We start from the raw sequence: 41,397 nt of genomic DNA on the forward strand, positions 1-41,397 counted from the left end.
GCAGGGGCAGCAGGAAGCAGGCGCCGGTCAGCAGCAGGGCCACGTCCGCCCAGGTGCTGCGGGCACGTTCGTTCCGGGCGGTCACGGTCTCTGCTCCCTAAGGAGGCGGAGGTAGGCCGCCCCGAACACGGCGCCGATGAGGATCAGGACCGAGGCGACGGCGGTGCCGTAACCGATGTCTCCGAACTTGAAGGCTTGCTGGTAGGCCAGGACGGGCAGCGTAGTGCTGCCGTTGGCAGGGCCCCCGGCGGTCATGACCCAAATCAGGGTGAAGACGGCGAGTGTCTGCAGCGTGACCAGCATCAGGTTGGTGGCAATGCTGTTCCGGATCACCGGCAGCGTGATGAACGCCAGCCGCTGCCAGGCGCCCGCCCCGTCCATCTGCGCGGCCTCGGTCAGCTCGCCGGGGACCCCACTGAGTGCGGACCGGTACACCAGCATGGAAAAGGCGGTCCCGCGCCACACGTTGGCCAGGATCACGGCCGCCATGGGAACCGTATAGAGCCAGTCGGTTTCCGGCACCCCCAGGCGGCCGAGGAGTTGGTTGAGTGTCCCGTCGCGGCTGAAGAAGGCGTAGGCCGCGAACGCCGCCACGATCTCCGGCAGGACCCAGGCGGCCACGACGGCGGTCCCAACGGTTGCGGAGACCACAGGCCGTGCACGCCGCATCAGGACCGCAAGGGCGAGCCCCAGTACGTTCTGGCCCAGGATCGCCGACCCGGCGACGAACAGGACGGTCAGGGCCAGTGAAAGCGGAAGGACGGGGTCCTGCAGCAGCCGCTGGTAGTTGTCCAGCCCCACCCATTCGGGGTTCCGGGCATGCCGGCCGGTGAGCCCGGCGTTGGTGAGTGAGGCGTGGAAAGCCCACAGCACGGGGCCGGCGAGGAACACGAGCAGGAGCACGACGGCAGGCAGTACCGGCAGGTAGCGGAGCACGTGCCGTGTGCGGTGGCTGGCGGGCACCGCTACTTCCGGATGGTTTTGTCGCCGCCTACAATGCCGGCCACAGCCGTGTCATAGTCCGCCGCCGCCTGCTCCGGCGTCCTGCTGCCGGTGATCACGGCCTCGGTGGCCTCCTGGACGGCAGCGGAGATGCGTGGATAGTCGGACGTCGCGGGCCGGTATTTGGTGACGGCGACCAGGCTGGACACGTCCTTCACGAACGGGTTGGCCGACTGGTAGCCGGGGTCGGATGCGACGTCGGTACGGACGGCGATCTGCGAGCTGTCCACCGTATACGCCAGGGAGTTCTTTGCGTTCAGGGCGGTAGTCAGGAAATTGAACGCGAGGTCGGGCTGCTTGGTTTCCGCGCCAAGGGCCAACGTCCACCCTCCGGACATGCTCACTGCACCGGGCGCGGCCCCGGTCTGGGTTGGGAACGGGGCCACTGCCATGTCCTGCCCGTAGCCCGGCCAGGCATAGCTTCCGCCGTCCTGCCAGAACGACGGCGCGTAGGAGCCTTCCACGGTTGCGCCAAGTTTTGCCTTGGGGAACCATTCGCCGAACACCTTTTTCCAGATGTTCGGGTCCAGCGCCTCGGCCGGGGGCACTGCGAGCTTTTCCCCATAGAGGGTGTCGAGGAAGGTCAGCGAATCCTTGAAGCCGGCCGAGCCAACGACCCACTTTTTCGAATCCTGGTCATAAAGGGCCGCCCCGGTGCCGTACAGGAGCTCGTAGAACCCCTGCATCACGCTTCCTTCACCGGTGCCCTTGCCGGCATACATGTTGAAGGGGATCACATCCGGCTGGGAGGCTTTGATCTTCCTGGCGGTGTCCAGGATGTCCTGCCAGCTGGACGGGCGCCACGGCAGGCCGATGCCGGCAGCCTCAAAAACCTTCTTGTTGTACCAGATGGCGCGCGTGTCGGTGCCCAGCGGCACCGCGTACGTGCCGCCGTCGTCCGCTTTGCCCGCTTCCTTGGCGCCCGCGTCAAACTTGTTCCAGTCCCCCCACCCGGACAGGCGGCTGTCGAGGTTCAGGAGGTAGCCGGCGTCCACATCGGAGCGGACCTTGAACGTGTCCTCGTAGAAGACGTCCGGGGCGGTGGAGGGCGACCGCAGTGCCAGGGCCAGCTTGGTGCCGTAGTCGTCGTCATTGGCCTGGATGGGCTGCAGTTCGATCGTGACGCCCTGGTTTGCGGCTTCGAACTCCTTCTTCGCGTTCTGGAACATGGTGTCCAGTGCGGTGAACGAGTCTGTCTTCTGGTATGCCACCTTGATGGTCCTGTTTCCGCCCGAAGGATCGGCAGGCGTGCAGGCTGCGAGGACCATGACCGCGGCGGCCACCACGGATAATGTCTTGGATGCCCGGCGAAACATGTCGCGGTCAGCTTTCCAGCAGCAGCCGTTGGGCGCGGGGCGCGAGCGTATGTTCAAGGACCAGCGAGGCTGCGCCGATGGCGCCCACGTCCTCCCCCACCCCTGTGCCCACAACGTCGATGGGGTGGATCAGGCGGGTGGCGCTGTTGGCGTCCAGCAGCGGCGGGACCAGTTCGAGGTAGCGCTGCGACAGGCAGGTCCAGAACGGGCCGCCGAAGACCACCCGTTCAACATCCAGGGTGTTGGTGACCACTGAGACCGCCCGGGCCACCAGGGCGGCAGACTTGTCCAGGATGGCCGCGGCACCTTCGTCCCCTGCGTACGCACGGGCGCAGAGCTCGGAAAAGCTCTGCTGGATTTCTGCGGCGCTCCCGGCCTGCGCGCCCTCCAGGATTCCCGCGGCCACTGCTTCCGCCACCAGGACCTGGGGAATGGCGGAGGATTTGACGCAGCCGCGCTGCCCGCAGTCGCAAAGGGGTCCGCCCGGGTCCACGATGATGTGGCCGATTTCGCCGGCGTTGCCGGACGTCCCCCGGACCACTTCATCGTTGAGGACGATCCCGCAGCCGATGCCGGTCCCCATGTACATGAACACGAAACTGCCGGCACCGCTGGGGCCGCCCGCCCACGTTTCCGCTACGGCGGCGCTGGTCACATCCTTGTCCACCAGCACGGAGTAGCCGGTGGCCTTCGCCAGTGCGTCCCGCAGTTCCACCCGGTCCCACCCGGGAAGCAGCGGCGGGTCCACCACGGTGCCGTGGTCCAGGTCGATGGGGCCGGGAGCGGCCACTCCGAGTCCTGCGATGCGGCCCTGGTCCACGCCGGAATCCTCCACGAGCTGGGCCAGCTCCGCAGCGATGGTGGCAATGACGGCGGCCGGATCGTTTCCGCCGGGGGTCTTGATCCGTGAGTGGCGTACCACCGCTCCGACGAGGTCCAGCACCACGAACGTTGTCACGGCCGGGTCCAGGTGGACCCCAAGGGCATACATGCCACCGGGGTTAAGGCGCAGGATGGTGCGCGGCTTGCCGGGGCCGCTGCCCTCCTTGCCTGCCTCAACGATCAGGTGCTGGTCCAGCAGCCGGCGGGAAATGTTCGAAATGGTCTGGGGCGACAGGCCAACGATTTGGGCGAGTTCCACCCGGCTAAGTCCCCCGGACGTCCTGCGGATTGCGTCGAGGATGACGGTGAGGTTGAAGTCCCCCATCCTCGGCAAGTTGGTTCCGCGCCTCGGAGAGGATTGGCGGATCTCAGACACTGTGTCCCCTAAACGTCTTCGGCTACCTGGCGGTGGTGATGCTTTGAATCGTACGTTAAGCGTGCGCCCGCGCCCACCTGCACAGGAAGCGGCGCGGCGGATGTTTTGGCCGGTGAAGCCGAGGATTGGGTCAGCGGGAGCTGCGCGTGCTGCGGGTGACCGTGAACTTCGGGTTCCGGCCCTCCACCACCGTGGGTCCTACGTGCCGCTCCAGGGCCGCGAGGTAGGCCAGGTGGCGGTTGTAGACCGTCCACAGCTCGCCACCGGGAGCCAGGACACGTCCCGCCGCTTCGATCATCTTGAGCCCTGCGCCGGCGTGCACACCGGCACCAACGTGGAACGGCGGGTTCAGGAGTACGGCATCCAACGAGCCGTCAGGGAAAGTGCTGAGCGCATCGTCCTGCAGCACCGTGATCCGGTCCGCAAGACCATTCAAGCGGGCGGTGGCCAGCGCGGACTGCACGGCGGCCGCCGATTGGTCCGTTGCCGTGACGGCGGCGGAAGGGAACTGCCTGGCATACATCGCGGCGAGGATTCCGGTGCCGCAACCGAGATCGACGGCGTGCTGCGCCGGCTTCATGGCAGGCAGGAACGTCAGCAGGAAGCGTGTGCCGATGTCCAGCCGGGCGCCGGCAAAAACAGCGCCATGCGCAGCCACATCCAGGTCCAGCCCGTCAAGGTGCTCCACCACGGGAAAGCGCGGGGAGGCCGTGGCGGTCTTGGGGCCGGCAGCAAGGAGAACCCGCGATTTTTGCCGTGCGAGCTGTGGCTGCACGGAAACGAAGTAGCGTTCAAGGACCGCGTTCATGCCCAGTGACATGTGCTTCACCCGGCCACCCGCCAGCAGGCGGACGTCCGGTGCGGCGTGCCTGGCCACGGCGGACGCGATCTCCTCGAGCTCCGCCAGGGTCTTGGGGAGCTGCAGCAGGACGGTGTCCGCTCCGGCCAGCAGTTCGGGGCCCAGGGGCAGCTGCACGAAACCGGACCCGGCGTTGTCCGCCGGAAGCCCGGCAGCCTCACGCCTGGCTGACAGTTCGGCCGCATTAAGCCGCAGCGCCCGTTCCCCGGTGACCAGGTCCTGGTGTACGCGCAGCGAGTCCGGGGCAAGCAGTTCGGAGGCGCCGAGCGTCAGCGCCCCGTAACGGTCCCCGATGACGGCCACGGCAGTGCCTGCCCGCCCAAGCTGCACCGCAGTCTCCAGCAGCAGCCTGTCAGTGGCGTCCCACGCCTGCAGGTTGGGTGCCTCGACATCGGGCCGGCGGCGCAGCACGTCGAAGATGTCCGCCAGGGTGTTTACTGCCACCGGTGTCCTGCCGCCTTTTGTCGCTTTTGCCGGCCCCGGGCCCCGGGGCATCACCCCAACGTTACCGTTTCCGCTGCCACCGCAATGCCCGGCAGCTTCAGGATCGCAGCCACTGCTGCGCGCCCCGCCCGGTTGGCGCCAATGGTGGACGACGACGGGCCGTAACCCACCAGGTGGACGCGCGGCTCGGCTGCCACCTGTGTTCCGTCCATGGCGATCCCGCCGCCCGGCCCCCGCAGGTGAAGCGGCGCCAGGTGTTCCAGTTCGGCCCTGAAGCCGGTGGCCCAGAGGATGACGTCGGCCCTCAGCAGGCTGCCATCGGCCCGGCGGACGCCCTCGGGTTCGATGGAGGTGAACATCGGCTGCCGGTTCAGGGCGCCCCGCTCCCTGGCTGCTCGCAGCGCGGGCGTCCAGATAAGGCCCGTCACCGAGACAACGCTTTGCGGCGGAAGCCCCTGGCGGACCCGCTCCTCCACAAGCGCCACGGCGTCGTGGCCTGCCCTGGCATCAAACTCAGCGTCGCGCCAGACCGGTTCCCTGCGCGTGAACCAACTGGTGGTGGTGGCGCGCGATATTTCCTCCAACAGCCCCACGGCGGAGATGCCCCCGCCCACCACAATCACGTGCCGGCCGCGGAACTCCTCCGCTGAGACGTAGTCGGCCACGTGCAGCTGGCTGCCGCGGAACGTTGACTGACCCGGATAAATGGGCCAGAACGGACGGGTCCACGTGCCCGTGGCATTAATGAGTGCCTTGGCGCTCCAGACGCCGTCGGACGTTTCGATCCGCAGCCGCCCCGCCGGATCGCCGTCTTCGCGCCTGACGGCCCGGACCTTGACGGGCCTGTGGACGGTAAGGCCCAACTCAGCCTCATAGGCCCCGAAATAGCGGGTCAGGAAGTCGGAGCTGGGTTCCGCAGGGTCCACGTCGGGTTTGGCGATGCCGGGCAGGTCACTGATCCCATTGACTGTGCCCATGCGCAGGCTCTTCCAGCGGTGCCGCCACGCACCCCCGGGACCTTCCTCGGCGTCGAGCACGGCATAGTCCAGCCCCCGGCGCTGCAGGTGGTACGCGGCCGACAGGCCTGCCTGGCCCGCCCCGATGACCACCACATCGGTTGGGTCAGGAATCACTCCCCCATGATAGTCGTGGAGGGCAGCCCGGCCGTAGGGTGGGCGCATGGACACTGAAGCAGCATCAGCGGGAACCGGAACCACTGGGCACGCCGCCCGGCTGGAAAAGGCCCTGGGAGTGGTTTTGGGGACCGGACAGATACCCCTTCGGTTGCGGGCGTGGGACGGCTCGGAAGCCGGGCCGCCGGACGCGCCGGTGCTGGAGTTCAAGTCCCGAAAGGCATTGCGGCGCATGCTCTGGTCACCGGGGCAGCTGGGACTGAGCCGGGCGTACGTGGCAGGCGACATCGAGGCCCCCGGTGACATCTTCGCGGCCTTCACGGCGTTGAGTTCGGCGGGCAAGTTCGCGGAGCCCGGTCCGTTCCGGCCGCTGTCCGCCGGTGAGCTCTGGCTGCTGCTGCGCACCGCAGTCCGGCTTGGCGCCATTGGACCCAACCCTGCTCCGCCGCCCGAGGAGGCGCGTGTCGCGAAGAAGGGCAGGATGCATTCCCGGCGGCGGGATTCGGCCGCCATCTCGCATCATTACGACGTCGGCAACGACTTCTATGCCCTGGTGTTGGGACCGTCCATGGTCTATTCCTGCGCCGTGTGGCCGGACGGGCCTGCCACCGGGGGCCCGGCTGCCGGGTCGGGGCTGCAACCGGAGGCCGGGCCGGATGATGGCCTGGATGATGGCGCGGGTGATGTCCTCGACGCAGCGCAGGAGGCCAAGCTGGACCTTGTCTGCCGCAAGCTTGGCCTCCAGCCCGGAATGCGGGTCCTCGACGTGGGATGCGGATGGGGCAGCTTCGCTCTCCACGCGGCAGCCAGGTACGGCGCCACGGTGGTGGGCGTGACGCTGTCAACGGAGCAGGCCACCCTGGCGCGTAAGCGTGCAGCAGACGCCGGCCTCACGGACAGCGTCGAAATCCGGGTCCAGGATTACCGCGACGTGCAGGACGGGCCGTACGACGCCATCAGTTCCATTGGCATGTCAGAGCACGTGGGACGGGCCCAGACCCCTGAGTACGCCGCCGCGCTCTTCGGGCTGCTGCGCCCGGGTGGACGGCTGCTGAACCACGCCATCTCCTGGAACGCCGGCCCCACCGCCCCCGATCCCGACTCGTTCATCCCCCGGTACGTCTTCCCGGACGGCGAAATGATCAGCCTCGGCGAGATGGTGTCCGCCCTGGAAACTGCCCGGTTCGAAGTCCTCGACGTGGAGGCCCTGCGGCCCCACTACGCACTGACCCTCCGGGCCTGGGTCAGGCGGCTGGAGCAGAACTGGGCGGAAGCGGTGCAGCTGGCCGGTGAGGGGCGCGCGCGGGTGTGGCGGCTGTACATGGCAGCCAGCGCCATTGGCTTCGAAAACGGACTCACCGGAGTCAACCAGGTCCTGGTCCGCCGGCCGGGCGGGGAGGAACCGCCGTTGCGCCGCACTTCCTGGCTGTGACGAGAGCGGTTGCTGTGACGAAAGCGCCCTCCTGCCGGGACGTAACCCGGCAGGGAGGGCGGCTTGGTGACCCCAGGGTCAGGCCTCGTTTCGGCTAGGCCACCGGGGAAGGCCCGCCAGGCTGGGTGAAATGCTGGGTCTTTTCGATCTGCACCACTTTCGGATCCGTTTCGTCTGCGTCGTAGTCCGTGGGCCGGGTGAGGTCTTCGCCGGTACGGACCTTGAGGGCCCGCATCACCAGGGTCAGCACGGCGGCGACCACCAGGTTCAGCGCGAACGCCGACACAGCAATGTAGACGCTGAAGTCGGTGCCGGGGATGGGCGCCACCGACCCGCCGAAGTGCGCCTTGGTCACCGGGTTGACCACGTTGTAGGCGGAGACGGTACCGAAGATGATGCCCACCGCCCAGCCGACCAGGAGGGCCCAGCGGTCAAACCACCGGGTGTAGAGCCCGGCCACCACGGCGGGGAAGGTCTGCAGGATCCAGATGCCGCCCAGCAGCTGCATGTTGATGGCCGCCGACTGGTCCATGGCGATCACGAAAACCAGGGCGCCCACCTTCACCACCAGGGAGACGATCTTGGACACCTTCGCCTCGGTCTTTGGATCGACGTCCGGGCGGATGAAGTCGCGGTAGATGTTCCGGGTGAACATGTTCGCGGCGGCAATGGACATGATCGCCGCCGGTACCAGGGCCCCGATGGCGATCGCAGCCAGTGCGATGCCGGCAAACCAGGCCGGGAAGTGGTCGAGGAACAGCTGCGGAACCACCAGCTGCGGATTGACCGATCCGTCCAGGTCGATCGGCTTGGTACCCGCCTTGATGGCCACGAATCCCAGCAGTGCCAGGAAGCCCAGCATCAGCGAGTACAGCGGCAGGATGGCGGCGTTGCGGCGGATGGTGTTGCGGGCCTTTGAGGCCAGCACCGCCGTCACCGAGTGCGGGTACATGAACAGCGCCATGGCCGAGCCCAGTGCCAGGGACCAGTAGGCGGAGTAGTTTGCCGCGCCGGGGACAAAGACACCTGCCGGCTTGCCCGTGGCCTGGTTCACCGTTCCCAGTTTGGTCTGGGCTGCGCCAAAAATGCCGTCCCAGCCGCCGAACTTGATGGGCAGGTAGATGACGGCCACAATGACGGCGAGGTAGATCAGCAGGTCCTTGACGACGGCGATCATCGCCGGGGCGCGCAGGCCCGAGGTGTAGGTGTAGGCGGCCAGGACCACGAAGGCGAGGATCAGCGGCAGGTCGGTCAGCAGGACATTGCCGGAGCTTCCCAAACCAAGCACGGTGAGCACCGCCTTGATGCCCACCAGTTGCAGCGCGATGTAGGGCATGGTGGCCACGATCCCGGTGACGGCGACGGCCAAGGAGAGCCAGCGGCTGCCGTAGCGGCCCCCCACGAAGTCCGCCGAGGTGACGTAGCCATGGCGGTGCGAGACGGACCACAACCGGCTCATGATGATGAAGATGATCGGATACAGGACGATCGTGTAGGGCACGGCGAAGAAGCCGCTCACTGCGCCGGTGGCCCACATTGCCGCCGGCACTGCCACGAAGGTGTAGGCGGTGTAGAGGTCCCCGCCCAAAAGGAACCAGGTGATCCAGGTACCGAAGCCACGGCCGCCCAGGCCCCACTCGTCCAGGCTGTGCAGCCCCTCCACTTCGGTGCTGCGGCGCCACTTGGCGGCCAGAAAGCCCATCACGGCCACGATGACGAAGAGCAGCACCACAATGATCAGGGCTGTCCAGTTGATCTCCCGTGTATTCATGGCCGGTCCCCTCCCAAACCGGCCCCGGCGGAGGCAGTGCCTGCCTGGGGCGGGCCACCTGCACGCGCCTCGGCCCGCCGTCGTCGGTCCTCCCTGGTGACCAGCCAGTACGCGCTCCCGGTCAGGATCGCAGAGACCGGCACCCACAGCAGCTGGTACCAGTAGAAGAACGGCATCCCGCCCAGCCGCGGCGCGTCAAAAGCGTAGAGTTGCGGCATCAGGGGAAAGAGAATGGCGGCGGCCAGCAGGATGCCGGCGCCTATGTAGGGAGCGGGCCTGGCCGGCCCCCGGATGGCGGTGTCCCGCGTCAGGCGGGATTCTTCGGGAAAGGCTTCGCCGTCCGGCCTGTAGCCGTCTGCGTGGGACATCTGCGACCTCCTCGTCAGCCCGTCCCGCGGCCGCCGCCTTGGATGAAAGCAGTCCGGAGGCGGGACGATGTGCCCTCAATCACAGTTGTACCGCGCTTTGACCTGCGCCGGAAGGGTTAGGGCCACTATCGGTTGCCAGTGGCAACAAAAAAGGGAACCATCACGTGGTGATGGTTCCCTTTTCCGGTGTATCGGTGGAGCTGAGGGGACTCGAACCCCTGACCCCCTGCATGCCATGCAGGTGCGCTACCAGCTGCGCCACAGCCCCGTACTCTTGTCTTTTCCGGTCGAATTCCCCGGAGCAACCTGACCAGAGTAATGCACTTTTCCGCTGGACGCCAATCGGGCCGTCAACTGCCGCTGCCCAGGCCCTGAACGCACCCGTTCCTGGACAAACCACCAGGGAACGCGCGGGTGCCAAGTCCGGATGCCGGTGCAATCCGGAGCATCCGGGCTGCGGGCACAAAAAAGTCCGCCGGAACCAAAGTGGTTCCGGCGGACTTACCGGTGGAGCTGAGGGGACTCGAACCCCTGACCCCCTGCATGCCATGCAGGTGCGCTACCAGCTGCGCCACAGCCCCGGATTGTTGCTGCTCTGTGCTGCTTTCCCCGGGGTCTCCCCCGAAGCAACTCAAATATCTTAGAACAGCAATTCCGAAAATTCCAAATCGGGAATATTCACTGCCGGGCGGAGGCTACTCGCTGTCGGAAACCGCAGCGGCTTTGGCGGACGAGTCATCGCCGAGCTGCAGGTCCACTACGGGGCAGTCCTTCCAGAGGCGTTCCAGGGCGTAGAAGACCCGGTCTTCCTCGTGCTGGACATGGATCACGACGTCGGCGTAATCCAGCAGGACCCAGCGGCCGCCGGACCTGCCCTCGCGGCGGACCGGGCGAAGGTCCTGCTTGGCGAGTTCTTCCTCGATGCCGTCCACGATGGCGTTGACCTGGCGTTCGCTGGGCGCCGACGCGATGAGGAAGACATCAGCGAGGGCCAGGCGTTCGCTCACATCCATGGCGACGATGTCCTGGGCGATCTTGTCCGCGGCAGCTTTGGCAGCCGTACGGGCTATGGCGATGGACGATTCTGTTGCAGTCACGGGACTCCTTGTTTGGGTTAAGTGTTGATGCCGCCGGCGGGTCAGCGGGACATGCCGCTGACGATCAGGATGATGCCGGCGACGAGGGCCAGGATCCCGAACGCGAGGATGCAGAACTGGAGGATCCGGTTTCGGCGGGCCCGGCTCAGGCCCGCGGTGGCGGCATCCAGGGGATCCAGTCCGTAAGCGGACCGGGCAGGAACCCGGGGAAGGTCCTCGAAGAGGTCCTCCGACTGGACTTCGGGAGACGATACCGGTTGGGGACGGCTGGCGGCTTTGGCGGCTGCCTCGGCGCGCGCGATGACCTGGGAGCGGCCGGTCGCGGAGTCCGGGGCGGGTGCCTTGGGCCGGGGAGCAGGCCGCCGTTTTCCGGCGCCGGGGACTTTGGTCCCGGGGACCTTGGTTCCGGGCCGGGTGGTGACCGGGACATGGGAGGTGGCCGGCGGCTTCATGACCGGCCGGTCGACGCCGGGCACCTGGACGAACTCCAGCGGCGTCACCATGGCCAGGTTGTTGGCGGTGGACGGACCGGGCTTGTCCTTGGGTGCGGAATCCCTGCCCGGGGCAGCGGGGCTGCCGGGGGCGGTGGGGCTGCCGGCCTGTTCGGCAAGCTTCTGCCGCGCCATGGCGCGGCGGTTCATAACCGCGGCCCGTTCGGCAAGCGCAATCTGTTCCGCCAGGATTTCGGGATCCACGACTTCCGGATCCAGGGAGGCAATGTGCTCCATCTTGGCGATCTGGTTCCTGGCCTGCGCGGCGATGAGTGCGCGCGCCTCCAGGGCCTGTTCCACCGTCATGCCCTCCGGGGCGGTTCCGGGCGCAGTCTTTACCTCGTCCGTCTTCTTCCCCACCACGCCACCTTCACGTGGAGGCGCGGCTTTCGGGGCCGGAGCGGCGGCGGGCGGAACGATGGGATTGGCTGCAGTCAGCGCCTGCTCTTTGAGTTGCTGCAACCGCAGCTGGCGCCGGGTAGGCGGCCCGCCCGCGGCAAGCTGCCCTTCCTTTTCCTCAAGCTCCTTGATGGTGCGCAGCGCGGCGCGGTCGCGGGCCCGGATCTGGGAGGACCGCTGCGTGGCCGTGGGGTCCGGGGCTGCCTGCGGGCGCGCTGCAGGGGCGGCTCCCCCGGCGGGACCGGGACGGGCGGCCGGATCCTGGCCGTCCCGTGAGGGCGCGCTGTCAGCCGGCCGGTTCGCGGCAGGCGGGCGCTGCTCCGTGGCCGGCAGGGCAGCCTGTTGGGCGTCCCTGGCCTTCCGGAGTTCCCGGCGGCTGCGGATTGGGGGCTGTTCCTGACTCATTGAGAACTCATTCAGTACTGGCTGGTTCGCGTGCTTCGGAAGTTGGGTCATCCGCGCCTGCGGGTGCGTCGGAATACAGGCCGTACTTGGCGATGTACTGGACTACCCCGTCCGGGACCAGGTACCAGACCGGGTTATTCGCGGCCACGCGGGCACGGCAGTCCGTCGACGAAATGGCCATGGCGGGCACTTCGAGCAGGCTGACATCGTCACGGCCCATGCCGTCAAGGACATGGCCGGGCCGGGTGACGCCCACGAAGTGCGCCAGCGACCACAGTTCGTCGATGTCCTTCCAGGACAGGATCTGCGCCAGGGCGTCCGCGCCGGTGATGAAGAACAGGTCGGCGTCGGGGCGCTGGGCCCTCAGGTCGCGGAGGGTGTCGATGGTGTAAGTGGGACCCGGGCGGTCAACATCGACACGGCTGACGGTGAAGCGCGGATTGGACGCCGTGGCGATGACGGTCATCAGGTAGCGGTGCTCGGGCTCGCTGACCTGTTTATGGGACTTTTGCCATGGCTGCCCGGTGGGGACGAAGACCACCTCGTCGAGGTCGAACTCCGCCGCGACTTCGCTGGCAGCCACAAGGTGGCCGTGGTGGATGGGATCGAAGGTTCCGCCCATCACGCCCAGCCGCAGCCTCCCCCGGGCCCCATTGCGTTGCAGGTTGTGGGAAATCTTAGTGGCCCTGCCCGCGATCGTGCTTGTTGGGGTGCTGGCGGTGCGGATCCGCGTGCTCCTCCGTGGCGGCGTGCCGGTTGCCGAGGTTGTTGTAGGACCAGGCGATGAGCATCAGCACGACCAGGATGGCGAACATGGATACGCCAAAGACCCACGGCTCGGCCCACAGCGGCGCAAGCTCCTCATGGCCTGATTCACCGGCGGCGGCGACGGACGTGGCAATCTGCTGGAGCAGCATTTTCTCCCTTTGTTCAAGGATTTAGAGGCAGCGGAACTTTCCACTGCCTTCCGGGTTCTGGTCTATGTTACCGCGTTGCTACCCGCGGACCTGGCCTTCGCCCTGGACGATCCACTTCGTGGTGGTGAGCTCGGTCAGGCCCATGGGGCCGCGGGCGTGCAGCTTCTGCGTGGAGATGCCCACCTCGGCACCCAGGCCCAGCTCCCCGCCGTCGGTAAACCGGGTGGAGGCGTTGACGATCACGGCAGCGGAGTCAACCTCAGCGATGAAGCGCTCGGCGTTGGCAAGGCTGTTGGTGAGGATCGCTTCCGTGTGTCCGGTGGACCAGGTCCGGATGTGCTGGACGGCTTCGTCCAGGCTGTCCACCATGGCCACAGCCAGGTCCAGGTCCATATACTCGGTTCCCCAGTCCACGTCCGTCGCCGGCTGGGTTTCGATGGCGGGAGGCAGCGCGGCGCTGATGCGCCCGTCCACGTGGAGCCGGACACCGGCGCTGCGCAGGGCTGCAGCGACGGCGGGCAAGACGGTTGAGCCCGAGTGGACCAACAGTGTCTCCACGGTATTGCAGACACTGGGCCGCTGCGTCTTGGCGTTGAGCAGGATCTCCACGGCCATGTTCTCGTCGGCGGACTCATCAATGAAGATGTGGACGTTCCCCTCTCCCGTTTCGATGACCGGCACGGCGGAGTTGGTGACCACGGTCTGGATCAGGTCCCGGCCGCCGCGGGGAATCAGGACATCCACCCTGCCCCGGGCCTTCATCAGGACGGCGGCGCCTGCACGGCCGTACTGGTCCACCGTCTGGACTGCGTCAGCGGGCAGGCCCACGGATTCCAGGGCCTCGCGCAGAATCCGTACCAGTACCTGGTTGGTGGCTTCTGCTGCGCTGCCGCCGCGGAGGATCACGGCGTTTCCGCTCTTGAGGGCAAGCCCTGCGATGTCAACGGTGACGTTGGGCCGTGCCTCGTAGATGGCTGCCACCACGCCCATGGGAACGTTGACCTGGCGGAGGCGCAGCCCGTTGGGGAGCGTCTGCCCGCGCACCACGTTGCCCACGGGGTCCGGGAGGTTGGCCAGGTTCTCGAGGGCGGCCACGAGCCCGGCTACACGCGTTTCGGTAAGGGTAAGCCGGTCCAGGAGGGCGGCGGAGGTGCCGTTGGACTTGCCCCGCTGCACGTCCATCGCGTTGGCGGCGAGAATGGCCGGGACGTTCTCCTGCAAGGCGGCGCCCACGGCCCGGAGGGCGCGGTCTTTCCAGGCCCGGTTGGCGGTGGCCATCCTGCGGGCGGCGTGGCGGGACCGGTCCGTGATGGCGTGGACAGCCGCCTCCACTTCAGCGGCGGACACGTCCGCACCCGAAACGGGCACCTCAGCCAATGCCGGTTCTGCTGAGGGACCCGGCTGCGCCTGCGGAGCAGTGGTTCCGGAATTTTCAGCAGTATGGATCAGGGCTTCAGTCATGATCCAAGTTTAGGCGAGGCGGCAGCTCAGACCAGCACCAGGTCGTCAACATGAACAACTTCACGGTCATAGCCGCTGCCCAGTGCCTCGCCCAGCTCGTGCGTGGACCGCCCCAGCATCCGCGGCAGTTCCTCCGATGAGTAATTCACCAGCCCGCGCGCAACGACGGTGCCGTCGGCTCCGGCCAGCTCGACGGCGTCGCCCGCTTCAAAGTCGCCGTGCACCGCGGAGATGCCCGCCGGCAGGAGGGACGTGCGGTGGTGCCGCACGGCGCGGACCGCACCGTCGTCCAGAACCAGCCGGCCCTGCACCGAGGCAACGTGTGCCAGCCAAAGGAGGCGGACCGGTTTGCGGGAGCCGTTGACGGAGAACCACGTGCCCACGTCCTCGCCGTTCAAGGCTGCGGCAGCATTGGGCGTGGAGGTCACCAGGGCGTGGATGCCCGATCCTGCCGCCATGCTGGCAGCTTCCACTTTGGTCATCATGCCCCCGGTGCCCACGCCGGCCTTGCCCGCTTTGCCGATGGACACGCCCTCGAGGTCGTGCGCGCCGGTGACCAGCGGGATGCGCTTGGCACCCTGGGCGGGCGGACCGTCGTAGAGGGAGTCGACGTCGGACAGCAGCACGAGCGCATCGGCGCGCACCAGGTGCGCCACCAGGGCTGCGAGCCGGTCGTTGTCGCCAAAGCGGATCTCGTGGGTGGCCACGGTGTCGTTTTCGTTGACCACGGGGACTACTCCGAGGTTCAGCAGCCGGTCCATGGCGCGGAGGGCATTGGTGTGCTGGCTGCGCCGCATCAGGTCTTCTGCCGTCAGCAGGACCTGGCTCACGGTGACGCCGTGTGCACCGAATGCCTGGGTGTACCGGGCCATCAGGAGCCCCTGGCCCACGCTGGCCGCGGCCTGCTGGGTAGCCAGGTCACGGGGACGCTTGGCCAGCCCGAGGGGAGCCAGCCCCGCAGCGATCGCACCGGAGGACACCAGGATGATTTCGGCGCCTGCGTTGCGCTTGGCTGCCAGCGCGTCAGCCAGGGCAGTCAGCGATTCCTCCGAGATGCCGCCCTTGATGCTGGTCAGGGAAGAGGAGCCCACCTTGACCACGATCCGGCGGGCGCCGGCCAGCGCGCTTCTGTCCGCGGCACGGCCGGCCGGTACGGCAGTCATGCCCCTAGAGGTCATCGTCCGCTTCCAGTCCGCTTTCCTTGACGGGTTGGGCGGCACGGCGGCCACTGACGGACTCGGTCCAGATGCCGGCCTTGCGCTCCGCCTCAAGCTCGGCGCGGGCGGCAGCCTTGGCATCGCGGCGCTCCTGCTGCTCTTCGCGCTTCTGGCTGCGGGTGGGGCGGTCGCCGATATCGGCGAACCGGACGTCGGTGCCGCGCGGCGAGGCCAGCAGCTCAGCCCCCGCCATCATGGTGGGTTCCCAGTCGAAGACGACGCCGTCATCGTCACCGATAACCACCGTGTCACCCGGCTTGGCGCCCTGCTTGAACAGTTCGGTTTCCACGCCGAGCCGGGCGAGCCGGTCCGCCAGGTAGCCGATGGCCTCTTCGTTGGTGAAGTCGGTCTGCTTGACCCAGCGCTCGGGCTTTTCGCCCAGGACGCGGAACAGCGGCTCCAGGTTCTTTTCCTCGCGCCGGATCTTGAACCCGGCTTCATTGACGGCGCGCGGGCGCAGCACGGCAGGCTGCACCTTGGGCGGGGCAGCCGCTATGGCGTCACGGGCGGCCTTGACGATTTCCGCCATGGCGAAGCCGAGCTGGCGCAGGCCCTCGTGGCTGGTGGCGGACACTTCGAAGACGCGGTAGCCGCGCGACTCGAGCTCAGGGCGCACGAATTCCGCCATGTCCTTGCCGTCGGGCAGGTCCACCTTGTTCAGCGCGACCAGCCGCGGGCGGTGGTTCAGGGGAACCACTTCGCCGTCCTGGCCCGCATAGCTCATGTCGACGGCGTACTTCTCCAGCTCACCTTCGATGATGGCGAGGTCCGTGAGCGGGTCACGGTCAGACTCCAGGGTGCCGCAGTCAAGGACGTGGACCAGGGCGGCGCAGCGCTCAACGTGACGCAGGAACTTGTGGCCCAGGCCACGTCCTTCGCTGGCGCCTTCGATAAGGCCGGGAACATCGGCAATGGTGAACCGCACATCGCCGGCCTGCACCACGCCCAGGTTGGGAACCAGGGTGGTGAACGGGTAGTCGGCGATCTTGGGCCGGGCAGCGGACATGGCCGCGATGAGGCTGGACTTGCCGGCAGACGGGAAGCCCACCAGCGCGATATCGGCAATGGACTTCAGTTCAAGGACAACGTCCCGGGAGTCGCCCTCGATGCCCAGCAACGCGAAACCGGGTGCGCGGCGCTTCTGTGAGGACAGGGCCGCGTTGCCAAGTCCGCCCAGGCCGCCGGCGGCTGCCACGAATTCGGTACCTTCACCAACGAGGTCTGCCAGGACTTCGCCGTCCTTGGTCTTGACCACGGTGCCGTCCGGCACGGGCAGGACCAGCGTCTCGCCGTTCTTGCCGCCGCGCCAGTCGCCCATGCCGGGACCGCCGTTGCTGGCGTGCCGGTGCGGTGCGTGGTGGTAATCGAGGAGGGTGGTGGTCTGGTGGTCCACGCGAAGGATCACGTCACCGCCATTGCCGCCGTTGCCGCCGTCGGGGCCGCCGAGCGGCTTGAACTTCTCGCGGTGGACGGAGACGCAACCATGGCCGCCGGTTCCGCCGGATACATGCAGTACTACCCGGTCTACAAAGCTGGCCACGTGGATCTCCTCAGGTGCTGTTTATATGGCGCCCGGGGACGCCACAACGATTGTAATGCTGTTAAAAGAACAGTGGAGCGGACCCTCAGGCCCGCTCCACCGCTTCAGAACTGGTTGTTACTCTGCAGCTGCAGCAGCAACGATGTTGACCACGCGACGACCGCGGCGGGTGCCGAATTCAACGGCGCCCGGGGTCAGTGCGAACAGGGTGTCATCCCCGCCACGGCCAACGCCGGCGCCCGGGTGGAAGTGGGTGCCACGCTGGCGGACGATGATCTCGCCTGCGGAAACAACCTGGCCGCCGAAGCGCTTGACGCCGAGGTACTGAGCGTTGGAATCGCGACCGTTGCGAGTGGAGCTCGCGCCCTTTTTATGTGCCATCTGAAATGCCTGCCTCTAAATTCTGGGGAATCTGTTGAAATACCTGAACAGTAACCGGTGGTTACTTGATGCCGGTGATCTTGACCTTGGTCAGTTCCTGGCGGTGACCCTGGCGCTTCTTGTAGCCGGTCTTGTTCTTGAACTTCTGGATGACAATCTTAGGACCACGCAGGTCCTGGAGGATTTCAGCCGTAACAGTTACCTTGGCCAGGTCAGCGGCGGCGGAGGTGACCTTGTCACCATCAACCAGGAGCAGTGCGGGCAGCTCGATGGTGCTGCCGGCTCCACCGGCGACGCGGTTCAGGGTAACGAAGTCTCCAACGGAAACCTTCTCTTGGCGGCCGCCTGCGCGGACAATCGCGTACACCACTTGGGAACTCACTTCTCTCGACGTTTATTACAAAATTTGCGTGCGGAACCGACTCGGAAAAGCCAGGATTCTCGCTGTGCCTCAACGCCGTGGGGTCATAACCCAAGTGTTGGCGTAAGCACCGAAGATCCAGAATACGCTAAATCCATCTACGGCCGCAAATGAGGCTGGTTCCGGCGGCCCGGCTGTGGTAGTAACCACACCCCGACAAGCTGCACCGCAACCATGCCCCTCCATAATAGCGGCGGTGCTGCCCGAAGGGGTCAGGAATGCAGCCTCGGCGCGTCGAAGAATTCCACTTCCAGGCGGCAGGACTGCTTGAACGCGGTCACCATCGCCGCCCGTTCGTGGTCGGAGGCCTTCCGCCCCGCCGCGTCCACAATGGCGATGGCCCGCCGGGTGGCTTCGGCGAAGCCCTCGTCGGCGTAGGTCCGGAGCCAGGCCGCGTAGGCGTGGCCGTCGGGCTCTCCCGAGGCAAGGAACTGGGCGTGCAGCTTTTCCCCGACCTCGGCGTAGAGCCAGAAACAGGGCAGGACTGCGGCGGCCAGGACGGCGTAACTGCCCGACGCCGACGCTGCGGTGAGGTGGTCAACATACGCCTTGGTGACGGGGCCAAGTCCGCCCTGGGCAGGGCGGGTGCTGAGCCATGAGCGGTGCAGCTCCGACTCCACTTCCAGGCACTGCTGCGAGGATCCCGCCCAGAACAGCTGCTCCGCTTCGGACGGGGCCAGGGCACTCGCCCGGGCGAGGACCCGGGAGTAGCCGTTCAGGTACAGGGCGTCCTGCGCCAGGTAGTAGGCAAAGTCCTTCTCGGCAAGGTCTCCGGAGGCCAGGCCGCGGATGAAGTCCAGGGCGTAGATGTCCGTCAGGTCCTGCTGCGCTTCCGTCCACAGCCGGGCAGCGAAGGCGCCTTCCGCGAGGGCCGGCCGCACATGGTGGAAATGGTGCACGGGGCCGTTTCCCCGGCCCACCTCGAGCTGCTCCGAGTTCTCAAGGGCGCCGGCCAGCCATGGCTTGACCGTCAGGAGCGATGCCTCCCAGTCGCCAAGGCGTGCCTGGACGGTGGCCATCGCGGAGGACAGGGAGCAGCCGGTGCCGTGGCTGTTGCGGGTGGAAATTCGTTTGCCGTGCACTTCCACCACTTCCTGCGACATGAGGCCGGCCGTGTTGACCAGCGCGTCCGGGCAGTCTGCACCTGCGAGGTGGCCACCCTTGACCAGCACGGTGGCCCCGGTGGCATCGGCAAGGCGCCTCCCCTGGTCCAGCGCCGCCGTCCAGGTCCCGGCAGGCTCCCCGCCCACCAGCATGGCAAGCTCCGGGAGGTTGGGAGTGATGAGGTGCGCCAGCGGCAGCAGTTCGCGGAGGGCAGCCTCAGCGGATTCCTTCAGCAGCCGGTCACCACTGGTGGCCACCATCACCGGGTCGAGGACCACGACGGCGGGGCGGACCTTCTCCAGCCATTGCCGGACAGTGCGGATGACGCTCTCGTCGCCCAGCATGCCGATCTTGACCGCGTCGATGGAAATATCGTCGCTGACCGCGTCCAGTTGTTCGGCCAGGAAAGCGGCCGGAGGAACGTGGACAGCCTGCACGCCACGGGTATTCTGTGCCGTCAGGGCGGTGATGGCAGCCATGCCATATCCGCCGTGGGCAGCAATGCTTTTGAGGTCGGCCTGGATGCCGGCGCCACCGGACGGGTCGGAGCCCGCGATCGAGAGGACCCGCGGGACGTCCCGGCCCAGGGGCAGCGCGGTCGGAACGCCGGAGGCAGCAGGCAGGGGCACGGAAAGGGTCGAAGACAAGAGACATCCCTTCGCCGGTACTAGCCGGACAGGTTCAACGGGTCTGGATCTCAGCCGGCCTTCTGCGCGGCACCCCGTGTCGGTTTCCACCCTAGCCCGTAGGCCGCATCAGGAAAAAGGATGACAGCGCCCGGTTCAAGGGAAAAACAACCTCCCGGCAGCAGAAATCCCCGCCACACGGACGATTCCCCCGGTACTTCCCGGGGGAATCGTCCGCAGGACGGGGATTCCTTACTGCGCGGCCGGCCGTTTGACCGGAAACTCCTGTACCTAGAGCTCCGAGGCAGGCACACCCACGCCGAGGATGATCGGCTCCTCAGGCGCCTTGCCCGGTTCCGCCGGCGCCAGCTGGGGCTTCACGGGTTCAGGAGCCTTGGCTGCGTGCGAATGGCCCGCGCCTGCCGCCTGGACGTTTTCGTGCTGCTGGACGGCGGTCTCGTTGGCGGCACCCTGCGCACGGCTGGCGGCACGGTGGCGCCGCGGCCTGCGTTGCCGCGACTGCTCCAGCGTGTGGTCGGAGTAGTCCTTCCCGGCTGCAGCTTCCGTTGCGGCGGAGCGCGCTTCCGCTCCCCCGTCGTCGTGCTGCCGTTCCGGCGCCACAGTTTCCGGCACCTTCACGGCTTCGGCGGTCTTGGCAGGCGCGTTCTCCACAGGGGACGCCGGCTGGCCGAGGTGGGCGAACGCTTCCGCGAGCCGGTCCAGGGTAAGGGCAGGCTGGGGATGCTGTTCCTCAGCGTGCTCCACGAACGGAAGCGGGACTTCCTCGCCGCCGAACGTCAGGACAGCTGCAGGACGTACCGGGGCGTCGGCGTCGTGCTTCTCCTCGACGGGCGCCGGCGCAGGCTCCACAGAAGGCACCTGCCGGGCTGCCGCCACCTCGTCGTCATGCAGGTGGGCCGCGTGGGCCGCAGCGGCAATGTTCGCCAGGGCAAGCCTGGTTGCCTCCGCCTTGGCGTGCCGCTCGGCGTCCGACGGGTCCGGCTGGACCGTGTGCACATGGACGGCAGGTGCCGGGGCCGCTTCGGGCTGCTGCCCGCCGCGTCCGCGCCGCCGCTTGCGTTCGGGACGCACGCCGGGCTGGGCATTGTCGCTCCGCTGCCCTTCCGGACGGGCTTCCGTGCGGGTCTCGGGCCGGTTGTCGGTGCGCTGGACGTGGTGCTCGGCCGCAACGATGTTGGCGCGGCGGTGCTCCACGGGGTCGTCGTGGGTCACAACACCACGGCCGGCGCAGGCCTCGCACTGCTCGCCAAATACTTCCAGCAGTCCGGTACCCATGCGCTTGCGGGTCATCTGGACCAGGCCGAGTGAGGTGACCTCGGCCACCTGGTGCTTGGTCCGGTCACGGCCCAGGCACTCCACCAGGCGGCGCAGGACCAGGTCGCGGTTGGATTCGAGCACCATGTCGATGAAGTCGATGACGATGATGCCGCCGATGTCGCGGAGCCTCAGCTGGCGCACCACTTCCTCGGCTGCCTCGAGGTTGTTCTTGGTGACGGTTTCCTCAAGGTTGCCGCCGCTGCCGGTGAACTTGCCCGTGTTGACGTCCACCACGGTCATCGCCTCGGTACGGTCGATCACCAGGGAGCCGCCGGAGGGCAGGAAGACCTTCCGTTCAAGTGCCTTGTGGATCTGCTCATCGATGCGCCAGGCGGCGAAGATGTCCTGGTCCTTGGTCCACTTCTCAAGGCGGCCCACAAGGTCCGGCGCCACATAGGTGACGTAGGCCTCGATGGTGTCCCAGGCTTCCTCACCGGAAACGATGAGCTTGGAGAAGTCCTCGTTGAAGACGTCGCGGACCACCTTGATGGTGAGATCGGGTTCGCCGTAGAGCAGCTCGGGAGCCAGGATCTTGGTGGACGCGGACTGGCTTTCGATGCCCTCCCACTGGGCGCGCAGCCTGTTGATGTCGTGCGTCAGCTCTTCCTCGGAAGCGCCCTCGGCCGCGGTGCGGACAATGACGCCGGCGTGTTCGGGCAGGCGGTCCTTGAGGATGCGCTTGAGCCGGTTGCGTTCGACGTCGGGCAGCTTGCGGGAGATGCCGGTCATGGAACCGCCGGGTACGTACACCAGGTAACGGCCGGGCAGGGAGATCTGGCTGGTGAGGCGGGCGCCCTTGTGTCCCACCGGGTCCTTGGTCACCTGGACCAGGACGGTATCACCGGATTTCAGCGCGTTTTCGATGCGGCGCTGCTTGCCCTCAAGGTTCACGGCTTCCCAGTTGACCTCACCTGCGTACAGGACGGCGTTGCGGCCGCGCCCGATGTCCACGAATGCGGCCTCCATGGACGGCAGCACATTCTGGACCTTGCCCAGGTACACGTTGCCGATCAGCGAGTCCTGCTGGGTCTTGGACACGAAGTGTTCGGCCAGGACACCGTCTTCGAGGACGGCGATCTGGATTCTGTCGTCGCGCTGGCGGACGATCATCTGCCGGTCCACGGACTCCCGGCGCGCCAGGAACTCGGCCTCGGTGATGACCGTGCGGCGCCGGCCGGTGTCGCGGGATTCGCGGCGGCGCTGCTTCTTGGCCTCCAGGCGGGTGGAGCCCTTCACGCTGGTCACGCGGTTGCTCACGGGTGCTTCACTGACGGCACGCGGGGCACGGACCCTGGTCACCGTGTTGGGCGGGTCGTCATCCCCGCCGCCCGTGAGCTCAAGGTCCTGGTCCCCGCGGCGGCGGCGCCGCCGGCGGCGGGAGGTTACACCGTCCTCGAGCTGGCCGGCGGTATCCTCGTCAGCCCCGTCCTCGGCGTCAGCCTCATCGCTGCCGTCCTCGTTGTCCTCTTCCGTCCTGTCGTCGATGCGGCTGCGGCCCCTGCGGCCACGGCTGCGGCGCCGGCGGCGGCTGGAGGAATCGTCGGTGTCTTCGGTTTCTTCCTCGTCAGGCTCCTCCGCGGCGGGAGCGGCGGGACGGACCACGGTGCTGAGGTCCGGTGCCTGGAAGAGCACCGACGTCGGGGACGCCGGTTCCAGGAAGAGGGAGCCAAACGGGCTGGCGGCGGCCCCGCCGTCCTTCGTTCCAGCGGCGTCGGGCGCCTGCTCCTGCCGGGCGGCCTCCGGTGCGGCGGCAGCGGCGGGTGCGGCGGCGGGCTCCTGGGCTTCCGGTTTCTGGGCAGCGGGTTCCTTGGCTTCGGGCTCCTGCGCCTGCTCCACATTCTGCGCTGCGGCCTGGTCCGCGGCTTCGGGCACCACGGCTTCGGGCCCGGCCGCTTCCGGCGCCACTTCGGTGGCGGCTGCCGAGTCCGTTTCCGGTGCGGAAACCGGCGAGGCAGCCTTACGGGTAGCTACCCGACGGCGGCGGACCGGCTTGGTTTCGGCATCTGCCATTGTGTCCGGAGCAGGAACGGCAGCGGCGCTTTCGTCAGCTGCATCCGATGCGGTGGCGGGGGCGCCAATGGGAGCCGCGTCAGCAGGCTCCGCTCCGGCGGCAAAGGCGGGCAGCGGTTCTGCGGCGTCCGCCTTCTTCCGGGACCGGGTGCGCCGGGCGGGAGACTTGGGCGCTGCGGTGGCCTCTTCAGTGCCGGATTCTTCAGCGGCGGGTGCTTCGGCAACTTCCGGTGCCGTGCTCACGGCATCCACCGGGGCGTCCCCGGCCCTGGGAGCCGTCTTGCGACGGGTCCGCGGAGCCCGCTTGGGTGCAGCAGCCCCGGCAGCCGCTGCTTCGTCGTTAACGGCCAGTTCCTGATCATTGTCCATATGTGGCAACACTCCTGCCCCTGACGTACCGCCACATCCGGCACCCATTGGGGCACATATTGTCAACACCCGCAGGCATTGACAGAAGTCAAGTGGATACTCCCAGGTTCGCACCGTCGTTGGGGTGCGGCAGCCCGTGGGAGCCGGTGGATGTTCTGAAAACCCGTTGTTCTGCGTGCCACAACCAGGTGCCGCCCAATGGAGTCGCGGGTGTGCCGGAAGAATCCGAAGCCTGCCCTGATCATCATTGGCGGTCTTGGGAACAAACCACCGGACCGGAGTCCGAATGTGGATCGGCTTCCAGCCACGTTCATTCTCTCATACCCGGGCTGGATCGCCGCGGAAGCGGGCGTTGTTGTTCCCGTTGCTGTGGGGTGGGTCCAGCCACCGGCGTTACAATCAGGCACAGGAGCACCGGACGAAAAGGACGCAACACCCATGCCCAGCATCTCCCCCGTCAGCGCCCATCAAGAGGAACGCGCCGCCGATCCGCGGACCAGCGCCGCCGGCAGCATTCCGCGCATGGCCCGGAACCGGCCCTTCGGCTGGCTGCTGGTCATCACCGGAATCGTCGGCTGGCTTGCCTCCGGAACCCTGGTCCTGGAAAAACTCGAAGTGCTCAAGGACCCCAATCACACCACCGTGTGCGATGTGAATCCCTGGATCTCCTGCGGCCAGGTCATGCAGACCTGGCAAAGTTCGCTGTTCGGTTTCCCCAACATGTTCATCGGAATCGTGGCCTTCGCCATCACCATCACGGTGGGTATGGCCCTGTTGTCCGGGGCGACGTTCGCGCGCTGGTACTGGCTGGGACTGCAGGTGGGCGTCACGCTCGGCTTCGCGTTCGTCGTGTGGCTGTGGTCCCAGGCCTTGTACGCCATCCACATCCTCTGCCCGTTCTGCATGATCGTCTGGGCGGCCATGATTCCGCTTTTCGTGTGGACCACCATCCGGAACATCACCGCCGGCGTCATTCCCATGCCTGCAGGTGCAGCCCGCGTCCTGGGTGACTCCGGCTGGATCATCACCGCGCTGCTGTACGTGGCTGTCATCGCCACCATCTTCTTCGCGTTCATCCAGGTCTTCGCAGGAACCTCGGGGTTCTAGAACGCACTCGCCCAAAATCCCGGCGCTCCCCTGCGGCATATGACAGATAAGGCCAATGTTCACGAAGAACATTGGCCTTATCTGTCATTTCACTTGGCTTACTGGAACCAGATCTTGATCTCGCGGTCCGCGGAATCCGTGGAGTCGGAGCCGTGCACCAGGTTCTGCTGCACCTTCAGGCCCCAGTCCCGGCCAAAGTCACCGCGGATGGTGCCCGGGGCCGCCGTCGTGGGATCCGTGGTGCCCGCCAGGGAGCGGAAGCCTTCGATGACGCGGTGGCCTTCGAAGATTGCGGCTACCACGGGACCGCTGAGCATGAATTCCACCAGGGGCTCGTAGAACGGCTTGCCCACGTGCTCCTCGTAGTGCTGCTCCAGCAGCTCGCGGGTGGCGTCGACCTTCTTCAGCTCAACAAGGCTGTAGCCCTTGGCTTCGATCCGGGCAAGGATGGCGCCGGTCAGGTTACGGGCGACGCCGTCGGGCTTGATCAGGACGAGGGTGCGCTCAGTAGTCACAACTGCTCCAATGCGTTGGTGGGGTTTCGGGATAAGTCTACGGGGATGGGCTTACGGGGATTGCGGCTGGGCGGGACCGGCAGCCTGGTCCGGGTGGGCGGCTTCCCATTCCGCCTGTTCGCGTTCGCGCTGCACCGCTTCCCGGTCCAGCCGGATGCCGGTGCGGATGCCGTACCACCAGGCCAGGGCGAAGAGCGCCCCCACCAGGAACATGGCGGGCTCAAAGATGCCGGTAAGGATCAGGACGAGCTGGAGGATCCAGCCCAGGCCGATGCCCCAGGGTTTGTTCAGGACCGCGCAGGCGAAGATCATGACCACGCTGAGACCGATGCCCACACCGAGGATCAGGGCCGGCGGGAACTCCCCGCGGCGCAGGCCGAACACCACCAGGGTGGCGAAGAACATGACGAACGCTTCCAGGAGCAGCACCGTGGAGGCAAACATCACCTTGGTGGAGCGGCGCTTCTTCGGCATGCCGGGACGCCATTCCCGCTGCGCTTTTGTCAGTCTGGCCATGCTCACGCCTCCGTTTTTCCGAGCAGGATCCGTGCCTCGGCCACCAGGGTGATCGATCCGGTGACCAGGACGGCCCCGGAGAGGTCATCATTGGCTTCGGCCCGCTCCACGGCCCATTCCAGGGCGTCATCCAGTTTCTCGGCGATGTGGACGTTGTCCTCGCCGAAGCCCAGGTCGATGGCAAGCTCTGCCAGCTCCGCTGCGGGTACGGCGCGCGGTGAGTTGGACTGGGTGAAGCAGTATTCCACGGCCACGTCCCCCAGGGATTCCCTCAGCTCCCGCAGGATTTCTTCGGCGTCCTTTTCCTTGAGCACGCCCACCACGGGCACCAGGCGCGTGAAGGTAAACGCTTCCTGCAGTGCTGCAGCGGAGGCCTTGATGCCGTCGGGGTTGTGCGCGGCGTCCACAATGATGGTGGGTGCCGTGCGTACCACTTCGAGGCGGCCCGGTGACGTCACTGCGGCGAAGCCTTCCTGCAGGACCTCGAAGTCGAGCTCCTTTTCGCCGCCGAAGAACGCTTCGAGGGCGGCCACGGCTACGGCGGCATTCTGCGCCTGGTGGGCGCCGTACAGCGGTACCAGCAGGTCCGGGTAACGTCCGGCAATGCCCTGGATGGTGACCATCTGGCCGCCAACAGCCACTGTCCGCGACTCGACGCCGAACTCCACGCCTTCGAAGCGGAACGGCACGCCCACTTCCTTGGCCTTTTCCAGCAGCACCTGGGCCGCATCGAGGGGCTGCGCTGCGCTGATGAGGTAGCCGCCGGGCTTGATGATGCCGGCCTTTTCGTAGGCGATGTCCTCGGTGGTGTCGCCCAGCAGGTCCGTGTGGTCCAACGAAATCGGCGTCACCACCGACACCTGGCCGTCACCGACGTTGGTGGCGTCCGTGATGCCGCCAAGGCCCACCTCGATGATGGCCACGTTGACGGGCTGGTCGGCGAAGATGGCGAAGCCCAGGATGGTGAGGCACTCGAAGTAGGTCAGCCGCGGCTGCCCTTCGGCTTCCAGCTCGGAGTCCACGATCTGCAGGTAGGGCCGGATTTCGTCCCAGATCCTGACGAACGTCTCATCGGAGACGGGGTGGCCGTCGATGCTGATCCGTTCGGTGACCTTGGACAGGTGCGGGCTTGTGTAGCGTCCCGTGCTCAGGCCATGGGCGCGGAGCACGGATTCGATCATCCGGGACGTGGAGGTCTTGCCGTTGGTTCCGGTGACATGGATGATCGGAAAGGCCTTGTTGGGTTCACCGAGCACGTCCATGGCGCGGAACAGCGGCGCCAGGCGGGGCTCCATCTTGTTTTCCGGCGCCCGGCCCAGCAGTTCGGCGTACACGCTCTCCACGGAAAATTCGTCGGTCATGTCCTAGGCCTCCACTTTTTCAACGGCGACGGCGGGTTCAGCCGTGCTGCCTGCCTGGGCGTCCAGGGCAACAGTCAACGTCTCGCCCTTGACGAGTTCGGCGTTGGCCAGCAGGGCATCCACCATGTTCTGCGGTGCGGTGACGGTGGTCCGGATCCGGTCGCTCACGTTGAGGCCGGCGTCCTTGCGCGCCTGCTGGATGGCGCGGACCATGTCGCGCGCCAACCCTTCGGCTTCAAGCTCCGGCGTGACTTCGGTGTTCAGGACCACGAACCCGCCTCCGGGCAGCACGGCGACAGCGGCGGAACCGCCCTCGGACTCTGCCACCACGGTCTCCAGCATGTACTCCTGGGGCTCGAGCTGCAGCCCGCCCGCTGTGACCACGCCGTCGTCGTCCACCGACCAGTCGCCGGACTTGGAGCCCTTGATGGCCAGCTGGACATTCTTGCCAAGGCGCGGACCGGCGGCCCGGGCGTTCACCACCAGCTTCTGCTGGATGCCGAACTCCTCGGGGGAAGCGGTGGCGGCGTCCAGGAGGCGGACGGAACGGAGGTTGAGTTCATCGGCGACGACGGCGGCAAAGCCTTCCAGCGCATCAGCCCCAGGTGCCACCACGGTGAGTTCCTGCAAGGGCAGGCGGACACGCAGGTTGGCTGCCTTGCGGAGCGAGGAGCCGGTTGAGCAGATCTGCTGGACCCGGTCCATGGCTTCAACCAGGGCCGGGTTGGCGGGGAAGAGGTCCGCGTCGGGCCAGTCGGCAAGGTGCACGGACCGGCCGCCGGTCAGGCCGCGCCAGATCTCTTCCGAGACCAGCGGAAGCAGCGGCGCAGCAGCACGGGTGACGGTCTCCAGTGCGGTGAACAGGGCGTCGAAGGCGTCCTGGTCCTCGTCGAAGAACCGCTGCCGGCTGCGGCGGACGTACCAGTTGGTGAGCATGTCCAGGTAGCTGCGCAGCGAGTCGCAGGCGCCGGAGATGTCGTAGGTGTCCAGCTGCGCGGTCATGTTCCGGACCAGGTCGCCGGTGTTGGCCAGCAGGTACTGGTCCAGGGTGTCCGCGTAACCGTCGTAGCGCAGCTTCGCGTCGTAACCCTGGCCTGCAGCAGCCGCGTTTGTGTAGAGCGTGAAGAAGCTGTACACGTTCCACAGCGGCAGGATCACCTGGCGGACGCCGTCGCGGATGCCCTGCTCGGTGACGATCAGGTTGCCGCCGCGCAGGATGGGACTGGACATGAGGAACCAGCGCATGGCGTCGGAGCCGTCGCGGTCCAGGACCTCGGACACGTCGGGGTAGTTGCGCAGGCTCTTGGACATCTTCTGGCCGTCGGAGCCCAGCACGATGCCGTGGCTGATGACGTTCCTGAACGCGGGCCGGTCGAAGAGCGCCGTGGAGAGGATGTGCAGCATGTAGAACCAGCCACGGGTCTGGCCGATGTACTCCACGATGAAGTCGGCCGGGTTGTGGGTGTTGAACCAGGCTTCGTTCTCGAACGGGTAGTGCACCTGGCCGTACGGCATGGAGCCGGAGTCGAACCAGACGTCCAGTACGTCTTCCACGCGGCGCATCACGGACTGGCCCTCTTCGGGGGTGCGGGGGTCGTCCGGGTTCGGCCGGGTGAGCTCGTCGATGAAGGGGCGGTGGAGGTCCACCTCGCCGTCTTTGTTCAGCGGCAGCCGGCCAAAGTCCGCTTCGATCTCCGCGAGCGAGCCGTAGACGTCGGTGCGCGGGTATTCCGGGTCCGTTGACTGCCATACGGGGATGGGGCTGCCCCAGAAGCGGTTGCGGCTGATGGACCAGTCGCGGGCGTTTTCCAGCCACTTGCCGAACTGGCCGTCCTTGACGTTGCCGGGGATCCAGTTGATCTCCTGGTTCAGTTCGGACATGCGGTCCTTGAACTTGGTGACCTCCACGTACCAGGAGGACACCGCGCGGTAGATCAGCGGGTTACGGCAGCGCCAGCAGTGCGGGTAGCTGTGCTCGTAGCTGGCCTGGCGCACCAGCCGGCCCTGGGCCCTGAGCACCTGGGTGATGGGCTTGTTGGCCTCGAAGACCTGCAGTCCCACAATGTCGTGGAGGTCGCCGTGCTTGAACAGCGGCAGGAACTTGGCACCCTCGTCCACGGACAGCACCACGGGGATGCCTGCCTCTTCGCAGACCTTCTGGTCGTCTTCACCGTAGGCCGGGGCCTGGTGCACGATGCCGGTTCCGTCCGTGGTGGTGACGTAGTCGGCCACCACGAAGCGCCAGGCGTTCTCCATGCCGTACTTCTCGTTGTCCGCGAAGTCGTCCCAGAGCCGCTGGTACTCGAGGCCTTCGAGTTCAGCACCGGTGTAGGTGGCCACCACGCCGGCTTCCGCAGCTTCGAAGCTGTCGTAGCCCAGGTCCTTGGCGTAGCTGCCCAGCAGGTCGGCTGCAAGCAGGAAGCTGCCGCCGACCGGCGCATCGGCCGAAGCGGCTTTGATGCCGTTGGGTCCGGCGGGCAGCACGGCGTAGGTGATGGAAGGCCCGACGGCGAGCGCGGCGTTCGTGGGCAGCGTCCAGGGCGTGGTGGTCCAGGCCAAGGCCTGGACGCCGGCCAGCTTCTGCGACAGCTCCGACTCCCCCGCGAGGATGGGGAACGTGACGGTGACGGTCTGGTCCTGGCGGTTCTTGTAGACGTCGTCGTCCATGCGCAGCTCATGGTTGGACAGCGGCGTTTCGTCCTTCCAGCAGTACGGGAGGACCCGGTAGCCGTTGTACGTCAGGCCCTTGTCGTGCAGCTGCTTGAACGCCCAGAGGACCGACTCCATGTACTCGACGTTGAGGGTCTTGTAGTCGTTGTCGAAGTCCACCCACCGGGCCTGCCGGGTGACGTAGCTGCGCCATTCGTCGGCGTACTTCATCACGGAGGCGCGGCAGGCGTCGTTGAACTTGTCGATGCCCATGGCTTCGATCTGGGTCTTGTCCGTCATACCCAGCTGCTTCATGGCTTCAAGTTCGGCGGGGAGGCCGTGGGTGTCCCAGCCGAAGCGGCGCTCAACGCGCTTGCCTCGCTGGGTCTGGTAACGGCCCACCAGGTCCTTGGCATAGCCGGTGAGGAGGTGGCCGTAGTGCGGCAGGCCGTTGGCGAAGGGCGGGCCGTCGTAGAACACGAATTCGTTGCTGCCGGGCTCACCGCCGGGGACGTCGGCGCTGCGCTGGTCGATGCTGGCCTGGAAGGTGCCGTCCTGGTCCCAGTACTTCAGGATGCGCTCTTCGATCTCCGGGAACTTCACGGAGGCGGAAACGCCGGCACTGCCGTTGGACGAGGTGCTGGAGGCTGAGGCCTTGGGGTAAAACGTCATGTTCGACATCCTGGGTTGAGCATGGTGAACCCCGGCAGGGCCGGAGGTTCCGTTCAGGATGCGAGGACGGCTGCCGCGCCGTCCCTAAAAGACTGCACGCCCACCGCGGTACCACCTCACTTACCGGCGCCGCGTGTCTTCCGTGAGGAACACCCGCTGCCCCGGCCTCTCATTACTGCTGTGACGGGCTTACCCGTCCGGTTCTACTGGCACAGCCACCCTGCACGGGCACACTGCGCGTTCTTCCGGAAGCTCACCGGTGATTGCCGGGTCATAGCCATAAAGAGTCTACTATCGCCGCAGCGTCCTGTGCCATTCAGCGCGTCCTGTGCCATTCAGCGCAGCCCATGCCAATCAGAGCATCCAGGGGCGTTGGGGCTGACGTCGACACCGCGTATTCCCTAGACTCGGGTCATGACAGCTTCCGGGCGCCCTGCCGGGCGGAGGCGCGCAGCCGCCGCATGCCGGTGGCTGTTCATTCCCCTTGCGCTTCCCGTCGCAGCGGTGTCCATGATGCGGGCTGTCCCCGTCGAGTGGCCCGTCCTGGGGGTCCAGCTGGTGGCGTTCACGCCCTGGCTCACAGTGCCTGCCGCCGCCGCGCTGGTCCTGGCCTTCCTTGGCCGCAGCCGGTGGCAGCAGGTCCTGGCGGGATCCCTGGTGGCGTGCCAGGCGTTCTGGCTCTTCCCGGTGGACGTCCGCGGGCCTTCCGCCGAGGCCGCCGGCAGGCCGGTTTCCCTCGTGGTGATGAGCATCAACGCGGAGCTGGGGAATGCGGCCGCTGCCGGAATCGTGGACCTGGTCCGTGAACAGCACGTGGACCTGCTGGCGGTGGAGGAGTACACGCCCCAGCTGTCACGGCGGCTCACTGCGGCGGGCCTGGACGGACTGCTCCCGCACCGGGTTGCCCATCCCAGGGACGGCGCCGGCGGTACGGCCATCTTTTCCTCGCTAAGCCTGAAGGACGGCGGGGTGCTTCCGGACACCCAGTTCACCATGCCGGTGGCCCGCCTTGACCTGGCCGACGGCAGTGGGGCCGCCCTTCGGGTGGTGGCTGTGCACACCCTGGCGCCCGTGGGTGACGCCGTTGGCCAGTGGCGCAAGGACCTGTCCACGGTGGCCAGGGCGGACAACGGATCCGGTCCCCTGCTGCTGGCCGGGGACTTCAACGCAACCTACGACCACCGGGAATTCCGGGCGCTGCTGGCGGGCCAAGGAGGCGGCCGGACGCTGGTGGACGTGGCCGCCTCCGTGGGTGGCAGGCTGGTGCCCACTTGGCCGATGCGTGGCTACCGCCTGCCCGGGATCACGCTGGACCATCTGGTGACCAGCCGCGACATCACCGCCTCCGGCTATTCAGCCCACCGGATCGAGGGAACGGATCATGCCGCAGTGGTGGCCACCCTGCGCATCCATGTGCCTTAGCCCTTCCGGATGAGTTTGTGCGTGGCCGCCTGGGCCACCGGCCGGATGACGATCTGGTCAAGGTTGACGTGGTGTGGGGCGCTGACGGCGTAGCGGACCACGTCGGCCACATCCTCTGCGGTGAGCGGCTTCTCCACGCCCTGGTAGACCTTTTCTGCGGACTGCGCATCCCCGAGGCGGTTGAGGGCGAACTCCTCGGTCTGCACCAGGCCCGGCGCCACCTCGATGACCCGCACGTTGTGCTCAGCCTCTTCGAGCCGGAGGGCGTTGGTCATGGCGTGCTGCCCGAACTTGGCAGCGTTGTAGCCGCCCCCGCCCTCGTAGGCGTCCAGCCCTGCGGTGGAGGTGAGGTTCAGGACCGTGCCTTCGCCGGTGGCCCGCAGCATCGGAAGGAACGCGCGGGTGAGCTTGAGGGTTCCAAGGACGTTGACGCGGTACATCCACTCCCAGTCGGCGATGTTGGCATCGCCTACCTTGTCCGCACCCCGGGCACCACCGGCGATGTTGATCAGCGTGTCGATGCCGCCTGCGTCGGTGACCTGGGCGAGGAGCCGGGACACGTCGTCGTCCTCTGCGATGTCTGCGGGAATCGCGACGGCGCCTGTCCCGCCTTCCAGCGCCGCGAGCCTGTCAGCCCGGCGGGCCACGGCAAAGACCGTCCACCCGTCGGCGCGCAGCGCACGCACTGTTGCTTCTCCGATTCCGCTGCTCGCGCCGGTCACCAATGCTGCTTTTTTCTGCAAGTCCTCAGTCATGGCACCACCCTAGCGGGATCAGCCGGCGGCCCGTCCCCGGAGGTAGTCAAGCAGGACGTGCGCATTGTTCGCTTCGGTGTTCCGGGCGGCGTAGAGGAGGGTGATCCGGGGGTGTGCGCGGGCCAGTTCCAGCAGCGTCTCCACGGCCGTATTGGTGTCCAGTTCAAGCCGGTAGCGTTCGCTGAAACCGGCGAACTGTTCGGGGCGGTGGTTGAACTCCTTGCGCAGCTCCGTGGAGGGTGCCACGTCCTTGAGCCAGAGGTCCACGGCGGCGTTTTCCCTGGCCATGCCCCGCGGCCAAAGCCGGTCCACCAGCACCCGGAAGCCGTCGCCGTCCGCCGGCGGCTCGTAGATGCGCTTCACGCCGAAGGTTGCCCGGAACTCTCCCATGGCCCGCATGCTACCCGTGTTCGCGTCCGCGCGGGCGGGACGGGTTGGGTGGGATGGAAGCGGGCATGAAAGAATTGCCCAATGGCTGAAGACACGCAGGGTACAGACACGCCCACCACCGCCCCCATCAATGTTCCGGACAAGCCGGCCCTCGAAGGCCTCGAAGCCGCGCTCACCCAGCGCTGGCTGGCCGAAGGAACTTACAAGTTCAACCCCGACACCACCCGGGAGCAGGTCTACTCGATCGACACTCCCCCGCCCACCGCGTCGGGATCCCTGCACGTGGGGCACATGTTCTCCTTCACCCAGACGGACGTCCAGGCACGCTACATGCGCATGACCGGCAGGAACGTCTTCTACCCCATGGGCTGGGATGACAACGGCCTGCCCACCGAACGCCGGGTCCAGAACTACTACGGTGTTCGATGCGATCCGGCCATCCCGTACAACGCCGACTACCGGCCGCCCGCCCAGCCGGCCAAGAACCAGCGCGATTTCGACGTCGTATCCCGGCAGAACTTCATCGAACTGTGCGAGGAACTGGCCGTTGAGGACGAGAAGGTCTTCGAAAACCTGTTCCAGACCCTGGGCCTGTCCGTCGACTGGGACCTGACCTACCGCACCATCGATGACACTTCCCGCGCGGTGTCCCAGCGCGCCTTCCTGGCCAATCTCGCCGCCGGGGACGCCTACATGGCCGAGGCTCCCACGCTGTGGGACGTCACGTTCCGTACCGCGGTGGCCCAGGCCGAGCTTGAGGACCGCGAGGTCCCGGGCGCCTACTACCGCTACCCCTTCTTCACCGAAGACGGCGGGAAGATCTTCATCGAGACCACCCGCCCGGAGCTCCTTGCAGCATGTGCCGCGCTGGTGGCGAACCCCGACGACGAGCGGTACCAGCCGCTGTTCGGCAAGACCGTGAAGTCACCGCTGTTCGATGTTGAACTCGAGGTCAAGGCCCATCCGCTGGCAAAGGCGGACAAGGGTTCCGGCATCGCCATGGTCTGCACCTTCGGCGACCTGACCGACGTCACGTGGTGGCGCGAACTGCAGCTGCCCACCCGCGCCATCATGGGCCGCGACGGCCGCATCATCGCCGAAACGCCCGAGTGGATCACCAGCGAGGCCGGCAAGGAGGCGTACGCCGCCATCGCCGGCAAGACTGCCTTCTCAGCCAAGGAAGCCGTGGTGGAACTGCTCAAGGAAGCGGACCTGTTGGACGGTGAGCCCAAGAAAATCACCCACCCGGTGAACTTCTTCGAGAAGGGCGACAAGCCCCTGGAAGTGGTCACCTCCCGCCAGTGGTACATCCGCAACGGTGGCCGCGACGAGGACCGCCGCGAACGCCTCATTGGCCGCGGCAAGGACATCGACTTCCACCCGTCCTTCATGCGCTCCCGCTACGAGAACTGGATTGCCGGCCTGAACGGTGACTGGCTGGTTTCCCGCCAGCGGTTCTTTGGCGTGCCGATCCCCGTCTGGTACCCGCTCGACGCACAGGGCAACCCGGAGTATGACAACCCCATCCTGCCCTCCGACGCGATGCTGCCCGTTGATCCGGCAGCGGACGCTGCCCCCGGCTTCGAGGAGGCACAGCGCGACCAGCCCAACGGCTTCACGGGCGACGCCGACGTCCTGGACACGTGGGCCACTTCCTCGCTGACCCCGCAGATCGTGGGCGGCTGGAGCCGTGACGAGGGCCTGTTCGCCAAGGTCTACCCGTTCGACCTGCGCCCCCAGGGCCACGACATCATCCGGACCTGGCTCTTCTCCTCGGTGGTCCGCGCGGACGCCCTCCAGGACTGTGCCCCTTGGAAGCACGCGGCCATCTCCGGCTGGATCCTGGACCCGGACCGCAAGAAGATGTCCAAGTCCAAGGGCAACGTGGTGGTGCCCACGGACGTCCTGAACGAGTATGGTTCGGACGCCGTCCGCTACTGGGCTGCCTCTGCACGGCTCGGCGCCGACACCGCCTACGAGATCGCGCAGATGAAGATCGGCCGCCGCCTGGCCATCAAGCTCCTGAATGCCTCCAAGTTCGTGCTTAACCTGGGCGCCACCGAAAACTCGGTGCTGTCGGGCGATCTTTCCGTCCTGGCGAACCCCCTGGACCGGGCGCTGCTGGCCCAGCTGGCCGAGGTCGTGGCACAGTCCACCAAGGCATTCGACAGCTACGACTACGCCCGCGCCCTGCAGCTCACGGAGTCGTTCTTCTGGCAGTTCACCGACGACTACGTGGAACTGATCAAGGACCGGGCCTACGGTGCCGCCGGCGAATCGGAGCAGGCTTCGGTGCTGGCCGCGCTGGCCACCACGCTGGACACCCTGCTGCGGCTCTTCGCCCCGTTCCTGCCCTTCGCCACCGAGGAAGTATGGAGCTGGTGGCGTACCGGGTCGGTGCACCGGGCCCAGTGGCCTGCCGCCCTGGAGATCCCCGGCGGGGACACCACCATGCTCGCGACCGTGGGCGTGGCACTCAGCGGTGTCCGCAAGGCCAAGTCCGAGGCCAAGGTCAAGCAGCGCACCGAAGTGCTGTCAGCGACCATCACTGCCCCGGAAGCGCTGACCGCGCAGCTGCAGGCCGGGCTGGCTGATTTGAAGGCTGCGTCCAACGCCCGGGAGATCACGCTGGCCGTGGGCGACGGCGACCTCACGGTCACTGATGTAGCCCTGGCTCCAAGCGACGAGCCGGCCAAGGCTTAGCGCCGGACCTGGAGCCGGGGTCAACCCGGTTCCGGGCAAAGGGGAAGCCCCATCAGCGTTTTGCCGTTGGTGGGGCTTCGACTTTTTCGGCCATCCGGTGACGTGCTCTGATGGTCTGGCAGGATCCGCTGAACTTCAGGTCTTACTACCCCGTCACTGGTAGCTTGCATTCAACTTTGCCGATGGCTGCGTCAACTTACATATCACTGAATCTTTGGTTCCTGCGTCCACTTCTTTCGAAGTGGTAGGAACAATTGTTCTCCTGTGCCGGTCCACGTGCAAGGGCCCCGGGGAAACTACATTCCGGTAGTTTTCCCGGGGCCCTTGCAGGATGTTCGGTGCCCTCGCAAACGGTGCAGCCTGGCGTTTCTAGTCGAACTCCGGGCTTTCCGTGCGGCTGCGCTTCAACTCGAAGAAGTGCGGATAAGCGGCGATGGCCGTGGTGGCATCCCAGATCCTGCCGGCTTCCTCACCGCGGGGAATACGCGTCAGGACCGGCCCGAAGAACGCTGTTCCATTGAAGGCGACCACCGGGGTTCCAACATCCTGGCCCACCAGCGAAATGCCTTCCTCATGGCTGGCCCGGAGCTGGTGGTCGTAGGCGTCCGTGGTGGCGGCGTCGGCCAGGGAGGCGGGGAGGCCGCACTCGGCAAGGGCTTTAGTAATGACCTCGGCCCGGTCTTTTTCCCCCTGGTTGTGGATCAGCGTCCCCATGGCGTCATACAGCGGCTTGATGACCTGCGGCCCATGCTCTTCCCGGGCGGCGATGATCACGCGGACCATGCCCCACGCGTTGTCCATGGATTCACGGTAGCCGGGCTCCAGGTCACGCCCCTCATTCAGGACAGCGAGGCTCATGACGTGCCACTCCGTCTCGATGTCCCGGACGGCTTCCACTTCCCCGATCCAGCGGGATGTGACCCAGGCGAACGGGCAGAGGGGGTCGAACCAGAAGTCGGCTTTGTTCTTTGCAGGTGAAGTCACGAAGGTCCTCTCGGTCAGGCAGACTTACGGCGCTTGGCCACGTGCGGAATCATGGTGGGCTCGGCGCCCCGCAGGACGACGTCCTCGGTGATCACCACGCTGGCCACGTCCTCGCGGCTGGGAAGATCGAACATCACGGGAAGCAGGACCTCCTCCAGGATTGCGCGGAGGCCACGGGCACCGGTGCCCCGCTCCAATGCCTGGTCGGCAATGGCGTCCAGGGCAGCGTCGTCGAACACCAGCTCGACGCCGTCGATCTGGAACATCTTCTGGTACTGCTTCACCAGGGCGTTCTTGGGGGTGGAAAGGATTTGGATCAGGGCGTCCCGGTCCAGGTTGGACACGGTGGTGATCACGGGGAGCCGCCCAATGAATTCGGGGATAAGGCCGAATTTCAGCAGGTCCTCCGGCATGACCTCACCGTAGGAGTCCACCTTCTTGCTGGCCTCGTTGAGCGGGGCGCCGAACCCGATGCCCTTGCGGCCGGAGCGGGAGCCGATGATCTCTTCCAGGCCGGCGAAGGCGCCGGCGACGATGAACAGCACGTTGGTGGTGTCGATCTGGATGAACTCCTGGTGCGGGTGCTTCCGTCCACCCTGCGGCGGCACCGAGGCCACGGTCCCTTCCAGGATCTTCAGGAGGGCCTGCTGCACGCCCTCGCCGGACACGTCGCGGGTGATGGAGGGGTTCTCGCTCTTGCGGGAGATCTTGTCGATCTCGTCGATGTAGATGATGCCCTGTTCGGCCTTCTTGACGTCATAGTCAGCGGCCTGGATGAGCTTGAGGAGGATGTTCTCCACGTCCTCGCCCACGTATCCGGCCTCGGTCAGGGCGGTGGCGTCCGCTACGGCGAACGGAACGTTCAGCCGGCGGGCGAGGGTCTGGGCCAGGTAGGTCTTGCCGCAGCCGGTAGGTCCGATGAGGAGGATATTCGACTTGGCGATCTCGACGTCGTCGTGATGGCCGCCGTCCCCCAGGTTTCCGGACTTTGGGGCATGGCCCGCCTGGATGCGCTTGTAGTGGTTGTAGACCGCGACAGCGAGGGACCGCTTGGCGGGCTCCTGGCCGATGACGTATTCCTGCAGGAAGTCGAAGATTTCACGCGGCTTGGGCAGTTCGAAGCTGCCGAGATCAGCGACCTCCGCAAGCTCCTCCTCGATGATTTCGTTGCACAACTCGATGCATTCATCGCAGATGTAGACACCGGGGCCGGCAATAAGCTTGCGTACCTGCTTCTGGCTCTTTCCGCAGAAAGAGCACTTCAGCAGATCCGTGCTCTCGCCAATCCGAGCCATATATGAACCCCTTAGTATCCTGCTGCCAGGCAGCCCTGCACCATTGCTGAAATCTTTCCCGGCCTGCACGGCCCGGGTTGTGACAACATCCACTCTAGGTCACATTCGGCCCCAAGGGTGGAATGAAAAGGCCGGTGCGGCCAAATGAACTGGACCGCACCGGCTTTCGGTACTGCTACCTCGTGATCGCCTGGGGCTTGATCTTGCGTGAATCAAGAACCTGGTCGATGAGGCCGTATGCCTGGGCCTCGTCGGCGGTGAGGATCTTGTCGCGCTCGATGTCGTTGTTGACCTGCTCCGACGTGCGGCCGGAGTGCTGGGCCAGGGTGTCCTCCAGCCAGGAACGCATGCGCATGACCTCCGCGGCCTGGATCTCCAGGTCGGAGGCCTGGCCGCCCTGGCCGCCGGACAGTGCCGGCTGGTGGATCAGGACGCGGGCGTTGGGCAGCGCCAGCCGCTTGCCGGGTGTACCCGCCGCCAGCAGGACAGCAGCCGCACTGGCGGCCTGGCCCAGGCAGACGGTCTGGATCTCGGGGCGGATGTACTGCATGGTGTCGTAGATCGCCGTCATGGCGGTGAAGGAACCACCGGGCGAGTTGATGTAGAGCGTAATGTCGCGGTCCGGATCCGTGGACTCCAGGACCAGCAGCTGGGCCATGATGTCATCAGCGGAAGCGTCGTCCACCTGCACACCGAGGAAGATGATGCGGTCCTCGAAGAGCTTGGTGTACGGGTCCTGGCGCTTGAAGCCGTAGGGGGTGCGCTCCTCGAACTGCGGCAGGACGTAGCGGCTGGACGGAAGATTCCCGGCTGACCACCCGAAGTTGTAGTTCATTGTGTTTGCTCCTGATCGAAAGGGGTTCTGGATGCCGGTTAGTTCTGGGAGGCTGATTCGCCGGAGGAATCGTTGGACGTTCCGCCGCCGCCTGCCACGGAGCCGGCGTGGGCGGCGATCTTGTCGAAGAAGCCGTATTCGAGGGCCTCGGTGGCGGTGAACCACTTGTCGCGGTCGTTGTCCTTGAGGATGGTTTCAACGGTCTGCCCGGTCTGGTCAGCCGTCAGTTCCGCCATGACCTTCTTCATGTGCAGGATGAGTTCTGCCTGAATCTTGATGTCGGACGCGGTGCCGCCGATGCCGCCGGAGGGCTGGTGCATCAGGACGCGGGCGTTCGGGGTTGCGTACCGCTTGCCCTTGGTACCCGAGGACAGGAGGAACTGTCCCATGGACGCGGCCAGCCCGGTGGCGACGGTTACGACGTCGTTAGGGATGAACTGCATGGTGTCGTAGATGGCCATGCCTGCCGTGACGGAGCCGCCGGGCGAGTTGATGTAGAGGTAGATGTCCTTTTCCGGGTTCTCGGCCGAGAGCAGGAGCAGCTGCGAGCAGATCGCGTTGGCGTTGTCGTCACGCACCTCCGAGCCCAGCCAGATGATCCGCTCCTTGAGAAGGCGGTTGTAAATGTAGTTGTCCTGGGCTGCAGGATCGACGGTCGCCATCCGGGGGGCCTCTGAGTGCTGTGACATGTTTACTTACCTCTCACTGGTGACGGTGACATCACTGAAAATCACTACTTGGACACTAACCGGTTTCACGGGTGTTTTGTTCGCGCACCGACGGCTGTTCGCTGACGGCGCACGATCAGCGAATCAGCAGCGGGCCGCTTCCGGTCCAACGCGAACGGCCCCCGGATCAAAAGGATCCAGGGGCCGTTCGCTGCGGTTCAAAAAGGACTATGCCTTGGCGTCTGCCGTGGTGTCCTCGGCTTCGACAACCTCTGCCTCGGCACCTTCGGTTGCGTCGGCGTCGGCCGCTTCGGCGGCAGGTGCCTCTTCGCCGGCGGGGCGGACGAAGTCGCTCAGGTCAACAGCCTTGCCCTCGGTGTCGGTTACCGTGGCCTGGCCCAGGACGACGGCCAGTGCCTTGCGGCGGCGGACCTCGGAAACCATCATGGGAACCTGGCCGCTCTGATCGATGATCTGGGCGAACTGGTTGGGGTCCATGCCGTACTGGCTGGCGGTGGTGACGATGTAGTCGATCAGCTCGTTCTGGCTGACGTTGACTTCTTCCTTCTCCGCGATGGCGTCGAGGATGATTTCGTTCTGGAAGGCGCGGGCCGTGTTGGCGCGGACCTCTTCGCGGTGCTCTTCGGTGTCGTGCTCGCCGTCACCGTGGCCGTTGCCCTCCTGGAAGTGGGCTTCGAGCTGCTCTTCGACAACGGAGTCCGGAACCGGAACCTCAACGAGTTCCACCAGCTTGTCCAGGACCTTGTCGCGGGCTTCAACACCCTGCTCCACGATTTTCGACTCTGCGGCCTGCTTGGCCAGGTCTTCGCGGAGTTCGGCGAGGGTGTCGAACTCGGAGGCCAGCTGGGCGAAGTCGTCGTTCGCTTCGGGCAGTTCGCGTTCCTTGACGGCCTTAACAACAACCTTGACCTGGGCGGCTTCGCCGGCGTGGTCGCCGCCCACCAGAGTGGTGTTAAAGATGGCGTCCTCGTCGGCACTGAGGCCGGTCACGGCTTCGTCCATGCCCTCAAGCATGGTGCCGGCGCCAACCTGGTAGGACAGGCCGGCAGCGGAGTCAACCTCTTCGCCGTCGATCGTGGCGGTGATGTCGATGGTGAGGAAGTCACCGTCGGCAGCGGGACGGTCAACGGACTTCAGGGTGCCGAAGCGTCCGCGCAGTTCGTCCAGGGCCTTGTCCACGTCGGCGTCGGAGGATTCCGCAGCCGCAACCTGGACCTCGATGCCGGCGTAGTCCGGGAGTTCGATCTCGGGGCGGACGTCAACCTCGGCGGCGAACTTCAGGCCACCGTCGGTGGCGGAGGGGTCGGGAACCTCGGTGATTTCCACCTCGGGACGGCTCAGGGGGCGGATGCCGGACTCCTGCACGGCAGCCTGGTACCAGCCGTTGAGGCCGTCGTTGATGGCGGTCTCCAGGACGTAGCCACGGCCAACCCGCTGGTCGATGAGCTTGGCGGGAACCTTGCCCTTGCGGAACCCGGGGACCTGGATCTGCGACGCAACAGTCTTGTAGGCCGAGTCGATGCTGGGCTTCAGTTCCTCAAAGGGGACCTCAACATTGAGCTTGACCCGCGTGGGGGTGAGGTTCTCGACAGCGCTCTTCACGGTCTAAGTACTCCTGGGTTGTGGGATGGGGTTTTCTGCAAACGCAATGTGTGTCCAGGCCGGCTGGTCCTGGCCGCAGAGTCGGGGTGACAGGATTTGAACCTGCGACTTCCTGCTCCCAAAGCAGGCGCTCTAGCCAAGCTGAGCTACACCCCGTAAGTGCACAGGCAAGTCTACGGTGATACGCGTCGCGATTGCACATTTGACACGTTGGCCATGGATTAGGTTTAGTTGTATCCGGCTTGAACAGCCAGCCCGGAGTTTCCGCTGAGAATCGGATCTTCCTTCGGGGACGTAGCTTAATGGTAAAGCCTCAGTCTTCCAAACTGATTACGCGGGTTCGATTCCCGTCGTCCCCTCCAGGACAACAAAAAGGCCCCTCGATTGAACTGCTCCCCGAAAGTTGGACTGAAAAATCAGTTCTGACTTTCGGGGAGCAGTTTTATGCATGGAAGAAGTTCGTTGTCCGAGGAACAGCGCGAGGCCGCGGTGGCGCTGTTTGAGATCGGGTGGGGCTCCAGAGCTGTAGCAACCAGGCTCGGG

34 protein-coding genes, 4 tRNA genes and 1 riboswitch (1 of these 39 running past the window's edge) are annotated in these 41,397 nt (G+C 66.3%); of the genes, 5 read left to right on the top strand and 33 right to left on the bottom strand.

Annotated features, from left to right (window positions below):
- The 6 genes from ACWRN3_RS04870 to ACWRN3_RS04895 form a co-directional block, all read right to left on the bottom strand.
- A protein-coding gene (locus tag ACWRN3_RS04870; protein ID WP_476739997.1) for a carbohydrate ABC transporter permease crosses the window boundary here: on the bottom strand, positions 1–85 show its beginning. The gene continues 746 nt to the left of window position 1, outside the view; the window shows 85 of its 831 coding nt (coding positions 1–85); the start codon lies at positions 83–85; its stop codon lies off the left edge, out of view.
- The gene (locus ACWRN3_RS04875) at positions 82–963 is read right to left on the bottom strand and encodes a carbohydrate ABC transporter permease (protein ID WP_255172428.1); all 882 of its coding nucleotides are present in this window, start codon (positions 961–963) and stop codon (positions 82–84) included. The genes ACWRN3_RS04870 and ACWRN3_RS04875 overlap by 4 nt, the downstream gene beginning before the upstream one ends.
- 2 nt (positions 964–965) lie before the next feature.
- Positions 966–2,318 (bottom strand): extracellular solute-binding protein, encoded by a 1,353-nt coding sequence (locus ACWRN3_RS04880; RefSeq protein ID WP_324642135.1) that lies wholly within the window; start codon positions 2,316–2,318, stop codon positions 966–968.
- Between the two features lie 7 nt (positions 2,319–2,325).
- A complete protein-coding gene (locus tag ACWRN3_RS04885) occupies positions 2,326–3,525 on the bottom strand; it encodes an ROK family transcriptional regulator (protein WP_255172430.1) in 1,200 nt (399 codons plus the stop codon).
- 181 nt (positions 3,526–3,706) lie between these two features.
- Positions 3,707–4,879 (bottom strand): class I SAM-dependent methyltransferase, encoded by a 1,173-nt coding sequence (locus ACWRN3_RS04890; protein WP_255172431.1) that lies wholly within the window; start codon positions 4,877–4,879, stop codon positions 3,707–3,709.
- A gap of 50 nt (positions 4,880–4,929) precedes the next feature.
- The gene (locus tag ACWRN3_RS04895) at positions 4,930–6,012 is read right to left on the bottom strand and encodes an FAD-dependent oxidoreductase (RefSeq protein WP_255172432.1); all 1,083 of its coding nucleotides are present in this window, start codon (positions 6,010–6,012) and stop codon (positions 4,930–4,932) included.
- Positions 6,013–6,058: 46 nt separating this feature from the next.
- On the opposite strand from ACWRN3_RS04895, the gene ACWRN3_RS04900 reads away from it, so the two are divergent.
- Complete coding sequence (locus ACWRN3_RS04900) at positions 6,059–7,444, top strand: class I SAM-dependent methyltransferase (protein ID WP_476739998.1); 1,386 nt, start codon at positions 6,059–6,061, stop codon at positions 7,442–7,444.
- A 94-nt stretch (positions 7,445–7,538) separates the two neighbouring features.
- On the opposite strand, the gene mctP is transcribed toward ACWRN3_RS04900, so the two are convergent.
- From mctP to ACWRN3_RS04975, 15 genes are all read right to left on the bottom strand, one after another.
- Positions 7,539–9,215, bottom strand: a complete 1,677-nt coding sequence (mctP, locus tag ACWRN3_RS04905) for a monocarboxylate uptake permease MctP (RefSeq protein ID WP_255172433.1) — start codon at positions 9,213–9,215, stop codon at positions 7,539–7,541.
- A complete protein-coding gene (locus tag ACWRN3_RS04910; protein WP_324642138.1) occupies positions 9,212–9,583 on the bottom strand; it encodes a DUF3311 domain-containing protein in 372 nt (123 codons plus the stop codon). The genes mctP and ACWRN3_RS04910 overlap by 4 nt, the downstream gene beginning before the upstream one ends.
- A 195-nt stretch (positions 9,584–9,778) precedes the next feature.
- Positions 9,779–9,851: transfer RNA gene (locus tag ACWRN3_RS04915), tRNA-Ala, on the bottom strand.
- A 240-nt stretch (positions 9,852–10,091) separates the two neighbouring features.
- A tRNA-Ala gene (locus tag ACWRN3_RS04920) sits at positions 10,092–10,164 on the bottom strand.
- Between the two features lie 114 nt (positions 10,165–10,278).
- Positions 10,279–10,680 carry a ribosome silencing factor gene (gene rsfS, locus ACWRN3_RS04925; protein ID WP_224026297.1) on the bottom strand — a complete coding sequence of 134 codons (402 nt, stop codon included), beginning with the start codon at positions 10,678–10,680 and terminating at the stop codon, positions 10,279–10,281.
- Positions 10,681–10,721: 41 nt separating this feature from the next.
- Complete coding sequence (locus ACWRN3_RS04930; protein ID WP_476739999.1) at positions 10,722–11,975, bottom strand: hypothetical protein; 1,254 nt, start codon at positions 11,973–11,975, stop codon at positions 10,722–10,724.
- 7 nt (positions 11,976–11,982) lie between these two features.
- Positions 11,983–12,651 carry a nicotinate-nucleotide adenylyltransferase gene (nadD, locus tag ACWRN3_RS04935; RefSeq protein ID WP_370871783.1) on the bottom strand — a complete coding sequence of 223 codons (669 nt, stop codon included), beginning with the start codon at positions 12,649–12,651 and terminating at the stop codon, positions 11,983–11,985.
- A 1-nt stretch (position 12,652) separates the two neighbouring features.
- Positions 12,653–12,892 (bottom strand): hypothetical protein, encoded by a 240-nt coding sequence (locus ACWRN3_RS04940; RefSeq protein WP_476740000.1) that lies wholly within the window; start codon positions 12,890–12,892, stop codon positions 12,653–12,655.
- A 78-nt stretch (positions 12,893–12,970) separates the two neighbouring features.
- Positions 12,971–14,353, bottom strand: coding sequence for a glutamate-5-semialdehyde dehydrogenase (locus tag ACWRN3_RS04945; RefSeq protein WP_476740001.1), 1,383 nt, complete (start codon positions 14,351–14,353; stop codon positions 12,971–12,973).
- A 26-nt stretch (positions 14,354–14,379) separates the two neighbouring features.
- Positions 14,380–15,516, bottom strand: a complete 1,137-nt coding sequence (proB, locus tag ACWRN3_RS04950; protein ID WP_275180246.1) for a glutamate 5-kinase — start codon at positions 15,514–15,516, stop codon at positions 14,380–14,382.
- 4 nt (positions 15,517–15,520) lie between these two features.
- Positions 15,521–17,110, bottom strand: a complete 1,590-nt coding sequence (gene obgE / locus ACWRN3_RS04955; RefSeq protein ID WP_476740002.1) for a GTPase ObgE — start codon at positions 17,108–17,110, stop codon at positions 15,521–15,523.
- Between the two features lie 117 nt (positions 17,111–17,227).
- Positions 17,228–17,491, bottom strand: a complete 264-nt coding sequence (gene rpmA / locus ACWRN3_RS04960) for a 50S ribosomal protein L27 (protein WP_009372867.1) — start codon at positions 17,489–17,491, stop codon at positions 17,228–17,230.
- 61 nt (positions 17,492–17,552) lie between these two features.
- Positions 17,553–17,861 carry a 50S ribosomal protein L21 gene (rplU, locus tag ACWRN3_RS04965; RefSeq protein WP_003803420.1) on the bottom strand — a complete coding sequence of 103 codons (309 nt, stop codon included), beginning with the start codon at positions 17,859–17,861 and terminating at the stop codon, positions 17,553–17,555.
- Between the two features lie 263 nt (positions 17,862–18,124).
- A complete protein-coding gene (thiD, locus tag ACWRN3_RS04970) occupies positions 18,125–19,645 on the bottom strand; it encodes a bifunctional hydroxymethylpyrimidine kinase/phosphomethylpyrimidine kinase (RefSeq protein ID WP_364402957.1) in 1,521 nt (506 codons plus the stop codon).
- Positions 19,646–19,652: 7 nt separating this feature from the next.
- Positions 19,653–19,750, bottom strand: a riboswitch (TPP riboswitch).
- 183 nt (positions 19,751–19,933) lie between these two features.
- Positions 19,934–23,359, bottom strand: a complete 3,426-nt coding sequence (locus tag ACWRN3_RS04975) for an Rne/Rng family ribonuclease (RefSeq protein WP_476740003.1) — start codon at positions 23,357–23,359, stop codon at positions 19,934–19,936.
- A 438-nt stretch (positions 23,360–23,797) separates the two neighbouring features.
- Here ACWRN3_RS04975 and ACWRN3_RS04980 point away from each other — a divergent pair, with 438 nt between their 5' ends.
- Positions 23,798–24,466, top strand: a complete 669-nt coding sequence (locus tag ACWRN3_RS04980) for a vitamin K epoxide reductase family protein (RefSeq protein WP_324642157.1) — start codon at positions 23,798–23,800, stop codon at positions 24,464–24,466.
- A gap of 98 nt (positions 24,467–24,564) precedes the next feature.
- Here the strand turns inward: ACWRN3_RS04980 and ndk are convergent, their stop codons facing one another.
- The 4 genes from ndk to ileS are packed head-to-tail and all read right to left on the bottom strand — an operon-like array spanning position 24,565 to position 30,179.
- Positions 24,565–24,981: a nucleoside-diphosphate kinase gene (gene ndk / locus ACWRN3_RS04985; RefSeq protein WP_159631802.1), complete on the bottom strand. Its 417-nt coding sequence runs from the start codon at positions 24,979–24,981 to the stop codon at positions 24,565–24,567.
- 51 nt (positions 24,982–25,032) lie between these two features.
- Complete coding sequence (locus ACWRN3_RS04990; RefSeq protein WP_255172441.1) at positions 25,033–25,497, bottom strand: DUF4233 domain-containing protein; 465 nt, start codon at positions 25,495–25,497, stop codon at positions 25,033–25,035.
- A gap of 2 nt (positions 25,498–25,499) precedes the next feature.
- The gene (locus ACWRN3_RS04995) at positions 25,500–26,858 is read right to left on the bottom strand and encodes a bifunctional folylpolyglutamate synthase/dihydrofolate synthase (protein WP_255172442.1); all 1,359 of its coding nucleotides are present in this window, start codon (positions 26,856–26,858) and stop codon (positions 25,500–25,502) included.
- Positions 26,859–26,861: 3 nt separating this feature from the next.
- Positions 26,862–30,179 carry an isoleucine--tRNA ligase gene (ileS, locus tag ACWRN3_RS05000; RefSeq protein WP_476740004.1) on the bottom strand — a complete coding sequence of 1,106 codons (3,318 nt, stop codon included), beginning with the start codon at positions 30,177–30,179 and terminating at the stop codon, positions 26,862–26,864.
- Between the two features lie 414 nt (positions 30,180–30,593).
- On the opposite strand from ileS, the gene ACWRN3_RS05005 reads away from it, so the two are divergent.
- Complete coding sequence (locus ACWRN3_RS05005) at positions 30,594–31,601, top strand: endonuclease/exonuclease/phosphatase family protein (RefSeq protein WP_476740005.1); 1,008 nt, start codon at positions 30,594–30,596, stop codon at positions 31,599–31,601.
- Here the strand turns inward: ACWRN3_RS05005 and ACWRN3_RS05010 are convergent.
- Both ACWRN3_RS05010 and ACWRN3_RS05015 read right to left on the bottom strand, forming a co-directional pair.
- On the bottom strand, positions 31,598–32,356 hold the full coding sequence (locus ACWRN3_RS05010; RefSeq protein WP_255172445.1) for an SDR family oxidoreductase: 759 nt from the start codon (positions 32,354–32,356) through the stop codon (positions 31,598–31,600). The genes ACWRN3_RS05005 and ACWRN3_RS05010 overlap by 4 nt on opposite strands.
- Positions 32,357–32,374: 18 nt before the next feature.
- A complete protein-coding gene (locus ACWRN3_RS05015) occupies positions 32,375–32,746 on the bottom strand; it encodes a DUF488 domain-containing protein (RefSeq protein ID WP_324642163.1) in 372 nt (123 codons plus the stop codon).
- Between the two features lie 81 nt (positions 32,747–32,827).
- Between ACWRN3_RS05015 and valS the strand changes: the two genes are divergently transcribed.
- Complete coding sequence (gene valS / locus ACWRN3_RS05020; protein ID WP_476740006.1) at positions 32,828–35,449, top strand: valine--tRNA ligase; 2,622 nt, start codon at positions 32,828–32,830, stop codon at positions 35,447–35,449.
- Between the two features lie 369 nt (positions 35,450–35,818).
- On the opposite strand, the gene ACWRN3_RS05025 is transcribed toward valS, so the two are convergent.
- From ACWRN3_RS05025 to ACWRN3_RS05050, 6 genes are all read right to left on the bottom strand, one after another.
- Positions 35,819–36,433, bottom strand: coding sequence for a mycothiol-dependent nitroreductase Rv2466c family protein (locus ACWRN3_RS05025; RefSeq protein WP_324642165.1), 615 nt, complete (start codon positions 36,431–36,433; stop codon positions 35,819–35,821).
- A 14-nt stretch (positions 36,434–36,447) separates the two neighbouring features.
- Positions 36,448–37,728, bottom strand: a complete 1,281-nt coding sequence (clpX, locus tag ACWRN3_RS05030) for an ATP-dependent Clp protease ATP-binding subunit ClpX (protein WP_214945809.1) — start codon at positions 37,726–37,728, stop codon at positions 36,448–36,450.
- Positions 37,729–37,903: 175 nt separating this feature from the next.
- Positions 37,904–38,563, bottom strand: a complete 660-nt coding sequence (locus ACWRN3_RS05035; RefSeq protein ID WP_138606612.1) for an ATP-dependent Clp protease proteolytic subunit — start codon at positions 38,561–38,563, stop codon at positions 37,904–37,906.
- Positions 38,564–38,601: 38 nt separating this feature from the next.
- A complete protein-coding gene (locus ACWRN3_RS05040) occupies positions 38,602–39,225 on the bottom strand; it encodes an ATP-dependent Clp protease proteolytic subunit (RefSeq protein WP_303695379.1) in 624 nt (207 codons plus the stop codon).
- A 234-nt stretch (positions 39,226–39,459) separates the two neighbouring features.
- Positions 39,460–40,854: a trigger factor gene (gene tig, locus ACWRN3_RS05045; RefSeq protein WP_324642166.1), complete on the bottom strand. Its 1,395-nt coding sequence runs from the start codon at positions 40,852–40,854 to the stop codon at positions 39,460–39,462.
- An 81-nt stretch (positions 40,855–40,935) separates the two neighbouring features.
- A tRNA-Pro gene (locus ACWRN3_RS05050) sits at positions 40,936–41,010 on the bottom strand.
- 132 nt (positions 41,011–41,142) lie between these two features.
- Here ACWRN3_RS05050 and ACWRN3_RS05055 point away from each other — a divergent pair.
- Positions 41,143–41,216 (top strand) — tRNA-Gly (locus tag ACWRN3_RS05055).
- The last annotated feature ends 181 nt before the right edge of the window (positions 41,217–41,397 follow it).

The organism is Pseudarthrobacter sp. rb, from assembly GCF_056389225.1.

What these genes read in the sequence shown, in the direction of transcription:
- ACWRN3_RS04880 (WP_324642135.1), bottom strand. Translation starts at nt 2,318, where the DNA reads ATGTTTCGCCGGGCATCCAAGACATTATCCGTGGTGGCCGCCGCGGTC.
- ACWRN3_RS04885 (WP_255172430.1), bottom strand. Translation starts at nt 3,525, where the DNA reads ATGGGGGACTTCAACCTCACCGTCATCCTCGACGCAATCCGCAGGACG.
- ACWRN3_RS04900 (WP_476739998.1), top strand. Translation starts at nt 6,059, where the DNA reads ATGGACACTGAAGCAGCATCAGCGGGAACCGGAACCACTGGGCACGCC.
- mctP (WP_255172433.1), bottom strand. Translation starts at nt 9,215, where the DNA reads ATGAATACACGGGAGATCAACTGGACAGCCCTGATCATTGTGGTGCTG.
- ACWRN3_RS04910 (WP_324642138.1), bottom strand. Translation starts at nt 9,583, where the DNA reads ATGTCCCACGCAGACGGCTACAGGCCGGACGGCGAAGCCTTTCCCGAA.
- ACWRN3_RS04930 (WP_476739999.1), bottom strand. Translation starts at nt 11,975, where the DNA reads ATGAGTCAGGAACAGCCCCCAATCCGCAGCCGCCGGGAACTCCGGAAG.
- ACWRN3_RS04940 (WP_476740000.1), bottom strand. Translation starts at nt 12,892, where the DNA reads ATGCTGCTCCAGCAGATTGCCACGTCCGTCGCCGCCGCCGGTGAATCA.
- ACWRN3_RS04945 (WP_476740001.1), bottom strand. Translation starts at nt 14,353, where the DNA reads ATGACTGAAGCCCTGATCCATACTGCTGAAAATTCCGGAACCACTGCT.
- proB (WP_275180246.1), bottom strand. Translation starts at nt 15,516, where the DNA reads ATGACTGCCGTACCGGCCGGCCGTGCCGCGGACAGAAGCGCGCTGGCC.
- rpmA (WP_009372867.1), bottom strand. Translation starts at nt 17,491, where the DNA reads ATGGCACATAAAAAGGGCGCGAGCTCCACTCGCAACGGTCGCGATTCC.
- ACWRN3_RS04975 (WP_476740003.1), bottom strand. Translation starts at nt 23,359, where the DNA reads ATGGACAATGATCAGGAACTGGCCGTTAACGACGAAGCAGCGGCTGCC.
- ACWRN3_RS04980 (WP_324642157.1), top strand. Translation starts at nt 23,798, where the DNA reads ATGCCCAGCATCTCCCCCGTCAGCGCCCATCAAGAGGAACGCGCCGCC.
- ACWRN3_RS04990 (WP_255172441.1), bottom strand. Translation starts at nt 25,497, where the DNA reads ATGGCCAGACTGACAAAAGCGCAGCGGGAATGGCGTCCCGGCATGCCG.
- ACWRN3_RS04995 (WP_255172442.1), bottom strand. Translation starts at nt 26,858, where the DNA reads ATGACCGACGAATTTTCCGTGGAGAGCGTGTACGCCGAACTGCTGGGC.
- ileS (WP_476740004.1), bottom strand. Translation starts at nt 30,179, where the DNA reads ATGACGTTTTACCCCAAGGCCTCAGCCTCCAGCACCTCGTCCAACGGC.
- ACWRN3_RS05005 (WP_476740005.1), top strand. Translation starts at nt 30,594, where the DNA reads ATGACAGCTTCCGGGCGCCCTGCCGGGCGGAGGCGCGCAGCCGCCGCA.
- ACWRN3_RS05010 (WP_255172445.1), bottom strand. Translation starts at nt 32,356, where the DNA reads ATGACTGAGGACTTGCAGAAAAAAGCAGCATTGGTGACCGGCGCGAGC.
- ACWRN3_RS05015 (WP_324642163.1), bottom strand. Translation starts at nt 32,746, where the DNA reads ATGGGAGAGTTCCGGGCAACCTTCGGCGTGAAGCGCATCTACGAGCCG.
- valS (WP_476740006.1), top strand. Translation starts at nt 32,828, where the DNA reads ATGGCTGAAGACACGCAGGGTACAGACACGCCCACCACCGCCCCCATC.
- clpX (WP_214945809.1), bottom strand. Translation starts at nt 37,728, where the DNA reads ATGGCTCGGATTGGCGAGAGCACGGATCTGCTGAAGTGCTCTTTCTGC.
- ACWRN3_RS05035 (WP_138606612.1), bottom strand. Translation starts at nt 38,563, where the DNA reads ATGAACTACAACTTCGGGTGGTCAGCCGGGAATCTTCCGTCCAGCCGC.
- ACWRN3_RS05040 (WP_303695379.1), bottom strand. Translation starts at nt 39,225, where the DNA reads ATGGCGACCGTCGATCCTGCAGCCCAGGACAACTACATTTACAACCGC.